At 61.4% G+C, this 56,774-nt stretch carries 56 protein-coding genes (2 of these 56 running past the window's edge); 16 read left to right on the forward strand and 40 right to left on the reverse strand.

The features are described from left to right. The 9 genes from ACST81_RS26770 to ACST81_RS26810 form a co-directional block, all read left to right on the forward strand. On the forward strand, positions 1 to 2,375 hold the 3' portion of the coding sequence (locus tag ACST81_RS26770; protein ID WP_012476004.1) for a conjugal transfer protein TrbE. Its footprint begins 82 nt before the window's first position; 2,375 of the gene's 2,457 nt are visible here — the last part of the coding sequence; its start codon lies beyond the left edge, outside the window; it ends in the stop codon at positions 2,373 to 2,375. Beyond that, positions 2,347 to 3,150 (forward strand): P-type conjugative transfer protein TrbJ, encoded by an 804-nt coding sequence (trbJ, locus tag ACST81_RS26775; RefSeq protein WP_077768124.1) that lies wholly within the window; start codon positions 2,347 to 2,349, stop codon positions 3,148 to 3,150. Before ACST81_RS26770 ends, trbJ begins: the two co-directional genes overlap by 29 nt. Positions 3,151 to 3,209: 59 nt before the next feature. Further along, entirely contained in the window at positions 3,210 to 3,347 is a 138-nt protein-coding gene (gene trbK, locus ACST81_RS26780) for an entry exclusion protein TrbK (RefSeq protein WP_404944684.1), read from the forward strand. After that, positions 3,341 to 4,522, forward strand: coding sequence for a P-type conjugative transfer protein TrbL (gene trbL / locus ACST81_RS26785; protein WP_012476001.1), 1,182 nt, complete (start codon positions 3,341 to 3,343; stop codon positions 4,520 to 4,522). Before trbK ends, trbL begins: the two co-directional genes overlap by 7 nt. Positions 4,523 to 4,542: 20 nt before the next feature. Next, complete coding sequence (locus ACST81_RS26790) at positions 4,543 to 5,205, forward strand: conjugal transfer protein TrbF (protein ID WP_012476000.1); 663 nt, start codon at positions 4,543 to 4,545, stop codon at positions 5,203 to 5,205. Positions 5,206 to 5,221: 16 nt separating this feature from the next. Then, on the forward strand, positions 5,222 to 6,034 hold the full coding sequence (trbG, locus tag ACST81_RS26795) for a P-type conjugative transfer protein TrbG (RefSeq protein WP_012475999.1): 813 nt from the start codon (positions 5,222 to 5,224) through the stop codon (positions 6,032 to 6,034). A gap of 3 nt (positions 6,035 to 6,037) precedes the next feature. After that, complete coding sequence (gene trbH / locus ACST81_RS26800; RefSeq protein WP_012475998.1) at positions 6,038 to 6,478, forward strand: conjugal transfer protein TrbH; 441 nt, start codon at positions 6,038 to 6,040, stop codon at positions 6,476 to 6,478. A gap of 11 nt (positions 6,479 to 6,489) precedes the next feature. Beyond that, positions 6,490 to 7,782: an IncP-type conjugal transfer protein TrbI gene (gene trbI / locus ACST81_RS26805; protein ID WP_012475997.1), complete on the forward strand. Its 1,293-nt coding sequence runs from the start codon at positions 6,490 to 6,492 to the stop codon at positions 7,780 to 7,782. Between the two features lie 345 nt (positions 7,783 to 8,127). Further along, on the forward strand, positions 8,128 to 8,832 hold the full coding sequence (locus tag ACST81_RS26810) for an autoinducer binding domain-containing protein (protein ID WP_077768125.1): 705 nt from the start codon (positions 8,128 to 8,130) through the stop codon (positions 8,830 to 8,832). 4 nt (positions 8,833 to 8,836) lie between these two features. Here the strand turns inward: ACST81_RS26810 and ACST81_RS26815 are convergent, their stop codons facing one another. Beyond that, complete coding sequence (locus ACST81_RS26815; protein ID WP_012475995.1) at positions 8,837 to 9,160, reverse strand: transcriptional repressor TraM; 324 nt, start codon at positions 9,158 to 9,160, stop codon at positions 8,837 to 8,839. 217 nt (positions 9,161 to 9,377) lie between these two features. Between ACST81_RS26815 and ACST81_RS26820 the strand changes: the two genes are divergently transcribed. Next, positions 9,378 to 9,584 carry a helix-turn-helix domain-containing protein gene (locus ACST81_RS26820; RefSeq protein ID WP_077768126.1) on the forward strand — a complete coding sequence of 69 codons (207 nt, stop codon included), beginning with the start codon at positions 9,378 to 9,380 and terminating at the stop codon, positions 9,582 to 9,584. 255 nt (positions 9,585 to 9,839) lie between these two features. Here the strand turns inward: ACST81_RS26820 and ACST81_RS26825 are convergent, their stop codons facing one another. Genes ACST81_RS26825 through traA form a run of 4 tightly spaced genes read right to left on the reverse strand, consistent with a single transcriptional unit; the run spans position 9,840 to position 15,508 of the window. Then, positions 9,840 to 10,454, reverse strand: coding sequence for a TraH family protein (locus ACST81_RS26825; RefSeq protein WP_012475993.1), 615 nt, complete (start codon positions 10,452 to 10,454; stop codon positions 9,840 to 9,842). Positions 10,455 to 10,465: 11 nt separating this feature from the next. Then, positions 10,466 to 11,629 (reverse strand): conjugal transfer protein TraB, encoded by a 1,164-nt coding sequence (locus ACST81_RS26830; protein ID WP_012475992.1) that lies wholly within the window; start codon positions 11,627 to 11,629, stop codon positions 10,466 to 10,468. Further along, on the reverse strand, positions 11,619 to 12,185 hold the full coding sequence (gene traF, locus ACST81_RS26835) for a conjugative transfer signal peptidase TraF (RefSeq protein WP_012475991.1): 567 nt from the start codon (positions 12,183 to 12,185) through the stop codon (positions 11,619 to 11,621). The genes ACST81_RS26830 and traF overlap by 11 nt, the downstream gene beginning before the upstream one ends. After that, complete coding sequence (traA, locus tag ACST81_RS26840; protein ID WP_012475990.1) at positions 12,182 to 15,508, reverse strand: Ti-type conjugative transfer relaxase TraA; 3,327 nt, start codon at positions 15,506 to 15,508, stop codon at positions 12,182 to 12,184. The genes traF and traA overlap by 4 nt, the downstream gene beginning before the upstream one ends. Positions 15,509 to 15,756: 248 nt before the next feature. Here traA and traC point away from each other — a divergent pair, with 248 nt between their 5' ends. From traC to ACST81_RS26860, 4 genes are all read left to right on the forward strand, one after another. Beyond that, the gene (traC, locus tag ACST81_RS26845) at positions 15,757 to 16,065 is read left to right on the forward strand and encodes a conjugal transfer protein TraC (protein ID WP_012475989.1); all 309 of its coding nucleotides are present in this window, start codon (positions 15,757 to 15,759) and stop codon (positions 16,063 to 16,065) included. A gap of 4 nt (positions 16,066 to 16,069) precedes the next feature. After that, positions 16,070 to 16,285, forward strand: coding sequence for a type IV conjugative transfer system coupling protein TraD (gene traD, locus ACST81_RS26850; RefSeq protein WP_012475988.1), 216 nt, complete (start codon positions 16,070 to 16,072; stop codon positions 16,283 to 16,285). Further along, a complete protein-coding gene (traG, locus tag ACST81_RS26855) occupies positions 16,272 to 18,275 on the forward strand; it encodes a Ti-type conjugative transfer system protein TraG (RefSeq protein ID WP_012475987.1) in 2,004 nt (667 codons plus the stop codon). The genes traD and traG overlap by 14 nt, the downstream gene beginning before the upstream one ends. 200 nt (positions 18,276 to 18,475) lie before the next feature. Next, the gene (locus ACST81_RS26860) at positions 18,476 to 18,871 is read left to right on the forward strand and encodes a thermonuclease family protein (RefSeq protein ID WP_234888144.1); all 396 of its coding nucleotides are present in this window, start codon (positions 18,476 to 18,478) and stop codon (positions 18,869 to 18,871) included. A gap of 136 nt (positions 18,872 to 19,007) precedes the next feature. On the opposite strand, the gene ACST81_RS26865 is transcribed toward ACST81_RS26860, so the two are convergent. From ACST81_RS26865 to ACST81_RS26880, 4 genes are all read right to left on the reverse strand, one after another. Continuing rightward, complete coding sequence (locus ACST81_RS26865; RefSeq protein WP_077768127.1) at positions 19,008 to 19,322, reverse strand: hypothetical protein; 315 nt, start codon at positions 19,320 to 19,322, stop codon at positions 19,008 to 19,010. A 282-nt stretch (positions 19,323 to 19,604) separates the two neighbouring features. Then, on the reverse strand, positions 19,605 to 21,914 hold the full coding sequence (locus ACST81_RS26870; RefSeq protein ID WP_012475985.1) for a methyl-accepting chemotaxis protein: 2,310 nt from the start codon (positions 21,912 to 21,914) through the stop codon (positions 19,605 to 19,607). A gap of 138 nt (positions 21,915 to 22,052) precedes the next feature. Then, positions 22,053 to 22,952, reverse strand: a complete 900-nt coding sequence (locus ACST81_RS26875) for a substrate-binding domain-containing protein (RefSeq protein ID WP_235675766.1) — start codon at positions 22,950 to 22,952, stop codon at positions 22,053 to 22,055. Positions 22,953 to 23,186: 234 nt separating this feature from the next. Next, complete coding sequence (locus ACST81_RS26880) at positions 23,187 to 23,471, reverse strand: hypothetical protein (protein WP_077768129.1); 285 nt, start codon at positions 23,469 to 23,471, stop codon at positions 23,187 to 23,189. Between the two features lie 407 nt (positions 23,472 to 23,878). On the opposite strand from ACST81_RS26880, the gene ACST81_RS26885 reads away from it, so the two are divergent. Continuing rightward, positions 23,879 to 24,145: a WGR domain-containing protein gene (locus ACST81_RS26885; protein WP_306801661.1), complete on the forward strand. Its 267-nt coding sequence runs from the start codon at positions 23,879 to 23,881 to the stop codon at positions 24,143 to 24,145. 60 nt (positions 24,146 to 24,205) lie between these two features. Here ACST81_RS26885 and ACST81_RS26890 read toward each other — a convergent pair whose 3' ends face one another. From ACST81_RS26890 to ACST81_RS26950, 13 genes are all read right to left on the reverse strand, one after another. Then, positions 24,206 to 24,379, reverse strand: a complete 174-nt coding sequence (locus ACST81_RS26890; RefSeq protein WP_162854302.1) for a hypothetical protein — start codon at positions 24,377 to 24,379, stop codon at positions 24,206 to 24,208. A 323-nt stretch (positions 24,380 to 24,702) separates the two neighbouring features. After that, positions 24,703 to 24,867 (reverse strand): hypothetical protein, encoded by a 165-nt coding sequence (locus ACST81_RS26895; RefSeq protein WP_162854301.1) that lies wholly within the window; start codon positions 24,865 to 24,867, stop codon positions 24,703 to 24,705. 319 nt (positions 24,868 to 25,186) lie between these two features. Further along, entirely contained in the window at positions 25,187 to 25,495 is a 309-nt protein-coding gene (locus tag ACST81_RS26900; RefSeq protein ID WP_015084482.1) for a DUF736 domain-containing protein, read from the reverse strand. A gap of 376 nt (positions 25,496 to 25,871) precedes the next feature. Further along, positions 25,872 to 26,324 (reverse strand): aspartate 1-decarboxylase, encoded by a 453-nt coding sequence (gene panD / locus ACST81_RS26905; protein ID WP_077768181.1) that lies wholly within the window; start codon positions 26,322 to 26,324, stop codon positions 25,872 to 25,874. Positions 26,325 to 26,758: 434 nt separating this feature from the next. Next, positions 26,759 to 27,688 (reverse strand): ArdC family protein, encoded by a 930-nt coding sequence (locus ACST81_RS26910; RefSeq protein ID WP_077768131.1) that lies wholly within the window; start codon positions 27,686 to 27,688, stop codon positions 26,759 to 26,761. Positions 27,689 to 27,893: 205 nt separating this feature from the next. Continuing rightward, positions 27,894 to 28,298 carry a type II toxin-antitoxin system VapC family toxin gene (locus ACST81_RS26915; RefSeq protein WP_077768132.1) on the reverse strand — a complete coding sequence of 135 codons (405 nt, stop codon included), beginning with the start codon at positions 28,296 to 28,298 and terminating at the stop codon, positions 27,894 to 27,896. Then, positions 28,298 to 28,543 carry a type II toxin-antitoxin system VapB family antitoxin gene (locus ACST81_RS26920; protein ID WP_077768133.1) on the reverse strand — a complete coding sequence of 82 codons (246 nt, stop codon included), beginning with the start codon at positions 28,541 to 28,543 and terminating at the stop codon, positions 28,298 to 28,300. The genes ACST81_RS26915 and ACST81_RS26920 overlap by 1 nt, the downstream gene beginning before the upstream one ends. Positions 28,544 to 28,668: 125 nt before the next feature. Continuing rightward, complete coding sequence (locus ACST81_RS26925) at positions 28,669 to 29,256, reverse strand: hypothetical protein (protein WP_012475981.1); 588 nt, start codon at positions 29,254 to 29,256, stop codon at positions 28,669 to 28,671. A gap of 323 nt (positions 29,257 to 29,579) precedes the next feature. After that, entirely contained in the window at positions 29,580 to 30,044 is a 465-nt protein-coding gene (locus ACST81_RS26930) for a hypothetical protein (protein WP_012475980.1), read from the reverse strand. Positions 30,045 to 30,048: 4 nt separating this feature from the next. Then, positions 30,049 to 30,393 (reverse strand): hypothetical protein, encoded by a 345-nt coding sequence (locus ACST81_RS26935; RefSeq protein WP_012475979.1) that lies wholly within the window; start codon positions 30,391 to 30,393, stop codon positions 30,049 to 30,051. Continuing rightward, positions 30,393 to 31,280 (reverse strand): DUF7007 domain-containing protein, encoded by an 888-nt coding sequence (locus ACST81_RS26940; RefSeq protein WP_012475978.1) that lies wholly within the window; start codon positions 31,278 to 31,280, stop codon positions 30,393 to 30,395. Before ACST81_RS26940 ends, ACST81_RS26935 begins: the two co-directional genes overlap by 1 nt. Beyond that, positions 31,277 to 31,753, reverse strand: coding sequence for a Nif11-like leader peptide family natural product precursor (locus ACST81_RS26945; protein ID WP_077768134.1), 477 nt, complete (start codon positions 31,751 to 31,753; stop codon positions 31,277 to 31,279). The genes ACST81_RS26940 and ACST81_RS26945 overlap by 4 nt, the downstream gene beginning before the upstream one ends. Positions 31,754 to 31,848: 95 nt before the next feature. Then, on the reverse strand, positions 31,849 to 33,600 hold the full coding sequence (locus ACST81_RS26950; protein WP_012475976.1) for a ParB/RepB/Spo0J family partition protein: 1,752 nt from the start codon (positions 33,598 to 33,600) through the stop codon (positions 31,849 to 31,851). Between the two features lie 351 nt (positions 33,601 to 33,951). On the opposite strand from ACST81_RS26950, the gene ACST81_RS26955 reads away from it, so the two are divergent. Further along, positions 33,952 to 34,125, forward strand: coding sequence for a hypothetical protein (locus tag ACST81_RS26955; protein ID WP_236771566.1), 174 nt, complete (start codon positions 33,952 to 33,954; stop codon positions 34,123 to 34,125). Between the two features lie 375 nt (positions 34,126 to 34,500). On the opposite strand, the gene ACST81_RS26960 is transcribed toward ACST81_RS26955, so the two are convergent. The 18 genes from ACST81_RS26960 to ACST81_RS27045 form a co-directional block, all read right to left on the reverse strand. Next, the gene (locus ACST81_RS26960; protein ID WP_012475975.1) at positions 34,501 to 39,609 is read right to left on the reverse strand and encodes a DEAD/DEAH box helicase family protein; all 5,109 of its coding nucleotides are present in this window, start codon (positions 39,607 to 39,609) and stop codon (positions 34,501 to 34,503) included. A gap of 118 nt (positions 39,610 to 39,727) precedes the next feature. Continuing rightward, the gene (locus ACST81_RS26965; RefSeq protein ID WP_012475974.1) at positions 39,728 to 40,129 is read right to left on the reverse strand and encodes a DUF3085 domain-containing protein; all 402 of its coding nucleotides are present in this window, start codon (positions 40,127 to 40,129) and stop codon (positions 39,728 to 39,730) included. Between the two features lie 12 nt (positions 40,130 to 40,141). Further along, a complete protein-coding gene (locus ACST81_RS26970; protein WP_012475973.1) occupies positions 40,142 to 40,747 on the reverse strand; it encodes a DUF1419 domain-containing protein in 606 nt (201 codons plus the stop codon). A 66-nt stretch (positions 40,748 to 40,813) separates the two neighbouring features. After that, positions 40,814 to 41,842, reverse strand: coding sequence for a DUF3991 and toprim domain-containing protein (locus ACST81_RS26975; RefSeq protein WP_077768135.1), 1,029 nt, complete (start codon positions 41,840 to 41,842; stop codon positions 40,814 to 40,816). Between the two features lie 178 nt (positions 41,843 to 42,020). Beyond that, complete coding sequence (locus ACST81_RS26980) at positions 42,021 to 42,197, reverse strand: hypothetical protein (protein ID WP_162854299.1); 177 nt, start codon at positions 42,195 to 42,197, stop codon at positions 42,021 to 42,023. 298 nt (positions 42,198 to 42,495) lie between these two features. Then, entirely contained in the window at positions 42,496 to 43,422 is a 927-nt protein-coding gene (locus ACST81_RS26985; RefSeq protein ID WP_077768136.1) for a helix-turn-helix transcriptional regulator, read from the reverse strand. Positions 43,423 to 43,472: 50 nt separating this feature from the next. Further along, positions 43,473 to 43,901: a helix-turn-helix domain-containing protein gene (locus ACST81_RS26990; RefSeq protein WP_077768182.1), complete on the reverse strand. Its 429-nt coding sequence runs from the start codon at positions 43,899 to 43,901 to the stop codon at positions 43,473 to 43,475. Positions 43,902 to 43,963: 62 nt separating this feature from the next. Then, positions 43,964 to 44,152, reverse strand: a complete 189-nt coding sequence (locus ACST81_RS26995) for a LuxR C-terminal-related transcriptional regulator (protein ID WP_236771892.1) — start codon at positions 44,150 to 44,152, stop codon at positions 43,964 to 43,966. Positions 44,153 to 44,268: 116 nt separating this feature from the next. Further along, positions 44,269 to 45,021, reverse strand: a complete 753-nt coding sequence (gene tpiA, locus ACST81_RS27000; RefSeq protein ID WP_077768138.1) for a triose-phosphate isomerase — start codon at positions 45,019 to 45,021, stop codon at positions 44,269 to 44,271. A 14-nt stretch (positions 45,022 to 45,035) separates the two neighbouring features. Continuing rightward, positions 45,036 to 46,076 carry a class II fructose-bisphosphate aldolase gene (gene fba / locus ACST81_RS27005; protein WP_012475968.1) on the reverse strand — a complete coding sequence of 347 codons (1,041 nt, stop codon included), beginning with the start codon at positions 46,074 to 46,076 and terminating at the stop codon, positions 45,036 to 45,038. Beyond that, positions 46,077 to 47,084, reverse strand: coding sequence for a class 1 fructose-bisphosphatase (locus ACST81_RS27010; protein ID WP_012475967.1), 1,008 nt, complete (start codon positions 47,082 to 47,084; stop codon positions 46,077 to 46,079). A 98-nt stretch (positions 47,085 to 47,182) separates the two neighbouring features. Then, a complete protein-coding gene (locus ACST81_RS27015) occupies positions 47,183 to 49,357 on the reverse strand; it encodes a methyl-accepting chemotaxis protein (RefSeq protein WP_202048392.1) in 2,175 nt (724 codons plus the stop codon). Between the two features lie 87 nt (positions 49,358 to 49,444). Then, positions 49,445 to 50,029 (reverse strand): adenylate kinase, encoded by a 585-nt coding sequence (locus ACST81_RS27020; RefSeq protein WP_012475965.1) that lies wholly within the window; start codon positions 50,027 to 50,029, stop codon positions 49,445 to 49,447. A gap of 21 nt (positions 50,030 to 50,050) precedes the next feature. Next, positions 50,051 to 52,009, reverse strand: a complete 1,959-nt coding sequence (gene acs, locus ACST81_RS27025) for an acetate--CoA ligase (protein WP_077768139.1) — start codon at positions 52,007 to 52,009, stop codon at positions 50,051 to 50,053. A 65-nt stretch (positions 52,010 to 52,074) separates the two neighbouring features. Beyond that, positions 52,075 to 53,610, reverse strand: coding sequence for a glycerol-3-phosphate dehydrogenase (gene glpD / locus ACST81_RS27030; RefSeq protein ID WP_077768140.1), 1,536 nt, complete (start codon positions 53,608 to 53,610; stop codon positions 52,075 to 52,077). A gap of 17 nt (positions 53,611 to 53,627) precedes the next feature. Next, a complete protein-coding gene (glpK, locus tag ACST81_RS27035) occupies positions 53,628 to 55,130 on the reverse strand; it encodes a glycerol kinase GlpK (protein ID WP_012475962.1) in 1,503 nt (500 codons plus the stop codon). 81 nt (positions 55,131 to 55,211) lie between these two features. Continuing rightward, positions 55,212 to 55,895: an SGNH/GDSL hydrolase family protein gene (locus tag ACST81_RS27040; RefSeq protein ID WP_012475961.1), complete on the reverse strand. Its 684-nt coding sequence runs from the start codon at positions 55,893 to 55,895 to the stop codon at positions 55,212 to 55,214. A 22-nt stretch (positions 55,896 to 55,917) separates the two neighbouring features. After that, on the reverse strand, positions 55,918 to 56,774 hold the 3' portion of the coding sequence (locus ACST81_RS27045) for an ABC transporter permease (protein ID WP_012475960.1). 97 nt of this gene lie beyond the right edge of the window; 857 of the gene's 954 nt are visible here — the last part of the coding sequence; its start codon lies off the right edge, out of view; its stop codon occupies positions 55,918 to 55,920.

Raw genomic sequence — 56,774 nt, forward strand, 5'->3', positions numbered from 1 at the left:
TCCTCCTCTTGAAGGACGGAAGCCTGATGGCCGGCTGGTATTTCGCGGGACCAGATTCCGAAAGTGCGACTGACCTCGAACGCAACGACCTGTCGAGGCAGATCAACGCCGTTCTGTCGCGGCTTGGAAGCGGCTGGATGATCCAGGTCGACGCCATTCGCATTCCGACGGTCGACTATCCCACAGAAGACCGTTGCCATTTCCCCGATCCGGTAACCCGCGCAATCGACGGGGAGCGCCGGGCGCATTTCGCGCGCGAGCAGGGGCATTTCGAGAGCAAGCATGCGCTGATCCTGACTTACCGGCCGCTCGAGTCCAAGAAAACAGCTCTCAGCAAGTACATCTATTCGGACGAGGAGAGCCGGAAGAAATCCTACGCGGACACGGTGCTCTTCGTGTTCAAGAACGCGGTGCGAGAGCTTGAGCAGTATTTTGCCAACACACTTTCGATCCGGCGAATGGAAACCCGAGAAACGGTCGGAAGGGGAGGGGAGCGAATTGCCCGATATGACGAACTGCTTCAGTTCGCCCGCTTCTGCATTACCGGCGAGAACCATCCAATCAGGCTTCCCGATGTTCCGATGTATCTCGACTGGATCGCCACGGCGGAGCTTGAACACGGACTGACGCCGAAGGTCGAAAATCGCTTTCTCGGCGTCGTCGCGATCGACGGTCTGCCGGCTGAAAGCTGGCCGGGCATTCTGAATAGTCTTGACCTGATGCCGCTCACCTATCGGTGGTCATCACGTTTCATCTTCCTTGATGCCGAGGAGGCCCGACAGAAGCTCGAACGCACACGCAGGAAATGGCAGCAGAAGGTCCGGCCGTTCTTCGACCAGATATTTCAGACACAAAGTCGATCCGTCGACCAAGACGCGATGACCATGGTCGCCGAGACCGAGGACGCCATCGCGCAGGCCTCATCGCAGCTGGTTGCCTATGGATATTACACACCGGTCGTCGTGCTATTCGACAACGATCGCGAAGCCCTGCAGGAGAAGGCCGAAGCGATCCGGCGGCTGATCCAGGCGGAAGGGTTTGGGGCGCGGATCGAAACGCTGAACGCCACCGATGCCTATCTCGGCAGCCTGCCGGGCAACTGGTACTGCAACATCCGTGAGCCACTGATCAACACCAGCAATCTCGCCGACTTGATTCCGCTGAATTCGGTCTGGGCCGGAAACCCGATCGCGCCATGCCCCTTTTACCCACCGAATTCCCCTCCCTTGATGCAGGTTGCGACCGGCTCGACAGCGTTCCGTCTGAACCTGCATGTCGATGATGTCGGCCACACGTTGATCTTCGGTCCGACAGGTTCTGGTAAGTCGACGCTGCTTGCTCTGATCGCCGCACAGTTTCGCCGGTACGAAAATGCGCAGATCTTCGCCTTTGACAAAGGCAGTTCACTTCTTCCCCTGACGCTCGCTGCCGGTGGTGATCACTATGAGATCGGCGGCGACAATGCGGAAGAGGGGAGGGCCTTGGCCTTCTGCCCGCTTTCTGATCTCGAAAGTGATGCCAACCGGGCCTGGGCGACCGAGTGGATCGAGATGCTGGTCGGTCTGCAGGGCGTCACAATCACCCCCGATCATCGTAACGCCATTTCTCGGCAGGTCGGACTGATGGCGAGCGCATCCGGTCGCTCACTCTCGGATTTCGTCAGCGGCGTGCAGCTGCGCGAGATCAAGGATGCGCTGCATCACTACACCGTTGACGGGCCGATGGGCCAGCTCCTCGATGCGGAGGAGGACGGCCTGACACTCGGGGCCTTCCAGACCTTCGAAATCGAGCAGCTGATGAACATGGGCGAGCGCAATCTCGTGCCGGTGCTGACCTACTTGTTCCGGCGGATTGAGAAGCGTCTGGATGGATCGCCGAGCCTGATCGTGCTCGATGAGGCGTGGCTGATGCTTGGCCACCCAGTTTTCCGCAGCAAGATCAGGGAATGGCTCAAGGTCTTGCGCAAGGCGAACTGCGCCGTTGTCCTTGCGACCCAATCGATCTCGGATGCCGAACGGTCCGGGATTATCGATGTGCTGAAGGAGTCTTGCCCAACCAAGATTTGCCTTCCGAATGGCGCCGCCAGAGAGCCAGGAACACGTGAATTTTACGAGCGTATCGGTTTCAACGAGCGCCAGATTGAGATCGTCTCGAACGCAGTCCCCAAACGCGAATACTACGTCGCCACGCCGGAAGGCCGGCGGCTCTTCGACATGTCGCTGGGGCCGGTTGCGCTGAGCTTTGTCGGCGCGTCGGGCAAGGACGACCTCAAGCGCATCCGCGCACTGAAATCCGGACATGGCCGCGAGTGGCCAATCCGCTGGCTTGAAACGAGAGGAGTTCACGATGCCGCATCGCTACTCAAGTTCGAATAGATGGTTAGCCTGCCTGGCGGCCGCGGCCCTGACGATCGGAGCCGTACCTTCAGCACGGGCGGGGACCGCCACCGGTGCTGCGACGGAGTGGACGCAGCTCGCCAACAATGCGCAATTGGTGGACCTTCTCAAGAGCTCGGGCCTCCAGGTCGACAATCAGCTGACGCAGATCAGCCAGCTTGCGGAGCAGATCCAGAACCAGCTTAAGATCTACCAAAACATGCTGCAAAACACCGCGCAGCTGCCTGACCATGTCTGGGGGCAGGTCGAAAGCGATCTCAATCAGCTCCGCAGTATTGTCGACCAGGGTCAGAGTATCTCATTCTCCATGGGCAACGCCGACGACGTTCTTCAGCAGCGCTTTCAGAGCTACGCCGACCTCAAAACCAACCTGCCGGATAACGCGACGTTCTCCTCGACTTATCAGTCCTGGTCGACGACCAACCGCGACACGATCGCCAGCTCGCTGAAGGCTGCGAGCCTAACGGCCGACCAGTTCGATAGCGAGGAAGATACGATGTCCTCGCTGCGGTCGATGTCCGAAACGGCGGACGGGCAGATGAAAGCGTTGCAGGTCGGCCACGAGATCGCCGCTCAGCAGGTTGCCCAGATGCAGAAGCTTCGCGGTCTCGTCTCGCAACAGATGACGATGATGGGAACCTGGCTACAGACGGAGCAGACCGACAAGGACCTGGCGCAGGCCCGGCGGGAAAAGTTCTTCAACGCTGAGGTCAAGAGCATTCCGGAAGGTCAGAGAATGGAGCCACGCTGGTGAGCCGATCCGTCCTAATTGCTTTGGTGCTTGCTGTCGCCGCTGCATCCGCCGCGGCCACAGTGCTGATCGTAAAATCCAGCGACGGCGGAAGACCTGCGCTTACCGAGGAGCAGCGCTCAGCCCGGGAGAAGTTCTTCGGCTCGAATAAGGAGCTGCCGCCGATCAAGGATGGTCAGGAGATACGGCCGAGATGGTGAAGCCCGCTGTCACACGTTCACTCCTGATAACTGGTCTGTTCTTCCTCGCCTATGCTGCTCCCGCATTTGCGCAGGAGGGGCAGGTCCTCACGGAACTGGAAAACCAGGTCTCCTCTGCCGCGAAGGGCTGGGAGACCACCATCATGGATGCGGCGAAATCGCTGTTCTGGATCCTCGCAACGATCGAGATCGGCATTGCCGCCGTCTGGCTGGCGATCCAGTCAGCCTCGCTGGATAGCTGGTTTGCGGAGCTGGTGCGCCGGATCATGTTCGTCGGGTTCTTCGCATTCGTTCTGACCCAAGGTCCGACCTTTGCCCGGGCGGTGGTTGACAGTCTTTTCCAAATTGGTGCCGGCGGCGGTTCAGCCTCGCCCGCTGAAGTGTTCGATGCCGGCATTCGCGTCGCCTCGCAAATGTCGCAACAGGCGCAGTTCGGCGTATTCGAGGACAATGCGCTGGCGATTGCCGCGGTGCTGGCAATGGGTGTCGTCGTCATCTGCTTTTCGCTGGTTGCCGCGATTTTTGTTTCGGTGATGGTTGAGATGTATGTCGGCCTGCTCGCCGGCATGATCATGCTTGGCCTGGGCGGTTCCTCCTTCACCAAAGACTTTGCTGTTCGCTATCTTGTCTACGCCTTCGGCGTTGGCATGAAACTGATGGCGCTGGTGATGATCGCAAAGATTGGGTCACAGGTCCTCTTGGGTCTGGCCAATGCCCCGACCGCATCCTCCGACCAGTTTGTCACCACCCTGGCGATCGCCGGTATTTCCGTCGTGGTCTTCATCATCGCCATGTACGTGCCGAACATCATCCAGGGTGTCGTCCAGGGAGCCTCCGTCACCGGCGGTATGGAGACAATCCGCCACGGCGGGCAAGCGGCGTCCTTCGCCGCGGGCGCTGGATTCTTGGCCGCCGGCGCTGCCGGCGCGGGTTTTGCGGCGGCCCAAGCCGCACGAGCTGGCGGTTCATCCGTCGCTGGTGCTGCCCTGCGGGGGATAGGCGCAAGCTTCAGTTCCGGGGCACAAGCCGCAGGCTCGGCCGCGAAGGAAAAGGCAATCGGATCTCCCGGTGCTTATGCGGGGTCCATCCTCGGACTAGCCAACGCCAAGCTCGATGAACAGCGCAGCGGTCACAGCGGCCCGACGCCTCCTCCCGAACGCAACGACAAACCATAATCGAGACAAGGGAAGAATAAATGGCAGCGAACCGCGCCCCTGATAATCCGTATCTTGCCGCCCGCCAGGAATGGAACGAGCGCTACGGCACATATGTGAAGGCTGCTTCCGCATGGCGGATCGTCGGCATTCTCGGCCTGACGATGGCCGTCATCGGCTTCAGCTACGCGATGTATCTCAGTACCCAGGTCAAGCTCGTGCCTTATATCGTTGAGGTCGACAAGCTGGGGACGGCAGTCACGGCAGGCTTCCCGGAGCAGATCGAATATGCCGATGTCCGCGTGGTTCGCGCCACACTCGGCAACTTCGTGACAAGCTTTCGCTCGATCACGCCGGATGCCGTGGTGCAGAAGCAATATATCGACCGCACATACGCTCTTCTTCGCACCTCCGATCCGTCGACGGAGAAGGTCAACGCCTGGTTCCGAGGCAATTCACCTTTCGAGAAAGCGAAGTCCTCGACCGTCGCCATCGAGGTCAACAACATCGTGGCGCTCTCGAACCAGACCTATCAGATCGACTGGACGGAATACGAGCGAGACCGCAAGGGCAAGGAAACCGGCACACGCCGCTTCCGCGGCATCGCAACGGTGGCGCTCACCGCGCCACAGGATGAGGCGACGATCCGCCTCAATCCGATCGGCCTCTATGTCCGGGATTTCGACTGGACGGCACAGCTTTAAGGGCAGGGATTTCTCAATGCAAAAGACAGGATTGATCGCAGCCGCCGGCTGCATGGCCGGACTCGCCTTTGTGGTGGGCGCGCAGGCGCAAAGCATGACGAGCAACGAGGTCAAGGGTACGAATATCTCCCGCAAATGGCGCGGCACACCGGGCCTGGTCACAACGGGACCGGACGGCAAAGTGATTTTTCTGTTCGGCGAGACCCAGCCGTCCGTCGTCTGCTCGCCGCTGCAGGTCTGCGACATCGAGCTTCAGGGCGGTGAGATCGTTCGCGACGTGCTCGTCGGCGATACGGTGCGGTGGAAAGTGGAGCCGGCCACCTCGGGGGCGACAGGCGGGCAGGCCATCCATCTGATTGTCAAACCGTCGGAGCCAGGTCTTCTCACCTCGATGGTCGTCACCACCTCACGGCGAACCTATCATATCCAGCTCAAGTCCCATCCCAGCCAGTACATGGCGCGCGTTGGTTTCGAGTACCCCGAGGACACCTCCACCAAGCTCGCCGACATCAATGCCCGTCTCGAAACCGGCGGCATTCCGGGCACGGCGCCGGATAAGCTGAACTTCTCCTATTCGATCAGCGGCGGGGCTTCGTGGAAACCGAAGCGGGTCTATTCGGACGGGGTCAAGACCTACATCCAATTCCCGAAGTCGATCTCAGGTCAGGATGCGCCGGTGCTCTTCGTCGTCTCCGGCGGTCAGAACCGCATCGTCAACTACCGGATGAAGAACAACATGATGACCGTCGACTATGCGATCGACAAGGCGATCCTCGTATCAGGGGTCGGGTGGCGGCAGCAGAAGATCACCATCCGGCGGGGAGGCTGAACCATGCGCAAGCTCCTCGCACTCTTCATCGCGGCCAAACTACTCTCCGGTTGCCAAACGGCCGACGACGCGATGACCACCAATGCAACCCCGGTTGCCGTCACCGGACCGGCCGCAAGCGCGATCGCCGGTGACATGGCAAGTCGTCTCGCCGAACAAATCGGTCCGGCCAGCGCTGCGACGACCATCAAAATGGAAAAGGACCAGTCGGAATTCGCGACCGCCCTCGAGGCGGCCCTGAAGGGCTGGGGTTATACGGTCGTCACGGACGGCAAGGTCGCCAAAGACATCAAGCCGGTCGAGCTTGCTTTTGCCGTCGAGGGCTTCGACGGGCAGGTTTTTGCGCGCGTTTCGACGCCTTCCATCGCTCTTGGCCGCGCCTATACGCCGACGGCGGCCGGCGCCACGCCGACCAGTCCACTTTCGATCATGCAGCGCAACTGACGGAGAGCAATATGGTCCAGTCGCTCCAACTTGGCGCGCCAGCCCAGTCCGACGATCAGAATGGCATGCGCCGGCTCAACCGCCTGCCGATCATCATCGCCATCATCGTCGTCGCGCTCTTCGTTGGCGTCGTCGTGATCGGCCTGTCGCTGCGGGGGCTGTCCTTCCATCGAGGCGACATCGAGGGGGCTTCCAACACCCCGGCGACCAGCTTCGGCGACCAGCTCAAACGGGGTGTCACCGACGGCATCATCGGCGAGCCGGAGAAGCAGGAAGTGTTTCAACCGACCCCTGTCGTCGAGCAGAAGGTCGAGAAACAGGAGACCGCCGTTGAACGCCGGCCGAATGACCGACAGGAGAGACGCTCGCTCGAATCCGAGGAGGAGTGGAAGGCTCGCCTGAAGCGGGAGCAGGACGAGCAGTATATCCGGGAAGCGCAGCGCCAGCGGATGGCTCGCCTCCAGGCTCGCGCTACGGCGCTCGATTCGCCGCTGAAGGTAGACATCGGAGACTTCGAGAAGGCAACCTCCACCAATGACAGCGGCCGCCAGCCGACAAATGCAGCCGTCAACAGTGCGTCGGACCTTTATGCCGCCGCCATGAAATCCGGCCTGATGGGCCAAAACGTCGATCAGAACGGACAGCCGTCGAAGGAGGATTTTTTCAATCAGGACATCAAGGATCTCGGCTACCTGCCAAACCAGGTCGTGCCGCAGATGTCACCCTACGAACTGAAGCGCGGCTCGGTCATTCCCGCCACCTTGATCACCGGCCTCAATTCCGACCTGCCAGGGCGGATTACCGCGCAGGTCAGCCAGAATGTCTACGACAGCGCGAGCGGCTATCGCCTCCTTATCCCGCAGGGCGCAAAGCTGTTCGGTCGCTATGATTCCAAGGTCTCATTCGGCCAGGAGCGTGTTCTCGTCGTCTGGACTGACCTTATTTTTCCCAATGGATCCACCCTGCAGATCGGCGGCATGGCCGGCACGGACGCCGAGGGGTATGGCGGCTTCCAGGACAAGGTTGACCGCCATCTCTGGAGGACGTTCGGTTCCGCAGCTCTGGTGGCAATCATCGGGACGGGGATCGACATGTCGATGCCGGAGAGTTCAACATTGGCCACCCAGGACACGGCATCGGATGCAGCACGGCGGAATTTTGCCGAAAGCTTCGGTCGCGTCACAGAACAGACAATCTCGAAGAACCTCAACGTTCAGCCGACGATTCGCATCCGTCCTGGCTATAAGTTCAACGTTCTCGCGGACCAGGATATCATCTTTCCATCCATTTATAGCGGGCGCTAACCCATCTCGAACGCTGCTCCGCCCGTCGTTTCGTCGGGTGGAGCGATCCATCCGCGCTCAGAAATCAGCGCTCGCCAAAATCTTCTCTCAAATTGTCATATTTTAGATGAAGAGGCCTTGAATACTCGGTAGAGGTGAGTAGAAAACCAGTTGCAACGGCCGTGGATATGCTTCGGCAGAAGGCAACTGCGTTTTCATCGGAAACGAATGGGGACACGGAATTCGCAGCCACGGTCCGATGTTCCGTATGGCTCCGGCTGGCCGAACGGTGGCACCAGGTAACTCGCGGCGCGTGGTAGGCGCGACGGGTGGGAGGCTCGCAGCTGCGCAAGAGGAGACAAGTCCGTGGACGGAGACCTTCGCTCTTTAATCGATATGACGGAAGCTGCGCACGATGAACGCATGATCAAGGGCGCCCTGAAAAGCTTCGCAAACTCCCATGGCTTCGAACGTTTTGCGTATCTTCAGACCGAGGGCCTGGAAATCCGCACATTCAACTCCTATCCGGAGGAATGGCAGGATATCTATCTTGGCGGCCAATATTCGCGCATCGACCCCGTCATCACGGAAGCCAAGCGTCGCATGGAGATGTTCTACTGGACGGCCGATGATTGGCCGGCTCGTGGCACCTCGGAGCTGAGACGGTTTCGCGACCAGGCGATCGAGCACGGCATTCGCAGTGGGCTGACGATTCCGGTCGAAGGGAGTTTCGGGTCGACGATGATGCTGACCTTTGCCTCGTCGGAGAAGAAAGTCGAGAAAGCCAAACTGCTGGACGCCCAGAAAGCCGTCCGGACGGTCCTTGCAATCCATTACCGCCTGAAGATTATCGCTTCGACGACGATAATCGCTCCGAAGCGGCTACTCTCGCCAAGGGAAGCGATGTGCCTCATGTGGGCAGCAAAGGGCAAAAGTGCCCCGGAAACCGCAATGTTGACGGGGATCAACGCGAGGACGGTGCAGCACTACCTCGATAAAGCGCGCGAGAAACTTGACGCGGCGACCGTTCCACATCTAGTCGCGATCGCTAAAGATCACGGCTTGGTTTGAGGGGTCATTCATCGCCATCGAGCGGAACCTCGGGGATGTAGCCGAGCACATCGATGATCTCCGAAAGCTCTTCCTGCTGGGCTTCGGATTTCCTTTGCCGCGCGGCATACTCTTGCTGCAAGCTTTCGAGCACGGCGCTCGAAACCGAGGGGTCGGCGGACGCGCGGGTCCATTCCTCATAAACAGCTTCGTCGGCGACTATAAGCCGGCGGTGCTCTCGGATTGCAGATATAGCAAGCGCCTCTAGTTCTGATTTTTCCATTGAACGTAAACAGGATCCCATCGGTTTGGTTTCGTGTTTTGTCTCGGATAAGTTCACGTCCTTCATCCGCTTCCCCTTAATTTCTTCATTTGCCGCTCGAAAGCCAAATCCTGGTGAGCATTATACCGCATAGGCCATAACTGCACGGCCTGTCTTTCAGAAGTTCATATACCCTATATCCCAAGGTAACTTGTGACGGCCTGGACGAGCAATATCACGCGCCGTGACGAATCGGAACTATAGTTCCTGGAATAATAGTTCCGATTCAGGTTCCGCTCGCGTCATGGATCTCAAGGAGGTCATGGCGATCAATATGCGTCGAATCCGTCATGGCAAACAATTGACGCAGGAGGAAGTGGCCCACCGTACGGGCCTCAGTGTCCGCCATGTCGGAGCAATCGAGCGTGCCGAGATGTCGGCGACCGTCACCGTCCTTGGCCAAATCGCAGAGGCACTGGGCGTCGAACCTGCCGTGCTTGTGACGAGATGAGTAGACGCGCGCGTGCTGACTGCTAGTTGCTGCCCTTGAGGCCCCGTTATGACGCAGCCGGGCATGAATCTGCTCTAATCGTATTTCCGCGCGGCCGTTCTTTCGTGGATGGCTGTGCTGGTGCTTTGATCAACTCGAACACCACGTTCGTGCGGGGCGTTCCGACAAACACTAATATCATGCATTTGAGTTACACTAATTTTCTGCTTTGAACCTCAATACTCGCCTCGCTGCCCCCGGCGAAACGAAGTCAATCTATTTTTGGCCTCCAATGTGTGAGAGGTCGATCCGCATCCCCGCTCGGCCAACATCCTGCACCGTCTCAGGCTCTTGCTCTCCTGGTTTCGGTTCGGCGCTCTCTTCCTCGTCGGGGATCTTCTCCTCGCTTTGCTGCGGCACTTCAACTGCCGTTCCCGGATCCTCCGCCTGAAACACACTGACGCCCTCGAACTCGCCGGTCTTCCATGCGTAGACCGCATCCTCGAAGATCTGCGGGAAGACATCTTTGCTCGTCGGGTTGCCATACCATTTCGCGACGATCCGGAGCACCTTGGCGAACATCGCCGTGCCTTTGCGGAGGTTCTGGCAGGCATCGACGAGGTCCGGTTTGAGATCACTCGCTTCCTTGACGCCAACGCCGGCGGGAAACTGCGTGAGACCGACGCGGACCACCGCCTGACCAGCATATTGCCGCACGATCACCATCGCCTCGTCAGCCGACGCAGCTTTTGGCACGAGGATCAAACGGCCACCGGATTTGACGGTGACGGCGAGGGGATCAGCCGAGCCTGCTGATACCACGAACCGTTCGACGATCGCGGGTTTTAGGGAAGGGTCGGCGCATTCTTTGATCAGGGCGGCGTCCAGCATAGTGTCTCCTTTCAGGTGTTAAAGGCAATGACGAGCGGCTTTGCGAAGAGTTTTACCCAGGCGGTAGTCGCGGCGCGCTGTATGGCAATGATCGACGTGCCTTCGGTCCACCAGCCGTTTCCGACGGCGAGGATGGCGTCCGGATCGTGCAGCATCGACTGCAGGACCGGCCAAACGATCAGTTGCTCGTAGCAGATCAGTGGTGCGGCCCGGCCGGCACCGATAGTGACGATTGGGTTCGCGAAGAAATCCGCCCGGGCGCCGCCGCTCTCCCCAAACCAGGATCGCCATGGCTGCCACATCGAGCCGGGAACCGGCATGCGTTCGCGATAAAGGATGCGGCGACCCTTGCCGTCGATCGAGACGAGGACATTGTCGTAGCCGTCTGCGTCGACTACCACGGCGCCGGCGATGACGGTGGCATCGCCATCGGCAAGTGCGCCCGTCCATAGACGCTCCACGGTCGGCGTCCAGAAGCCGAGCGCACTTTCTGGCAACACCACAAAGCGGGTGCCATCGCCGGCAGCGTCGCGCACCGTTGCGATCAGGTCATGCTGGCGTCGAAGACCGGTGTCGCGGCCAAGCGAAGCGCCCATTTCCAGATCGACGCCGCGCCAGGCTTCCGGTAGTCTCGGGTCGGTCCAGATTGCGGCGGACCATAGCCAAAAGCCGGTCAAGGCGATGGCGACAGCTGGCCATATGCGGGTTACGAGGCCCGCAAGGCCAGCTGTCATCCAGCCCAGTCCCCACCATCCCCATCCCGGAAACAAAACTCCAGCGGCCGTGACAGGATGCGCCCAGCCCGTGATGCCGAACGGCGGGACGGCCATGATGACGGCCGCAAGGAGATAGCGGAACGGACGAATGCCGGCGATCCCGGTCCACAGGACCGTATGCACGGCGACGAAGCTCGAGGACGCGCACAGCCAGAGGAGCAGCCCCGGCCAGATATCAGACGAATAGAAGGCAGCGACGCCTTGCGGCAGGCCACGAGATGCGGCCAGAAAATAGCTGGCCGAGACAAGGGCCGCGACCGCCCTCGTTTGCGCCATCGACCAAAGAACGGGAAACGCCAGGGCGACGGGCAGAAGCAACGCGTGGCCGCTCCAGCCCACCACGCCGATCGCGATCGAAGCGACTATCAGCTGCGTCGCCCGAAGAAACTCACGGCGCATAGGTGAGGATCTCCTGCGCTAGGCCGAGAATGCCTGAAGCGGGCACCGGACCGAAGTACCGGGAGTCGAAGGAGCCCGGGAACGCCGAATGCAGGAAGAGATGTCCTGGCGGAACGATGCCACTCGGAAACGGCGCCAGCGGCCGCCCCTTTCCGTCTCGTGGCGCGAGGCTGGAAGAGGCAACCACCCGCCCATCGACAATCACGCTGGCGCCGATTTCGACATGCTGGCCTGCGACGGCGATCACCGTCTTGATCAACGGGGCGACGCCACCCGGGCAGGAACCGGAACGGAGATAGTCGCGCGCTCGCGCCTCCCGCATTTCCGCGGTTGCCGGTGGGCAAACGAACACTAGGTCACTGACAGCAACGGGGCGACCGAGCGGAACGATACGCCACAGGCCGAGTGGCTCGCTCGGGGTCAGATTGATGCGATAACCGCCGGCGAGGGCAGTCGCCACCAGCACGATAGCGGCCAACGTCGTGGCCGAGAGGATCACGGCCGCTCGTCGTTGTTGCGCGGTTATCGCCTGGCGCGCTCTAGCTGCCGCCGTCATTTCAGGGAGAGCCCTTGGCTCTTCGTCTGGCGCAGTGTCTCAGCCTGCTTAAGCGCCTCCGTCGTTCGTTCATGAGCGGCAAGCTGCTGGACCGTCCGCATGGAATTCCACGCAGACTGGACCTCAGCCTTCTGGCCAGCCGTCATGCCCGCTGTAACGGTCTCGAAGGCCTTGCCGTTGGTGTCTTTCGCGGCGAGAGGCAGGAAGGTCCGTTCTCCGAAACGCTCGGACACAGCCTTCGCGAAACCTTCGAGTTCAGCTTTCACCATTTTGTCGGCCAACGCATATTCAAGGCCGGCAGGGAGATCGTTGCGATCGATGGCATCGCGGACGCGTTCGAGCATCTGCTTGGCCGCTGGCGAGAGCGCAGGGATGTCGACCGAAACCTTGAGCCGGACCGCGCGCTCCTCCGTCTCATGCTTCAATTCGGCCTCGGCCCGCTCACGAAGATAGCGTTCAAGATTGCGGCCAAGTGCCGGGACATTGGCGATGGCTTTTTCCCGGTCCTGCTTCTCGGCACGGCTGGCAAGAAGACCGGGCTTGCCCTTTAGCGTACCGAAACTTTCGGGGGCGTCGGCGACCTTCGCGAGAGTGGACTTCGCGACCGATTGGTCCTTGACCATCGCGTCGACATTGATTGCCTTGAAGGCAGCCTCCGGCTGCGCGTAGACGAGGTGGAAGCGGGTCGAGACGTCCTCCCATTGTTTCTTGAGGCCGGGGTCGGCGGCGAGCTTGTCCTCGACAGCCTGCTCGAACGATTTAGGGAAGGTGGTGATGCCTGACACCATGGGCTTGGCCTCCTTGATCGGGTTCTGGATTGGGGAGTTTTTGAAGTTGCCGACGAAACCGAGTTTCGTTGCAATTGCGGCAAGACGGGCGCCGAGGCCGACCAGCTTCTGTTTCTGCCGAATGGTCCATTCCAGGCGATCGCGCGCGACCGCCCGGGCGACATTCATGAGGTGCAGGCCCCGGGCTTCCGCGAAGCGCAGCGCCTGGCGATAGAACGACGCCTGCTCGTAATCGAGGGTCGTCTCCTTGGCGTTTCGGCGCGATAGGATCGGGATGAGGCCGCCGGATTTCGCGAAGGAGCGACTGCCGTAGTAGACGGCGAGATCTTCACGATGGCGGGTCATCGCGACGTAGGTCAGATGCCGGTCGAGCGACAGTGACGCAAGCACCTTCACCCGGTCGACGGTCGCCCCCTGGCTCTTGTGGATCGTCGTGGCATAACCGTGATCGAGATTGTTGTAGAAGCGCTGCTCGATAGTAACCTGACGGCGGTGCTCTCCTTCACCAACCTCGGCGACGACCCGGCCAGGAGCGGCTTTGAGCACCTTTGCGAGCATGCCGTTCTTAACGCCGAGGCTGCCCTCGTTCTTGAGGAACACGATCTGATCTCCCGGCGCAAATTTGCGGTGTCCGTCCTCCGTCTTGAATGCAAATCCTTCTGCGACGACACCGCGTTCGACCAACTTGGCGCGCGCCATATCGTTGAGCATTCGCACATCACGGCGAAGGTGCGCGAGGATCAGGCTGGTCTTCGAGGGGTCGTAGTCGCGGTCCCACGCTGCGATCAGGCTCTCGACCGCCTCGTCCTTCAGTCTCAAGCCAATCATTCGACCATGAGCGGTATAGGCGTCGACAGCCTTGCGGATATTGCCACGAGCGAGATCGAGCGAGGCATCGCGCATCCATTGCTGGCGCTGACGGTAGATCGTTTCGAGTTCGGCATAGCCGATGCGAGCGGCAATGGCGCGAAAGGCGGCACCCGCTTCGATCGGCTGGAGTTGTTCGGGATCGCCGACGAGGACAAGTTTGGCGCCGGCCTTGGTCACCGTCTCGACCAACAGCGCCATCTGCCGTGACGACACCATGCCGGCCTCGTCGAGTACGATGACAGTCTTGTTGTCGAGCTGGTTGCGACCCTGGTTCCAGCGAAGCTCCCACGACGACAGCGTGCGCGATGGGATGCCCGCTTCCTTCTCCAATCCCTCGGCTGCTTTGCCGGCCAGTGCTATGCCGACCACACGATAGCCGGCTGCTTCCCACGCCTCACGGGCAGCCTTCATCATCGTCGTCTTGCCGGCGCCGGCACGACCAATCACGGCGGCGATCCTCTCTCCGCCGGCGACATGTTCGATCGCCGTCCGCTGCTCATCCGATAGACGAGAATGGCGTGCAAAGGTCGCCTGCAGCACCGCCTCACGGACACCATGGGAGGCGCGAGCGGAAAGCCAGATAGCGCGGTTGGCCATCTCGGCTTCAAGCCGGATCATCTCCCGGGTCGTGTATTTCGCCAGCTCTCGGACCCCGGTCGCAAGATTCATTCGCTCGCGCTCGAGCCTGAGCGCTTCCGGGCTCTGCAGAATCCTCACCATCAGGCTTTGGAAGAGACGGGCATCGTCGATATAGCGATACAACACCTTCGCAACATCACGTTCGTCGAAGACGCTCTTCTCCCGCGTGATCAGCTCAAGCACGATCTCGGGGCGGCGCTGGATGCGGCGTGCATTCTCGCTACGACGAGCTTCCTGAAGCTCGATGCGTTCGAGTTTGGGAGGCGCGGTCTCCTGCTTCCCGTCGGATTGCTCGGCCTTGCGCTCGATGGCTTTGGCGCCGACGCCGAGGTGAATGGTCGGCTCGAGGTCGATACCCTGCTTTTCGAAGGAGCGGCCATCGATGCGAATATCGAGGCCGGCGAGCGCCAGATGTTTGTTCTGGCAGGCAAACCAGCCGTCGCGGAAAGCGTTGAAGTCCTCAGTGCTACCGGCCCACAGGTCATAGACGATCTTGCCTGCATCATTGCGGATCGGTTTGCCGTCCCGACCGAGCACAGCGACCTTCTTCGAACCGAACCCATCTTCGGTGAGCGGCCGCAATGTCGTCATCAGGTGGACATGCGGATTGCCGGGGGCGTCGTGATAGACCCAGTCGGCGACCATCCCCTTCGCCGTGATGTGCCTCTCCACAAAGTCGCGCATGAGAGCGATATTCTGCTCGGATGTCAGCTCGAGCGGCAGGGCAATGGTGACATCCTTGGCGAGCTGCGCATCGGATCGCTTCTCGAATGCCTCCACCTTGTTCCAGAAGGCTTCGGATGCTCCCGCGACTGAGCGATCTGCAATCATGCTGCGCACCCATTCGGGCGAGTCTGCCGGAATCACAAACTCTTCGTGCAACAGCCCCAGCTTGCGGGTGTAATCGATCGTTCGCGCTTCCCGCTCGTATTCCATTTTCGCGCAGTGCCGGTAGGCCGCCGACAGGACAGCGCTGCGGCCGGAGCCGCGGGCGACGACGCTGACGGAGAAATGGGGGACGGCCACGGCGGAGTTCTTTCCCGGTTGCAAACGAAATCAACGGGTTCGTCGGGAGCGGGAGGCCGGACCAAGCAAGGGCGTCGCGTGAGCGACGTATAATTGCGCCCTTGGAAGCCGCTCCTTCGGAACGGCCGGGATCATTCACCAAAGAATCGCCCTTGGCGATTGTAGGATTCACAGTAGTGCGTTCCGCACTCCGTTCGGAAAGACTGGCTTCGAAAGACAAGCTTTCTCAGCCATGGAGACGATCGGACATGAAAAAACCTGCCTCGAAAATCCGCGACGAAATCGCCAAGTTGCAGGAGCAGCTCAAGGTCGCCGAGACAAGAGAAGCCGAGCGGATCGGCCGGATCGCGCTCAAGGCCGGCCTTGGCGAGATCGAGATTGAGGAAGGGGAGCTGCAGGCCGCTTTCGAGGAAGTGGCGACGCGGTTTCGCGGAGGCCAAGGGGGAGGGAAGGGCGCTACGAACGGAGGGAAAAAGGGTGCCGGCGATAGCAGCGGCGCAACGTCGACGCCGGCGGACTCCTCTGGTGCGGGCGCGGGCAGCACTGGCGAGGCTTGAGCGTATGGCGAGGACGATGACATCCGACGCCCGCAAGAAGGAAACGCGGGAAAAGATCGAGCTCGGCGGCCTGATCGTCAAGGCCGGGCTGCGTTACGAGAAGCGCGCGCTGTTGCTGGGCGCGCTGATCGATGTCGCCCGCCGAATCAAGGGTGATGAGGGCGAGCGATCCAGGCTCACGGCAATCGGCGCGGAGGCCTTTGGCAATGACGATCAATAGGATTGCGCTCGTCGTCGGGCCGGCGGCGCTGATGATCCTGGTCGTCATCGGGATGACGGGGATCGAGCAGTGGATTTCCGGCTTCGGGAAGACCGAGGCCGCACGCTTGGCATGGGGGCGTGCGGGCATCGCGCTGCCCTATGTCGCCAGCGCGGCGATCGGTATCGTGTTCTTGTTCGCAAGTGCCGGCGCGATCAGCATCAAGCAGGCAGGCTGGGGCGTCGTTGCGGGATGCAGTGGAACGATCCTGATCGCGGCTACCCGCGAAACCATACGCCTTGCCGCTTTCACGAAGACGCTGCCAACCGGCAAGACGGTCTTCGCCTATCTCGATCCGGCAACGTCGATTGGAGTAGGCGCAGCGTTCATGTGTGCCTGCTTCGCACTCCGCGTTGCGTTCATCGGCAATGCGGCATTCGCAAGGGCCGAGCCAAAGCGCATTCAGGGCAAGAGGGCACTGCATGGCGAAGCCGACTGGATGAAGCCGCCAGAGGCGGCGAAGCTGTTTTCCGATTCCGGCGGCATCGTCATCGGCGAGCGCTATCGGGTCGACAAGGACAGCGTCGCGGCATTGGCATTTCGAGCCGATAGCGCGGAGACCTGGGGCGCCGGCGGCAAGTCGCCGTTGCTGTGCTTCGATGGCTCATTCGGCTCGTCGCACGGGATCGTCTTTGCGGGGTCCGGTGGTTTCAAGACGACGTCGGTGACCATCCCGACGGCACTCAAATGGGGCGGCACGCTGATCGTGCTCGATCCGTCGAACGAGGTCGCCCCGATGGTCTCCGCGCATCGCGGCGGAGCGGGAAGGGACGTGTTCGTCCTCGACCCGAGGAAGTCGGACATGGGCTTCAACGTGCTGGACTGGGTCGGCCGTTTCGGCGGAACGAAGGAAGAGGATATTGCCTCTGTCGCATCGTGGATCATGAGCGACAGCGGCGGCGCGCGCGGTGTCCGTGACGACTTCTTTCGCGCGTCAGCCCTGCAGTTGCTCACCGCGCTCATCGCCGATGTCTGCCTGTCCGGTCACATGGACGAGAAGGACCAGACGCTTCGCCGGGTGCGCATGAACCTGTCGGAGCCGGAACCGACCTTGCGCAAGCGCCTGCAGGACATCTACGACAATTCGGGTTCGGATTTCGTGAAGGAGAACGTCGCTGCCTTCGTCAATATGACGCCGGAAACCTTCTCCGGCGTCTATGCCAATGCGGTCAAGGAAACGCATTGGCTTTCCTATCCGAATTATGCCGCCCTGGTGTCCGGACGGAAATTCTCGACCAGCGACATCGCCGCGGGAAATACCGACGTCTTCATCAACATCGACCTCAAGACGTTGGAGACTCATTCCGGTCTTGCGCGTGTCGTCATCGGCTCGCTTCTCAACGCGATCTATAATCGCGACGGAAAGCTTGAAGGGCGCGCGCTGTTTCTTCTCGATGAGGTCGCCCGCCTCGGTTACATGCGGATCCTCGAGACTGCGCGCGACGCCGGCCGCAAATACGGAATCACGCTGACGATGATCTATCAGTCGATCGGCCAGATGCGCGAAACCTATGGCGGCCGCGACGCGGCAAGCAAGTGGTTCGAGAGTGCCAGCTGGATCTCGTTCGCCGCAATTAACGATCCCGAGACCGCCGACTACATCTCGAAACGTTGCGGCATGACCACGGTCGAGATCGACCAGGTCAGCCGCAGTTCCCAGGCAAGGGGATCATCGCGAACACGCTCGAAGCAGCTTGCCGCCAGACCGCTTATCCAGCCGCATGAGGTTCTGCGCATGCGGGCCGACGAGCAGATCGTGTTCACGGCCGGCAATGCACCGCTCAGATGCGGGCGCGCCATCTGGTTCCGGCGCAACGATATGAGAGCCTGCGTCGGCGAGAACCGGTTTCATTCGATGGGCGGAAGGGAGAAGGAAGGTTCGAATTCGGCGTCTGCGGTAAACGCCTATGAAACCAAACCGGCTGTAACCTCTGCCGCCGAAGAGGAATGAAAAGCTTGGCGCAAAAGAACGTCATCCCGTTCAGGAAAAATCGGAAGGTCGCCAACGACCGTCCCGGCATTAATGACTCGCGATCGACGCCGCGTCGTCATGGTCACGATCGCGGCCGAGGCTTTCCGACCGCGATTGTCTGGGCCGTGGTGATCGGCGCCGCGGGCTGGCTCTATCTTGATCGCAATGGCCATCTCGACATCGCTGCGGCTTTCGTCAAAGCGCCTGCGCAAGACAGCCAATCGGCGTCGTTCGTGATCTGCGGCGACAGCCATCGCACGAACTGCGTCGTCGACGGCGACACCTTCTGGTTCGAGGGCAAGAAAATCCGCATCGCCGACATCGATACGCCCGAACTCAGCCCGCCCCGCTGCGAAGCTGAACGGATCAAAGGTGAAGCGGCAAAGTCGCGACTACTAACGCTGCTCAACGCCGGAAAGTTTTCGCTGTCGGCCGGCTTCCGCGACGAGGACAAGTATGGACGTAAACTTCGAACCGTATCGCGTGCGGGCAATTCTCTGGGCGATGTTTTGATCAAGGAAGGCCTTGCCCGGCCATGGGATGGCGCGCGACATGGCTGGTGCCAGGGGAAATGACAACCATCATCATCGTCCGCTGTCAGGAGAGAGAGATGGGGCTTGGGATCATAGCCGGCTCGGCTGGTCGATCCGGCAGGAACGGCTCAAGCGAAAGGCAAAGACCAGAGGCGGTAAGCCGCCTCTGGTCTGGGCTTCAATCGCCCGGGTCGAAAGGCTCCTTGTCCTCAAGGCCGATGTGCCATCGTTTGTCGGACCACCGGGAGGGGAGGTAGATCTCATCACCACCGAAGTGCGCGATGATGATCTTTCCGGGCTCGTGGAACAAACCGAAATCGACCTTGTTGTCGATGGCCCAAAGCAGCGCCGCAGACAGAAACTCGCGCGAGATATCGGCGGGAAGGTGCACTTCAGCATCGAAACTGCTGCGCAGATGTTCAAGCCCGGTCGGCTGCTGATCCGCAAGTTTCCGCTCTTCGCTAACCGGCTGTGTGATGTGATGCTGTGTCATCAGGGTCTCCTTTTCGTTTTCTGGCGAAAAGTGTCCGCACCGAAGTCCGTGAGGGGTCAGGGACCGCTGAACGCGGCCGCCGTGCGGCGAGCGGAGGAACCGACTTTCTCTGTGCCGCTTGCGGTGCGGGGAAAATTGGAGGGGCCGCGATGTCATTGACGCCGGAACGGCGGGTGCAAGATAGGACGTCAGAGAGAGATAGGACCGCGTCCTGAAAAGGACGCGACCGCTTGCCAGCTCTGATGGCCAAAAGACCTTCAGTCAGTGCACCTTCAGCTCCGCTCAGAACTCTTCCCAGGTCTGCTTGACGGCGGCGTTGCCGGAAAAGGCCTTGGCGACGGCGCCGACGATCCGGCGCGCGGGCGATGCGACCGGCCGGCTGGATGGGCTCGCCTCGGTGAGGGACGCCGGCCGGCGCATGGCTTCGCCAAACTGGAACTGGCTGATCAGGTCGCGAAGCCGTCCTGCTTCACCGGCAAGGGTCGCGCTCGCCGCATTGCTCTCCTCGACCATGGCCGCATTCTGCTGCGTGACCTGATCCATCTGGTTGACGGCGGTATTCACCTCCGCGAGACCGACCGATTGTTCCCGGGCCGATGTCGCGATCGAGTCCATATGCTGGTTGACGGTGACGATGTAGCCCTCGATGGTTTTCAGGGCAGTCCCGGTCTCGCTGACGAGCTTCACGCCATTCTCCACCTCGACGGAGGAGTTGCGGATCAGCTCCTTGATCTCTCTGGCGGCCTTGGCGGAGCGTTGCGCGAGTTCACGCACTTCCTGTGCAACAACCGCGAAGCCTTTGCCGGCCTCGCCGGCACGGGCCGCTTCGACGCCGGCATTGAGCGCAAGTAGATTGGTCTGGAACGCGATTTCGTCGATGACGCCGATGATGTTGGAGACCTGCTTCGACGATTGCTCGATCTTCTCCATGGCGTCGACAGCACTCGCCACCACTTGGCCGGATTGGGAGGCACTGGTATTGGCCTGGGCGGCGATCCTGCGGGCTTCGTCGGCCCGCTTGGAAGAATTGGCGACATTCACGGTGATCTGGTCGAGCGCCGCCGCCGTTTCTTCCAGCGACGCGGCCTGCTGCTCGGTGCGCTTGGAGAGATCATCGGCGCTGATGCTAACCTCGCGGCTGCCGCTATCGATGGCGTTGGCCGCGTCGGCGACGGAGCGCAGCGTCTCGGCAAGCTGGCCGGCCGCGCCATTGAAATCGGCGCGCAGCGTCTCGAATTCATCCGCGAAGGGCTCGGAGAGACGGAACGTCAAATCACCCGCAGAAAGGTGCTTGAGCCCTTTGCCGAGACCTTGGGTGGCTTGGGCCATGGCTTCTGCCCGGAGGCGATCGCTTTCAGCCTTACGGCGACGATCGTCTTCCGTCAGGTTTCGCTGTTCTTCCGCTTCCTGCTCGAGGCGAATATTGGCGACCGCATTGGCGCGGAACACTTCGACAGCGCCGGCCATGTCCGTTATCTCGTCGCGACCGGACATGGGAACCTGAGTGGAATGATCACCGGAGGCGATACGGCCCATGACCGTCGCAAGCCTGATCAGCCGCCGCGTCACGAAACGCCGGACGTAGAACAGGGCGGCAAGCGCGGCTGCAATCACCAGAAAGCTCGTTGCCGCATTGACGGCGACAGTCTGCTGGGTCATCCCCCGAGACAATTCCGCAGCATTTCGGGCGGCCTGCTTTTCCTTCGCCGCGATCAATTTGACGTCGACGCCAAGGATGATGGAGGTCACCGTCAGATCATTCAGCATATCTGCGATCTGACCGTTGACCTTGGCCTGGGCGGATCGAAGCGCAAACAGGCCTTCAGGACCTCCACCCTCATTCTGGAGAGCCGTGACAAGCTGTTGCATCGCAGCACTACCGCCTGAAGCTTTCAGCCGCGCGAGGATGCTGTCAATCTCCTTGCCAGTCGCATCATATTGATCCTTGACTGCGGCCAGTTCGGTGTCTGACGCATCCGGTATCGCCGATATCAGTGTCGATATCTCGGCGGCCGCCATCTGGAGATCGGTCAGGGCACGCGATCGCTCGATACTGCTGTCCACCGCTCCGACCTGCGCGTTGCGGAGCATTGACGCCAGGGACTTGTAACGGGACAGAGCGCGAGCCACGCCCTCCTGCATGCGGAATTTCGCCTTGATCCGGTCGGAAGATATGGCTGTCAGCTGATTGAGCTTTGGTTCGAGGCTTTGGCTCGTCTTCTCGACCGAATCGAGCAGTTCCGGCGCCACGCCAAGGTCGCGCAAAGCCGTCAGTCGACCGCTTTGACCGGCGAGGATGGCTTCCAGGCGCTTCGAACTTGCGTCGAGCGAAGCGAGATCCGGCTCATAGACGAGATTGGGCGCCTCTGCGAGAAGGATGGCGCTTTCTTGCGCGAAGGCGAGGGATTCGGTGACGGTTGGGAGGGTTCGATCGCCGAGTTCCTTGACGATGCCGGAACTTTTCATCGAATACCAGGACGAGGAGGCGCCGGCGATGGCGGCGAGGGCAGCAATGCCGACAAATGCCGCCGTCAAGCGTCCGGCGATCCCGAAATTACGTCGGTCGTTGGATTTCGCTGTTGCTGGTGTCATCGAAGACGGCTCCTTGGATTCGGGGCGACAGTGGGCGCTTTGATCACGCCACGCTCGCTGGGGTGGTTCGAATAGTTTCGTGATGACATCGACTTCTGACGTTCATCGAGCCGCGGTAACGCGGGGCAGGCATTTGTCTTACTTGCCGTACAGGGCCTTAAGATCGGTGTCGGTCAGGCTGCTTGGCATCCAGAACTTCTCCGACAGGTCAGCGCGGTAATTCGCCTTTGCCTTCTGGATGTCCCAGCCGTCGGGCTCATAGACATAGCGTTTGTGAATGGCTTTGCCATCGAGCAGCGCGACGGCAGCGCGAACAGCTGCGGCCCCTTGTTCCGGCCCGTATTCGGTGGCGATGGCATCAACCCCGCTGTCGATCCATTTCTGGAGAAATCCGTTGTTCACCTCACCGGTGATCGGCGGAACCTTCGCGCCATATTGCTGGAAGACATCCATGCAGGCGCGGCTCATGTCGGCGCCCGATGACCAGATGCCGTCGACCTTCGGGTTTTCGAGATAGAAGGTCTCGCAAACCTTGTGGCCGTAATCATACGACCAGAGACCGGCATCTTCGGCCACGATCTTGATATCGGTGCCCTTGATGGCTTCGAGCAGGCCCTTGTAGCGGTTGATGTCTTCGGGATGAGTCGGCAGTCCGCGCAGGACCCAGATATTGCCCTTGCCTCCGAGTTCCTTGACCAGGAACTCTCCCGAGACCTTTCCGAAGTTCTCGCCGCCGCCTTGAATATCGACGGTGAATTTGTCGGTTTTGGTAAGGCCCGTATGGACGATGACGGGAATGCCGGCATTGACCGCTTTTTCGATACCAGCATCTGCGGAGGTCGGAGAGACCGGTGTCACGATGATGGCATCGACCTTCTGGGCGATCAGCTCATCGATATCGGCGATCTGCTTGGCCTGGCTGAGATTGGCGTCGAGCAGCACGAACTGAGAAATGCGCGGATCACTCTTGGCAGCGGCTTGCGATTCAGCGGCCATTTGGGCAGCCCATGTGTTGGCGTTGACGCCAAAGTGGCTCATCCCGATTTTCCAGGGGCTCGCCTTCTTGAATTTTTCTGCGGGTATTGTGTCCTTGTCACCAGGGCGGGCTACCACCCCGTTCATCAAGTCTATGTCTTGCGCTCTTGCGCTGTGGCCAAGGAGGAGTGCTGCTCCCAAGAGGAGAGCATATTGTTTTTGTTTTGCGAACCCAAGCACGGTCTGTCCCCTCACGTATGGCCACGATGGCGACGATCGTCACCCACTCGAAAAACTTCAGTCATCGGATGCATATCGGATAGTGCTGCCGCGATAGTCGCCAGCTGCGGAACCGTCGCCCGCTTCGCGACTGGCTACCTGCGCCGTTCCTCCGCTCCGGCCTTTGATCTCGGCTTGGTAGGCGAGAATTGCCTTCTGCGTACGTTCAGCTTGCCGCAGGACGCCAAGCAGGCTCTCCGTCGCCTTGAGAAAGCGGCCGCCTTCTTCTTCCATCTGGTCGATCAGTGCACGTTGTTCGGTGCTGAGGCTGCGCTCCAAGGGGAAGTCGATAATTTCTGCCATGTCTCTGACTTTCTCTCATTGCGCTGCAGTGCCTGATCCGCAGGTGCTTTGCCTAGTTGAACCTGATTGCAATAATAATTATTCAGAGAGAATGAAAATTAAATTAAAGTTTGAATGAAGTCGTCGGATCCACTCTCGGATGACTTGCACGGCCATGTCCGGAGCGCTCGGGATACTGCAACTGATCGCGCGAGGTTGGCCCTGTGCCATCCGCGAGAGGATCGTCACGCGAATGCGCGGAGACCGACTGGGCTCCGGGAGCCACAGCGACTAGAGCCGTGCGGCTGCGCCGACTCGCCCAGACAATCGCTCAGGTTTTGAGAAACATCACCGCAATGAATCGGTTGGCCTCGAACGATTCAAAACTGTCGTTGGACGCTCGGGCACGGATCGGCGACTCTGCGAACATGGTCACGCAACCTTACCAGCTCTACATCGAGCGAACCGACACGGCGAAGAACATGGCCCGCTTTTACGCCATGCAGATTTCCATATCGCTTTTCGGGGAAACCTGCCTGACGCGACGCTGGGGGCGGATCGGGACCTCTGGACAAATGATGGTGCACCATTTCGGGCGGGAGGAAGAAGCGGTCAGACTGTTCCTCGACCTGACGCGGCAGAAGCGAGCTCGCGGCTATCGACCGAGGACTTTTGCCCAGCGTCCTCTCAGCTGACCAACGATGACGCCCGAGCCGGAACGAAGGAAAAGGGCCGCCGAGGGCGGCCATGGCGCGTCATTCGCGCCTATTCCAGTCGGTCTCGAAGTTGAGCTCGATCTCGACGAAGAACGGAATCTTGATCGCGAGCTTCAGCCCGAGCTTTCCCTTGCGGAAGAAGTGACAGATCACTCTCCCGAGATTACCGAGCCGGCGGCCGGTGGCTGCAAGGAACTTTGCGAGTTGTTGCATGGTAGGTTCTCCTTTCGAATTGCTGATATCGCGGGGATCGAAAGCAGACCTCGGAGGAGGGCCGCACCGGAACGGTCGAAGCGCGAGCGGAGAACCTGGAGCCGCCTGAATTTTGACTGGGCGAGGAGCCGCATGCGGTGGGGAAAATTCTGGTGGCGCAAGGTTGCGGCGTGACGCGAGGACTGCAACATCCCCTGACGTAGATGACAGCTGTGTCGAAAGGAGAGATGCGATGGCGCGGTTGTTCCTCGGGCGGAAAGCGCTGGAATCGGAGACGGTGATCGCCGACGAAGCTCGGCTCTGAAATGAGAAGAGAAGCCGCCTCAGAAGGGCGGCTCGGCCTTGATGGTGCCGACCTGCTCGGCCAGTTGCACGGCGAGCTCGGCCCGTGCAAGTTCAAGCTCGCCCTCGATCTGGCGGCGCTCGGCCGCGTCGCATGCGTTGTTCAGCTCGGCCCGCAGTTCTTCGATGTGCTGTTCGATCGTCATGATCTCATCTCCTTGAGTTCGTGAAAGACGAGCTCGCAGGGCGGGACGGGATGGCGGGGTCAGGGATCGCGATAGCGACCGCCGGAGGCGGCGAGTGGGGGAGCCGAATTTCTGGATCGGGCCGCAGGACCGGGCCTGAAATTTGGGGGTTAACCGCTCGTCCTTGATGCCGTCGGCCCGGCCCGGCACCATCAGGAAATCTGAGCGGCTATCCCCGTTTCCGCATGGCACCAAAAAGCCGGAACCTGGCTCGATGCCTGGTGCCGGCTTCTCACTTTGGCGGGAGAGGCTCCGCCGGATCGGCGGAGCCTCGAGAACCTCAGTCGCGGTTGGGGCGTGACCAGATCAGCTGCAGGCCATCTTCGCCTTCGACTTCGGCCAGCGTTGCGTAGATCGGGGCGGGGAAGCTCGGGTCGTCGAGCTTGACCGAGAGATAGTCGCGGCCCTGCTCGGAGGTCTTCTGCCAGGCGGCGCCGAGCTCGACGTTGCCGGCGTAGATGCGGAAGTGCGGCCCCTTGTCGGAGGGGTTTTCGACGCGGGCGATGCGGGCCTTGACGTTGAGGGCGAGGGTGCGGATCGAGCCGGAGAAGCCGTTTTCGGTGGAGGTGAAGGTGCCGATGGTAGCCATTGTCCAAGTTCCTTTTGCTGTTTCGGGCCGCTCCATTGCGGCCTCGATGGCTGTCGCAAGGACCGGGGACGATCGGACCGCACCCAGAGGGCCGAAATGAAATGGAGGGCGGCCGGGAGCAACTTTGTTGTCGCGCGAGGAATGGCGACGAAGTCGGCAGGGGAAGAAAGTTTCGAATGGCCGTTGCGGGAGGACGATCGAGGCGACGCCGCTCTCCGGTCAGACATGCCTCATCGAGCCCGCAAATGGAGCGCCGCTAACGTCAGGTAAAGGGACGGGACAATGGCTCCCCTGAAGGGCAACGGCAATAGGCGAAAACGGTGTCGTGGCAATCCACATCGGCAAACGTCCAGGGACGCCGTCCGACTGCATCAGGCTATCCGGAAATGGAGGCCGGAAATCCGTAGCTGTTGTCGGGCAGCTCGGAGCTCACGGCCATGTCGAGAGAATTGTCTGCACGGCGAAAGACCTCGTAGGTGATCCTGTCGACGATTTCATTGTTTTCTCCGAAGACCAGCACGCGTGGCTTGAGCTTGATGATGTCATCGATTTCGCAAAAGACGCTGGACGCGATGATAATCTCATCGCCTTGCTGGCACGTGCGAGCGGCCGCACCGTTAAGAATGCAGCACCTGGAGCCCGGATCACCGTAGAGCACGTAAGTGCTGATCCTTGCTCCGGACATCTTGTTCCAGATTTCCACATATTCCAGCGGTTTCAGACCGACCTCCCGGCAGAAGTCCGCATCGATCGTGATCGAGCCGTGGTAGTTCAGCTTTGCGTCGGTCACTCGAATGCCATGCAGCTTCGCGCCCACGTATTTTTCCACAGCCTGCCCCTTCCAGTTGATATCCTCGCATCCTATATTTGTGCGACGCAGCATTCCGCAACAACCCATGTGGCGAAGTGTTTTCCTTACAAACAACCTGGACAGGCGGGGGAGGGTGGGAATCCTTTTGTCGCGAATGGCGACGGCATGCCGTCGAAACCGTCGGTATGAAACTTGGAATGACAGCCTGTTGTGTTCGGTGGCGTGCGCGATATCGTTCAGGCGCGATTCGTCGCCCAGGAGGATTTATGCGTCAGCAGACAAAACCGTTCATCGTCGAGAGGAAGCCGTCTCGCAAACCCAAGTCCGATGCCACGAAGTCATCGATCTGGGGCACGTTGGACCTCACCCTGAACCAGCATCCGCAAACCGAACCAGAGCCAATCAGAGAGACGGCCGTCGGTACTGGCGACCGTCCCTGATTCAAAGCACGCCTATGCCGCCGCCTTGTCGGCACCTTCCGCGGACGGCTGCAGACCGTGAAGATAGCTGACTGCACGCTGCGCATGCGCTGCCGCCTGAAAGATCGCCCACTTGTCATTTGAGAGAACGGTGAGCCACGACTGAAGGTAAGAGGCGTGATCCGGTCGCGGCTCCAGCTCTGGAGCAATCCCGAGGTCCGCGCAGAGAAAGCAGCTGCCGAGTTCGGCAATCAATTCCTCGCGGGCGCGCTCCGTCCGGTCCTTCGCGTAGCGCGACAGATCGCGATCAAGACGATCTTTGGCTCCAACCCAATGAATTTCCTCATGTCCAAGGGTCGCGTAGTAGGACTCCACATCCCGGAAGGTCTCGAACGGCGGCATCTGGATGTGGTCGGTCACCGGCGAATAATATGCCTGCGATCCGCCATGCCGGATGACGGCGCCAGTGTCGCGGAAGAAGCGATCGGCAATCTCGATCCGCTCAATCGGATCGAGGACCGGTGTCGGCCGATGGTAATAGTGGTCCGGCAGACCGTCGATCTGGTCAACGTTGAAGACGAAGTACGCCTTCAGAAAGGGAATTTCCCGATCGACATCGTTGCCGTTGCGGTCGGTCTCCGACTTCGTGAAGCGGCTCGCGAACACGACGGTCGAGCCGGTCTCGCCCTTCCGCACGGCCGATCCCAGTTCAAGCGCCTGCTTGAATGTCATCCACATCGGCGAGGAATATCCACGGGCCAGGCCCTCCGACCAAAGCAGCAGCACATTCATGCCGGAATAGGGCTGACCGTTGTGGCGAAGCGGCCGGGTGATACGACCGTTCGTGTTCGCGGCGTTCCATGGCTTCATCCATGGGCGAACTCCTTTCTCCAGATCCTCGATGATCTTGTCAGTGATCCGCGTGTAGATGTCGGCCCGCTGGCCTTCGTCCTTCCTGCTCATTTCAAACCTCCAATTCAAGGAGGTCGCGCCGATCGCGACCCCGTCACGGCGGTCCAAAGTGCGGAGCGGAAAGGGGTGAGGGCACCGAAAGGCCGGAACGGACGTGGAGGACGGCGAAGCCGTTGCCCGAACGCCTCGCTCCGCCAGGACCAAAAGCCGGACGGGTTCGCGACGGGCCGATCTCGGCGTCACTGCTTCAGGAGATTCAAGGAATTGTTTCGAGGTCGGTCGACCTGAACTCATCCGCAGTGGCGAGGATCGGCACGCCATGGAATTTGGCACAGGCATAATGCAGGCAATCGCCGAGGTTCAGGCCATGGCGGCCGCTGCGATAGCGGTGAGCAGCGACAAGGGCGAGCCTCGTCGTCTCGGATGCGGGCGGAAGATCGCGAATCTCGATTTCCCGCGCTTCGAGGAATTCCATCACGATCGTTTCGACCGCGGGCACTGGAAGATTGAACTTGTCGGGCCGTGCAAGGCCGAGGACTGTTTCGAGAATGGCGACCGGAGATGTGAAGGGATGTCTGGCAGAAGCAACGGCGTCGGAGACGCGCGCCGCTTCCGGCTCATCAGAGAGAAGCGCGATGATGGCGCAGGCATCGACGAACATCAGGCGTCATCCCACATTTCGTCGAAGGCTTCAGGAGGAAGAGGCTTGCGGACGTCGTCGCTCATCGCGACCCCATGCTTTTCCCGCAGCCGCGCAGCAGTCTGCAGTGGCGTCTCCGCGCGATTGCGACGCTCGATCGCCTCCCGCATGGCAATGACGATGGCGTCGGTAATGCCGACGCCGGCCATTTCGGCGAACTTGCGCGTCAGCGCGTCCGCTTCCGGATTGTTGACGTTGATCGGCATGGGTCGTCTCCATGTAGATAAATCTCGAAAATAATGTAGATCATCGGGCGACCTTTTCCAAGGCCGTAGGCACGCTTGCTTCCCGACATGGAAAAAGGCGGGGCCGGAGCCCCGCCCGAAAGCGCTCAGTCGAAGGCCGACATCTGTGCTTCGGCCGCCTTGCGATCAAGAGAGTGACCTGGGTTTTCGACGGGCCGATCGAAGGGTTTCCAGGCCTCACCGACGATTTGCTTGTAGGCTGCAACGGCGCCCTCCGCGGCCACCCGAAGCGCATGAGCCTGCACGCCCATGTCGGCGGCAAACTCGCGTCTGCGCTGGGCAGCACTGTCGTAGCCGACAGGGCCGTCGAGGTCCTCGTCGCGGGCGTCGTTGGCAGCCTTGGCCGTGGCATCGCGTGCCTCGGTGACGGCGCGGCTATAGAATTGGCCTGCGCCGTGCGCCGAGCCGACGAAGGCGCCGACGATCCGCTGCAGATGGATCTGCATGGCCTTTTCGCCGAGACCATCGCTCAGAGCATCGGCCGTCTCGGAGATCAGACGCTCATGGAGATCGCGGATTCCGTCGCTGTCGACGATCGCGGTTCCGAAGCTCTCGGCGATCTTCAGCGCCTGGGCACTGTCGGGGCATGTGAGCCGGACCATTTCGACGGTTGCGCCTTTGCGCAGAGCCACGACGCGAGCGGATTGACGAGGGGAGGTAGCGGGCTTTGCCATGATTTCTTCCTTTCAACCTCGAAGCGGCTCCGGCCCCGTGCCGATTTGCCCTTCGGTGCGGTCGCCCCGAACCGGCGGAAGACGGGCGCTTCAAGGTCCGGAGACGACAGGCTGAGCGGAGCCGGTTTGCGGGCAAGCGGGGCATCCTGCCCTGCGAGGCCCGCAAGCCTGCTCCGTGAGGGACGGCGCCTCCGGCCGCCGGGCGGCGCGGATAGCGGCCTTGAAGCGAACGGCCGCTGGTTCAGACCGCAGCAAAACCGAAGGGCAAATCGGCACGGGGTCTGGTCCAACCAGGTACTGAAAGGAAGATGGCTGCCGGGACGCTATACGTCGTCACTTCCCGAACTCGCCGCACGCTCAATTGGCGCGATGATGGTCTCGGCCGAGGGTTTCGGCTTGGGCAGCCGATAATATTGCAGCCAGCTCGGACCGTGCGTGTTTCGAAGACCGCGGAGTGTCCCGCCATCGTCATAGGGCGCGCCACCCATCCAGACGTTGTTCAGGATGCTCTTCCAGCGACGCCCGTGTCTTGCGGCATAGGCCTGGAGCGCGGCTTCCTGTTCACCGCTCAAAGGAGGAAGTCTTTCGCGCTTCGGAACAGCGCGCTGCTTACTCGAGGCAACGTCAGCCTGTTCCTCCCTCGCGGCGATCATTCGTTTAAGCTCCGCAACGCCCGCGTCGAGGCACGCCTTTCCGTTGAGGTGGTGGAACTGCTGCCAGAACGCGGTGCGTTCCGCGGACGATGGCCCAATGCCGGCGCTCCGTTCGAGGTCTCCGATCGTACCCATGTCGCTAGACCTCCGCTCGTGGCTGAGCCGCGTCGCCAACGGGTTCGAACCGTTTGCGAAAGGCGGCTATCGCTGCATCCTGCCGAGCCAACTTTCGTGTCAGCGCGTCAACTTCCGGCTGACGCTCCGCTGTCAGGGCGGCGAGATTGTTGCGATAACGTTCGAGGAAGAAGCCCGTATCCGGCGCCTTTCCGCGCCGATATCCGGTTTGCCGGCGCGCGAGCTGTGGCAGGATCGATGTTATCCGGCGCAAGACCTGGCGATCGATCAGTTCGAGCTGGCGCTGCGTCTGCCGCCGCGCTTCTTCCATACGCGCCAGTTGCGCATGGTGGATTGGCATTGCAGCCATCACGCATCCCTCCCTTGCCACCCCACAAAACTGGAAGGACCGTCACAGGGATTATGACGGTCAGGATCGATGACGAAACCGAAGCGGTCGCGCGCGGCATACTCGGCGCGGGGCACGAGAAAGCGCATCTCCTCCACCCGCCCATCGCGCCGGCCGCCTCGCGTGGCGATGACCTCCGTCATGTCGGCATGGCGGCTGGAAAAGATCGCGGAGATCACGATCCAGTCGCCGGCATGCTTGCGCTCGAAGGCTTCCCGGTCCTTTGTCCAGGATTGGCCGGGCTGGAGTTCGCGGCCGTGGATCGCCTCCCAGGCGGACGGCCAGCTATTGCGGATCGTCTCATCGGCACATTTGCGCTCGTAGGACGTGAAGAGATCTGGGAAGGTGAGGGCGACAATCGCCCATTCTGCGTCCTCCTCGTACCAGGGCAAGGACTTTCGCAGCATCGGAAGGACGCGGGCATTCCGTTCGGCCGACAGATGAAACCCGCCATGACCGGCGGTCATATGGGAGACGATCCCCTCGGCGTAGATCGTCGCGAGCTGCGACAGACCCCATGGCGTAGTCGCTGCCATGCGGCTCTGGATCCGCCCGAGCGCGGATAGTTCATGGCTGTGCCGCGCGGTCTCGAACACGCGCGCGCGGAACGCTGTCTCATCTTCGAGGCGCCCTTCGTGACCGTGGAAATCCTCCCGCGTCAGCTCTGACAGCGGGCGAGTGAGGCGCCAGGCGCTCGCGAGGAAGCTGGCGCCATCGCGCGCCGGCACCATTGCCAGGAAGGTATCGGCGATCCGGGCGACCGGAAAGCCGTCCGCGCTGACGCCGAATTTCACCGCGGAGTCGTCGGCGGTAGGAACCCTGTCGTGTTGAAGATCGGGCGTGCTCATGCGGCAACCCTCCCTTCGACATGAGCCGCCGCGACCTCGTCGGCGGTCACCTCTTCGAGGATGGCATTCGGGTATCCATGCTCTTTCAGCCAGGCCACCGCCGCCTCGTGATTGCCGGCGAGATGGACAAGCTCCGCGTTCGCACCGGCGCGATCGAAGAGGCGGATAGAACCGAGTGCGGGGCGTTCGAGAACCTTGAAGGCGAGATCGGAATCGAGACCGAAGGTTCGGTGAATGCGCATGACGACGGTATTCTTTCCGCCGAAATCAGCCTCATGCAGCGTGAAATGCCCGGGCGAGGCGTAATTTCCGGATTGGCGCGGACCCTCCTTGCGGATCAGGCGGCCTTTGCTGTTGCGGGTTTGCCAGGCCGCCAGCTTCTTCTTGAAACGCTCGGGCGGCCGAGGGCTGCCGTCGGACCAGGCGACGATGGAGCCGATCGGGGCGAGGTCGTAGATCAGGGACGCAGACATAAGACATCTCCTTGGAATTCTGCGGTTCATGGAAACGAAGCCGCCGCCGGTGATGGCCGGCGGCGGTTGTCGATCGGATGAGAAGGGAAGGGAGGCTATTCGGCCGCAATGCCGTAGGCGGTTTCGTCCTCGTCAGGAGCCCCGTCGTCGGCCTCCGGATCGGGGGCGTCAAGTTCGGCGGCCTCGCCGGCGGCGCTGTCGTCCGCGAGTTCGCCAAGACCATCGCTCGTTTCTTCAGTGGTGACGCTGTCCTCCTCTTCGACGATCTCGCCTTTCTTGATCAGGTCGGCAAGTTCCTTCGGATCGGGCGCGAACAGGGCTGCCGGGTGGACGAAGTGCCCTTCCTTGAAGTGCTCGACGAGTGCTGCGCGGGTCTCGCGGACCTTCGGGCGCGGCAGAACCGGGGTGTCCTTGCACGACGCCTCAAGCGCCGCCCGCGACAGGCAAAGCAGGAAATCTTCGGTGCCCATGTTCGGGAGATATCCATCGGCGCCGATGGCCTCGCCGGCGATACGTGACACGATCCCGCTGTTCGACATGCCGCGGCGGCAAGAGAGCACATCGACCAGCATCGAGCGGGCGGCAACCCGCAACGTGTCGATCTCGAAGGACAGCTTACCGTCAGAGTCGAGCAACCGAACCGCATGGCGAGCGAACCGCTTCGTGCCGAAGACGGTGTCGTTTGCCCCGGAGTCGACCCGTACATTCAAGCCGGCGAAGGCGAGCACGAGGAGCGCCGTCAGCGTGTCGTCCTCGATCGGCGCGCGAGCGAGCGCTTCGTGCAGCGCGTCGGTCCTGAGGTCACCGATCATGTCGTGGCCCTTTTGCGTGACATCCGGACGCTGTTTCGGCGCGTCGATCACATCGTCGCCAGCGGTGGCACCACCTCCAACGACCGCTCTCTTGCCCGCCGTCTTCTTCTCCTCCGGCATCCGGTAATGCACGGTCTGAACCTTGCCGTTCCGATCCAGGTACATTGCGGTGTGGTCGCCCTTGCCTGGCTTGCCATAAACGCGGCTGGCCTTCTGCGGCAGCTTTACGTCACCCCATTGCGTGACCTCGGCGATCACGCCCTTCTTCGGCAGATTGTTGGTCATCCACTCCTGCTGGGCGCCGAGATAGGCTTCGACGTTGGTGGTGTAGCGGCTGTCCTCATCGGCAGGGGCAAACAGATCCTCGATCCATTCGATGCCATAGGCTTCCCTGAGATCGTCGCCGAAGCTCGCATCCTTTGCGTACATGCGGGTCTTGCTCAGCGCGTTGGCGATCTGGAACCACGTGGCAGGCTGGCCCTTCTTCGGCTTCTGCGCCTTCCAGACTTCCTTCTGCTCATCGAGGTGTGCCGCCGCGATCGTTCGAAGCTGCTGCTCGTTCGGCATGTCGCCGAGCGCCATTTGGTCGAGCATCGCCGGAAAGACATTGGCGAGCAGCCGCAACTTGCGAATCTGCCGGACGGGGAGGGCAAGTGCGACCGCAATCGCTTCCTCGGTCCAGTCGAGTGCGATCAGGCGTTCGATGCCGCGCCACTGGTCGACGGGGTTGAGCGGCTCCCTGGCGATGTTCTCGACCATGGACCGCATGGCGCCATTATCGTTAGCGGCTTCGACCACGAGAACCTCGATTTCCTCAAGGCCCGCGGCGATCGCCATGCGGGTCCGCCGATGGCCGGCTTCGATGACGTAGCCGTTTCCGCCATCGCTTTGCGGAAAGATGACGGGCGGCTGGATGATGCCGACGGCTTTGATGGTCGCGAGCAGCAGCGCATCAGCCTGCGGGGTGGATTTCGACTGACGAGTATTGTCCGGGTTGTCCTTCAACGAGCGCGGATCGACCTTCATGATGTGCATGGGATTTTCCTCTTCCGAGATGCGGGACACGGCTCGCTTGCCGGTCCTTCCTGTCTTCGTTTCTTTCGAAGACACCTCCCGGACCGCGGGGCGGGCGGCCCGGCGCAACTGCGGCCGAGCGTCCCTGCTGCGATGTCCGAGCGGGGCTAACAGCCCTGCGCGGGACGAGTGGCCGGGATGCGCAGGCGGCGGTTGAGCGCAAGCGGCGACTGGAAGACCGATCTGCGACCGGTTTCTTTTCCCTCTTCCTTCTTTTTGTCCTCCCTCCTTCCGGAAACTGCCGCTCACACTTTTGATAGTTCACAGCAACCGGAAACGCGCCTTAGGCTGTCGCAGCTCAAGGAGGTTTCGATGCACGATACAAAAGAGATATTTGCCTATCAGGTCGTTCCGGGAACAGACGAGATCCTTGCGTTCACCGAGACTTTGGGGCTCGCCTGGCAGGAGGCCTCCCGACATTTCGAGGGGCTGAAGGCCATGGACGAGAATGTCGAAGCGGGGTTGCGATCTACAAAGTCGGTTTGAAGAATCCGAGCCTCTCCGACTTCGTGACCGTCCTGAACGACCCGGAGGATATGAGCGGGCGGCTGATCGAAAAGATGGAGCGCGTCGAGGTGATTACCTGAGCGGGGGAAAACCGCGACGAGGATGACCGTCGTAGGGGTCGCTTCGATGAACGGAAATCAGGACAAAAAAAGAGGGCCACGAGAAAACTCGGGCCCTATAGGTATGAAGGTAATTTAAACCTCCAGAGGGGAACAGCTGCTGCGGCGGCACTGGGAGGAAAACCGCCATGTGCATCAGCTGTGAGCACTATGCTCAAATTTCGGTCGGAAGGAAAGCAAATATTGTGCAATGCAGCTATGCAAATGCTGCGTCGCATCAAAACCGCGATTCCATTCAAGCAGACTCCGCCGAGGCGGCGTCGTTCTGAACTGACGCGGCGGCAAGAGCGTCCTCGACGTCACGAAGCTGTCGGCGCTTTTCGGCAAGTTCGTCGGCGAAGGCGAAAGTGCCGCCTTCGCGCGAGCGATAGGAGACGAGCCGCCGGTGCGCATCATCGAGGCGATGGCGATAACGCTCGCGTTCCTCCTCGAACCCGTCGAGCGCATGCTCGAGGCGGGAGATGGCGCCGAGCGGTGTCACTGTGACCGCAAGGTCAATCTCGTAGGCGGCGCCTGTGCGCTGGAGCGTGGTGGCGTAGCGATAGCCGTCGCCCTTTCCGAAGCGCTCTCCCTCATAGACAAGATCGAAACCGCCGATAGATGCGAGGTGAACCTCGCCCTCCTGTTGGAGCTGGAGGAGCGTGAGAACCTCCTTCATCAGCGCGCGACCGGCTTCCTTGCGCTCATGGTGAAGCTTGCCCAGCACGGTCATCGCGAAGGCATCGCCGGCGGTCGGAACGAGCCGACCGATATCCTGGCCGATCTCGCCGATGCGGCGGGTCGACGTCTCGATGTCACGCTCGGCATCGCGCATCTGCCGGCGCACCGCATACTGGTCATCGTCATGGGCGGCGCGCAACCGTTCCAGTCGCGCGATATCGGCTTCGAGACCCGCTTTCTGCATCAGCCGCTCGTCGCCGGAGGCGATTGCCTTGGCCATGGCGAACTGGTTCGCCTGCCCTTCACCGAAGTCTTCGAGCCGGCGGATCGAAGTATCTCCGCTGAGCGCGGCGGCGATGAAGCGGGCCTTGCGCTCGTTGTTCTGCCACATGGAAGCGTCGAGGCTGCCCTCGGTCGCATAGGCGAAAATGTCGACGACATCGTGCTGATTACCCTGCCGGACGATGCGGCCTTCGCGCTGCTCGATGTGCGACGGCAGCCACGGCACATCGAGGTGATGCAGCGCTTTCAGCCGCGCTTGAGCGTTCACGCCCGTTCCCATCGTCTCCGACGATCCGATCAGGAACCGAATTCGGCCGGCGCGCACGTCGGCGAAGAGCCGTTGCTTGGCCTCGGTCTTCTTGTAGTCCTGCATGAAGGCGATTTCGGACGGGGGAACGCCCAGCCGCACAAACTCGTCGCGAATCCAGCGGTAGGCGGAAAAGCCGCGGGTCTTCTCGACGTTGATCGTGCCGAGATCGCTGAAGATCATCTGCGCGGCGCCGGGCAGGTCAAAGGGTTTGCCGTCCGGCCGGACGTAGGTATCGTCGCTCGTCTCTTGCCAGATGCGGAAGGCATTGCGGACGAGGAGGTTGAGCTTGTTGTCCTCCTCATTGTCGTTGGCCGGTATCACGAGGCGGAGATCGATCGCCGCATGGCGACCGTCGGTAATGACCGAGAGCAGGATATCGTCGCCGGGCTCAGCCGGTCCCTCGCGCATCTCGATCGCCTTGATGCGGGCATCGAGGATCTGCTGATAGGCCTTGAACGCCGGCGTCGGCTTGACGGTCAGGATCTGCCGTCGGCCGGTGGAGATATCAGGCACCTTGACGTATTCGCGGAGATCCGCCGGCATGACGACGTCGGCGAAAGCCCGGAACATGGCGATCAGTTCGGGCACATTGACGAAGCTCGCGAAGCGGCTGACCGGCTTGTATTTGCCGGACGGCTGGATCTCCAGCTCGGTCGTCGTATCGCCGAAGCAGGACGCCCAGGCATCGAATTCGTGTAAGCCGCGCTCGGCGAGAGCCTCGTGGCCGAGCAGGCGCTGGATCGAGAACATCTCACCGAGTGTGTTGGTGATCGGCGTGCCGGAGGCGAGCACCAGCGCGCGGCCCGGGTTCTTCGTTTCGAGGAACCGGGACTTCACATAGAGGTCCCAGGCGCGCTGCGAGCCGTTCGGGTCGATACCCTTCAGCGTCGACATGTTGGTCGCGAAGGAAAGCTTGCGGAACTCTTGCGCCTCGTCGACGATGATCTGGTCGACACCGATCTCGGAGATTGTGAGCAGATCGTCCTTGCGGGTCGCGAGCCCTTCCAGCCGTTCCTGCAAGCTTTCCTTCAGTCGCTCGAGGCGCTTGCGCGACACGCGGTCCTCGCTGTCCACCTTGGTCAGCAGATCCTCGTAGAGCTCCAACTCATCGTGGATCATCTGTTGTTCGAAGGCGGACGGCACGGCGATGAACCTGAAGGCCGAGTGCGTGATAATGATCGCATCCCAGGTCGCGGTCGCTGCCCGGCTCAAAAAGCGAAGCCGTTTGTCCTTGGTGAAGTTGGTCTCGTCGGCGACGAGGATCCGGGCATTGGGATAGAGTGCCAGAAATTCCCGCGCCGCCTGCGCCAGGCAATGACCAGGGACGACCAGCATCGCCTTGGCGATCAGGCCGAGACGTCGTTGTTCCATGATCGCGGCCGCCATCGTCATCGTCTTGCCCGCGCCGACGGCGTGGGCGAGATAGGTCGATCCGGAGGAGATGATCCGCCAGATGCCGCGTTTCTGGTGCCCATAAAGAACAAAGGCGCCAGAGGCGCCGGGAAGTTTCAGATGCGATCCGTCGAATTTTCGAGGCGCGATGTTGTTGAACCGGTCGTTATAGACCCGCGCCAGCCGGTCGGTGCGATCCGGATCGGTCCAAACCCAGTTTTGGAAGGCTTCCTTGATTTTCTGCAGCTTGTCGCGCGCCGCCTCGGTATCGACGACGTTCAGGACCCTCCGCTCGCCACCGGCATCCTTGTAGATATCGAAAATCTGGGGAACACGGCTGTTCAGCGCGTCGCCGAGCAACTCGCCGGCATCACGGCGGCTGGTGCCCCACTCCGATGTGCCGGCGGCGCAGTAGCCAAGCTGCCGTGCTTCCACCGTCCAGCTGCCCAATTCCGGCATATGGTGGATCCTGATCTCGGCACCCATCATCTCCTTCACGAAGGCGACGACGTCGCTGGCCGGAATCCAGGGCGCACCGAGACGTGCGGTGATGTCGGACGGGCGAAGATCGGCGGGTTGGACTGCCTGAAGCGCGCGGACGTTACGCTCGTAGGCTGGATCGAGTGCCGCGGCAGCTTCGGCGACACCAAGCTTGGTGCGGACCGCACCGGAGAGGTAGGCATCCGACGTCTGCCAGGAGCCATCGGCGGGATCCTGGAAAATCGCATCGCCGAGCTCGTCGACGACGGCATCGGCATGTCTGTGCAGCAGTTCGGCGATATGCTCGACATCGACGCGGCCACGTTCGTTGAGCACCACGGCCAACGCATCCGCCGCACTGGTGATTTCGGGCGGCGCAGGCGGCGCGATGACCCGTTCGGAAAAGATCGGGCGCGGTTTTGCGGTATCGGTGTCGAGGTCGTAGTCCTCGATCGAGGCGACCAGCCAGCAATCGGGATCGTCGAGGAAAGGCTGCAGGTTTGGACGGCGGTGCGTTTCGCGCACCTCGCCGGATTCCTCGTCCTCGCTGATCGAGACGGTGGTGTGGTTGATCGGACCGAAATCACGCACGAAGCTCGACCAGGCGATGCGCAAGCGAACCTGCAGATCACGCCACGGCCGATCCTGCTCCTGGGCCCTCAGCACCTCACGCACCGCGTCGCGGATTGGGATCAGCTTCTTGATGATCCCGACGTGCTTTTCCGGGATGCCGTCCCCGGTGCGCCCCTTGCGGACTTTGACCTCCACGGGTGCGCCGTCCACCATCTGCATCAGGCCGTGCCTGTTATCGATGAAGAAGCTACCCTCACGGACCTTGGCGTCACCGGGGCGAAGATCGATGATCTCGCCGAGCTCGTCCTCGAGGTCGACGTCGATTGCGGTCGGCTCACCGTCATAGCGGCCTTCAGGCAGCAGGCGAACGACGTTCTTTAGAGCCGCCTGCAGGTCCTCGCCAGCGCGTGGCTGGCATGTATAGGTCTCGCCGAACGGTCCGGAGGTCAGGGCATGATCGCCGAGGACGAAATTAGGATGCTCTGCAAACCAGCGGTTCACGCGAACTGCGCCCTCGTCTTGGCTTTCGGGCCGCACCTCCTCGAGATCGAGCCATGACAGATCGCTTGTCGGTTCGCCGACCTTGCGCTTGCGGAAGAACAGAAGGTCGACCACGACATCCGTGCCAGCATCGCGGCGGAAACTCCCCTCCGGCAATCGGATCGCGGCAATCAGGTCGGCGGTTTTGGCGATGTACTCACGCGCGGTCGCGTCGGCCTTGTCCATCGTGCCGGAACTGGTGACGAACGCGGCGAGCGCGCCGGGCTTCAGCAGGTCGATCGAACGGGTGATGAAGTAGTCGTGCAGCCTGAGACCGAGTGAGCGATAGGTCCGGTCAGACCGGACGGTGCGATCGGAGAAGGGTGGATTGCCAATGGCGAGATCGTAGATCGGCGCCAGATCGGCGCGCGCAAAATCGCCATTGATGATGCGGGCCTTAGGCTGCAGCAGCTTGACGATCCGGGCCGTGACGGGATCGAGTTCGACGCCGGTGACGAAGGTCCTGTCGCGAAAGGCCGCCGGCATCAGAGCCGGAAACAGGCCCGTACCGATACCCGGCTCGAGCATGCGGCCGCCACACCAGCCCAGGCGCTGCAAGCCCGACCAGATTGCCCGGATGATGAACTCCGGCGTGAAATGGGCATATTGCGTGCAGCGGGCGAGCGACGCGTAGTCGGCATCTGAAACGGCACTTTCGAGCGAGCCACCGAGCTCGCCCCACCCGGCCCGGAAATCGACTTCGCCGGGGCGGCGGAACATACCGTTCGCCAGTTCGCTGGCGCCGAAGCCGGTGAAGCGGATGAGTTGCGCCTGCTCCTTCGCGTTGGCTGGCCGATCCTGCTTCTCGATGTTGTTCGCGATCAGGATCGCCGCAACATTGGCGCGAGCGCGATCCTTCCAGGATCCGGCCAAGCCCCGATCCGCATCGTCGAGGTAGAAGTTGCACCGGTTGCCCTGGCGCCGGGGCGCCGGACGTTCTATCGCCGCGGCCGGCAAGGCCGGGGAGGGAGAGGGCGGCGTCGGTTCCGGGTCATCGTCGTTGGCCGCGACCGTATCGAAGCCGCCGAACGGTGTGACGCCCAGGCCGAGGCCTGATGACAGCGCGCTGCTGCCGAACATGTCGAGAGTGAAGGGATCGTTGCTCATGGAGGTTTCCTCGGAAAATGGCGAGCGTCATCACCCCGCGGGAAGCACTTGCGGGGATTAAAGGGAGCTCAAGGGTTTGGGATAGGTGGCCAAACGGGCCGGACTGGTCGCGAATTGCCTAGGGCTTCGCGACCAGGAAGAGCTGCATCGAGTCCTGAAGGAATGCGATACGCAGGTGCGTCGCCTCCGGCGCGGCCGCCATCATCGCTTCGAGCTGTTCCGCATCGACGAAATCGACTCCGTCATCGCCGCCGAATGTCCGGCGTTTGACTGCGAACCAGTCGTCATTGGTGCGGGGATCGCATTCCTCGGCATAAACGACCAAAGGCTTGGCGCCATCGGGCAGCTTGCCGTTCGACAGGAGGTAGACTCCTTGGTCGCCGACGAGCCAGAGGCCGGGCTTCTCGTCCTTGCCAGGGCGCAGGCCGTAGTAGGGGTTACGAAAGCCGCCATTGGCTTCGGCGTCGGCACGACTGCGGGCGACGACCTCGCGGACGGATGTAAGCGGGAAGGAAAGCATAGTGTGCCTCCCTCATGCGGCAATCGGCGAGGGGAGGTGGCGCAGCTGCACCGGCAGCTTCGCCGCGATCTCGTCGTCGGTCAGCTCGTCGAGCAGTTTCAGAGTGCTGCCCACTGCGCCGCCGTAGAGCATGATCGTGCGCTTGCCGCGCGCAGCTTCGTCCCAGCGATCGCCGGCATAGCCACGATAGTCGTCCGCCGTGATGCTCCAGATATGCTCCAGGCGTTCCTCGCGCGTCATGGCGCGCACCGGCCGGCTCTCACGCTCGATGATTGCCACGCGCATGCGCTCGACGGCGCCTTTGTCCGATAGATCGCAATAGCCGTGGAAATGTCGGATGACACCATCGATGCGCAATGCGAAGAACACTGATGTCACCGAACCCGTCAGATACTCGCGCATGGCGAACATCGACCCGCGGATCCAGAGCGGTGGCAGGATCTCGAACATATAGTCGTGCTCGGTCTCGGCGATCTCGAACCATTCGCCGGAATAGAGGAGCGAGGCGTCACCGTCCCAACGGTTCGGACGTTGAGCGTGCCGATCGAACATCCGGAACATTTGCTGGCGTGAGGCAACGCCGTGGAAGACCTTGCGGATTGCGGGAGAGGGATACATCTGCGGCTCCTTGGAGATGGTTCCGGACCGAAGTGCGGCACTGTCCTTCCGACCTTGCCATCCTCTTCAGTCCTTCATGACACCTCCCGGGCCGCCGGCATCGCGACCGGCCGGGTCAAGGGCCGGCTCGCCCGGGCGAAGCTTCCCTTGACGCGGGCGGCGCGAATGCGGCACGCCGCCTTCCTTCCTTTCCCTCTTTTCTTTCTCCCTGATTTTCAGGGTTTCGTTCCAATCCTCCTCGGGCGGGCGGAGCCGCGACCAGTCGCAGCCGACGGTATCCGCGAGCGCCCGCAAGCGCTCGGCAAACATCTCTCCTTGCGGATTGCCGTCTGTCGCGGCGACGAGGAGACTATCTGCTCGCGAGGCCATCTGCCGAAGCGCCGCCTCCGTCGACGGCGACCATCCGCCCCCGGTACTGAGATACACGGTTCCATCGCGCAGCCCCTCGATGGCGGCAAGGCTCATGGCGTCGATCGCAGCTTCCGTCACGGCCAGGCGCAACGCTGGGTCCGGTCCCAGACGGAAGAGGACCTTCGTTCCACCGGAGGCAAATCCCCGATATTCAGGACCGCGCGCCTCCCAGCCGGTCACAACTCCGGCATTGTCGGTGTGCGCTGCCCACATGCTGCCTTGCGGGCCTTCCCGCAGACGGTCTTGCCCGATCGTGGCTCGGAGCAGAGTGGCAGGAAGGAAGCGCTCACCGTTCAGATAAGCCCATGTCGACGAGCTGGGCCACGGCCGGCGGCGTGCCTGCCAACGCTCGGGTAAAGAAAGATCGAGGTCTCGGTCAGGCCTCGGCGCCTGCCATTCCGGCTCCGTGATCGCAAAACCAACAAGGCCGGCGACCCTTCCGGCGCCTTCGAGAAAGCCAACATGATCGAGATGTTCGACAAGTCCGAACACATCGCCTTTCGCATCGCCGAGCGGATCGAACCATCCGCGACCGTCATGGGTGACGATGATAATTTCGCCCGACCGGCGGAACTTCACCGCCCGCCGGGTACTCTCCTTTAGATCGATGGCGAAGCCCGCCTGCTCAAGAACAGCCGCGCAGCTCACCTGGTCGCGCAGCGCCTCTATTTCCTTTCTGTCCATGCTTTTCCTCATTGCCTTTCTTGCCCGTCGCTTCGCAGGCGCGCTCCACCCGCCGCGAAGAGCAAAGGCCGCAAGGGCGCGGCTGACAATTGTCGGATCATGCAATACCCGGCCGCGGCGCAGCCTCCCTTGCGGCCTGCCGCGCGCAAGCGGCACGCCGAAGGCACTGGCGGCCGGCTCAATGAGCCGGCCAGGGGAAGAACTCATTGACGATCTCAAGGGCGTCACCGGCGTCGATCTCGTCAGAAGGGAGGACGCCATATTCGCCGTCGACTTCGAAGACGGTGACCGGGACCATCAGGTCGCGGGAAAGCTGGAAGGCGTGGGACTGAGCGAGGGAAAGATCGTGCGACATATAAGAGGCTCCTGCGGGAGCGGGCCAATCCCGCTCGATGGCTCCTCAAAAGGCCCGGCGACGGGCGCGATCACCGCGAGGCGAAGCCGAAGCGGCCGCAGCTTGCTAGCGGACCCTTAACGGGTTGATCGTGGAAGATCCGGCGCCGGGCCAGGACGCCATCACAAAAGAGCGGGATTGGGCTGCTTCCGGGGGAGATGAACGGTTCGCGCACGCATTTCATACCATGCCAGTTTCGCGGCTGACTTCCGCAACACGAAGATGGTTTCCGCTTTCGACATTGCCGTTGACTGGCAATCTATCTCGTCCGGATCGTTTCCGACGGCGTTTCGCCAAAAGCCTGATAGTAGACGGCCGCAAACCGCCCCATATGGGTGAACCCTGCACTGCGTGCCGCGTCGGCGATCGACCGCGAGCCGGTATCGTCGACCAGCGCTCGGCGCGCTGCTTCGAGGCGGATCGTTTTGAGATAGCCCAAAGGCGTTGTGCCCTTGAACCGCTGGAAGGCGACCTGCAATGCTCTGACGCTCGTACCGGTCTCGCTGGCTATCGACGCAACAGTGAGAGGTTGCGACAGGTTGGCATGCATATACTCGATCGCCCGTTTCACCTGCCGGGGCACCGCCGGCGAGACCGGCCGCTCGAGCCGCGGCATGTAGCTATTGGGAACAACCTCCAGAAGTGCGATCATCGTCGACTCAAACAGCCGCTCGATGGCAGCCGGCGCCAATCGATCCGCGTCGGAAAGATTAAGACAGCTCCATACGAGATGGCCGAGTGCGGCCAGCCGCAGACCCTTCTCGGTGGTCAGATCGACGATGCGGTCGAAATGAAGGTCTGCCGTGACAGGCCCATCCAAGAGTTCACTGACCTGTTGCACCATCGCCGACTTTGCGAAGGAGAGGCCGATATAGCTGGAATGTTCATGAGGGGTCAGCTCATCGAACTGAGCGAGATCCTCCAGAAAACCAACTGCCTGTGCCGTCGAAAGGCGCAGTGCCCCCGAACGTGTCCCAGGCGTGGTGGATAGGGGCAGGTAAAGCAAATAAGCGTCTGGCGCGCCATCGAACGCCAGCTTCAGGGCTGAATGGCACTTTCCTTTCCAGGCGTGGAACCGGCCGACGATGTAATGGCTGTCCCCGACGCAAGACACGTGATCGCGATCCAGCTGACCAACCGGGCCGGCCTGCGCGATGTTGCCATGTCGGAGTGCAGCATGCTGCAATGGGCATCTCCAGGAGTTGAGTTTCGCCGCATAACCGGAGCGGCACCAAACTAGGCGTTCCCGCGGGAACCCTTTACATCCGTCGCGGCCATGGCCTTGACGAGGGATAGGACCTGACGGCGCAGTGCCGGCCTTGCTATCCTGGCGAAGGCGACGTTGAGGTCTCGCCCCTCGTCGGTATCGAGGAAGGCGCTGAGCTCCATCTCGGCGCCGGTGCCTGTCAGCCCATCGGGTTTTCCATCACGGCTCTGGCTGTCGAAGAAATACGACACCGGCACACCGAGCAGAGTGGCGACATTGAGCAAACGGCTCGCGCCGACGCGGTTCGTGCCCTTCTCGTATTTCTGGACTTGCTGGAACGTCACGCCCAAAGCCTCGGCGAGTGTGCTTTGGCTCATTCCGCGCACGCTTGCTCCCACCTCGACATCGATCGGGCTCGGCGCTTTGGCCTTGCTCTGATTGTTCACATGATTGGTCATTTCATCGCCATCCCTGTCGTTGAAAGGTCGTGGGTTTGCTGCTCGCCGCCCTGCGGCCAACATCAGTCGGGCTCCGAAAGGCTTGCCTTCTCGAGAGCCTCCTGCATCGAACTCGCCTCGAGTGCAGCAAGCGCTTGCTCGAGATAGCTTTCGATTTCAATGACGCTTCTGCCTTGGAGCAGGGCGATTTCATCAACAGTCTTTCCCATCGACACCCATCGAAGGCAGGTCTTTTCGATGGGCGAAAGCATCCAATGTTCCATGACCAACCTGCTTTCGTTGGTGTTTATTTTCATCCTCGAGCAACAGGGCGAACGATCCGCCCGATGGGTTTGCCCCTGACTTCCGCAGCGGAACGACTGGTGACCTACCTCCCGGTTGCCTCGCAGATCCGAAGAAAGCTTTCCGCGCGCAGACTGGCGCCGCCGACCAGAACACCGTCGACATTTTCAAGAGCAAGAATCTCGGCCGAATTCTCAGGTTTGACGGATCCACCATAGAGGATCCTGAGCTGTGCACCGATCGATCCATAGGCATCGATCAGACTGGATCGGATGCAGGCATGGGCGGCGAGAATTTCGCTTTGTTCGGGCAGCCGACCGGTCCCAATCGACCAGACCGGCTCATAAGCTATGACCAAGGCGAGCTCGTTCATTTCGGCGGGCAGGCAACCCTGCAGCTGGTTTTTGAGGACAGTAAGCGTCTCCTGGCGGAGATGCTCCGCTTCTGTCTCACCGACGCAAATTACTGGCATCAAGCCGGCGCTCACCGCAATCTCGGCCTTGCGCCTGACCATCGCGTCCGTCTCGCCCTGATATTGCCGCCTCTCGGAATGACCGAGTATGACGACGCGGGCGCGGGAATCGGCGATCATCCTGGCGGATATGTCGCCGGTATGGGCGCCAGCTTCCTGAGCGCTGCAATCCTGGGCACCGAGAAGAAGCCGGCTTCCGGCGATTATCCTCACGGCGGATTGCAGGAGCGTTGCCGGAGGACATATAGCCACATCCGCATTCAGCTCGCCGATGTTCCAGGCGACCTTTTCGATCTCGGCGAGATCGGCCGTAAGCCCGTTCATTTTCCAGTTGCCGACGATGAGCCGGCGGGGAGTGTTACTCAAGTTCTTGCCCCCGGTTAGTGGCTATATCGCTTCGCCATCTCGGCAAGCGGCAAGGGCTTGATGGCGGAGGCATGTCCGGCGGCGCCGAACTGCTCGTATCGGTCGCCGCAGACCGCTGCCATCGCCTCGATGCCCGGGGCGAGGTATTTGCGTGGATCGAACTCCCCGGGATGAAGGGCAAAGACGCGGCGGATCGCCCCCGTGAACGCCAATCGAAGGTCGGTGTCGACATTCACCTTGCGAACGCCGTGGCGGATGCCTTCCTGGATTTCCTCGACCGGAACACCATAGGTCGGTTTGACCTCGCCGCCATGCGCGTTGATCAGTTCCTGCAATTCCTGGGGCACGGACGACGACCCATGCATGACGAGATGGGTATCGGGCAGGCGGGCGTGGATCTCCTTCAGGCGCTTGATGGAAAGGATGTCGCCGTCCGGCTTCCGGGAGAATTTGTAAGCGCCATGAGACGTGCCGATGGCGATGGCGAGCGCATCCACCTTCGTCAAGCGCACGAACTCGGCAGCCTCTTCCGGATCGGTCAAAAGCATGTCGCGGCTGAGCTCGCCGTCAAAGCCGTGCCCATCTTCTGCTTCGCCGCGGCCGCTTTCCAACGAGCCGAGATGGCCGATTTCTCCTTCGACGGAGACGCCGACCAGATGCGCCATCTCCGAAACCTTGGCCGTGACGGCGACATTATTTTCGAAGCTGAGAGGCGTGCGCCCATCTTCAGAGAGGGAACCGTCCATCATCACCGAGGAGAAGCCGGCAAGAATTGCCGACATGCAGGTCGACGCCGAATTGCCGTGGTCCTGATGCATGCACACCGGGATATGCGGATACATCTCGATCGCCGCACGGATCAGATGCGACAGCGTCGCGTCGCCTGCAAAAGCTCGGGCGCCGCGGCTTGCCTGCATGATGACCGGGCTGTCGGTACGATCAGCAGCCTTCATGATGGCGAGCATCTGCTCCATGTTGTTCACGTTGAAAGCCGGGATGGCGTAGCCGTTCTCGGCGGCGTGGTCGAGCAATTGACGAAGGGTGACGAGAGCCATTTAAGAGCCGATCTCCTCTTGCGAGTGATGGATTTGGTGAAATTGCACCAGGCGTTGGATTTCGTTGCTCGAGCCGAGCAACACCGACACGCGCTGATGATGAGCCTGTGGTTGGATGCGAAGGATGTCTTCGGTTCCGGTGGATGCTGCACCGCCGGCCGCCTCGACGAGGAACGCCATGGGATTGGCTTCATACATCAGGCGCAGCTTGCCGCCGGCGCGGCGATTGGACTCGTCCGCCGGATAGAGAAACACCCCTCCGCGGGTCAGAATGCGATGGACGTCGGCCACCATCGAGGCGGTCCAGCGCATGTTGAAGTCCTGTCCGCGCGGCCCTGCCGATCCCGCAAGGCATTCGTCGACATAGCGTCGGATCGGCTCATCCCAGAAACGCTGGCGCGACGAATTCACGGCAAACTCGGTCGTTTCCGTCGGCACGCGCATGCGCGCGTTGGTCAGTTTGAATTGCCCGTCAGACGGATCCAGCGTGAAGCCGACCACGCCGAGGCCGAATGTGATAACGAAGAGCGTCGAGGGGCCATAGATGGCATAGCCGGCGCAGAGATACTCTCGCCCCTTGCGTAGAACATTGGTGTCGCCGTCCGCCTGGACCTGACTCACCGCAAAGATCGAACCGACGGAAAGGTTGACTTCAAGGTTCGATGAGCCGTCCAGCGGATCGACGTAAAGGATGAGGTCGCCAGCGGCTGGAGGTTTCAACCACGTGACCTCCTCCGCCTCCTCGGAAACATAGGCAGCAAGCGAGACCGCCTCGCCGCATGTTTCGCGAAACACACGATCGGCCAGGACATCGAGGAGCTTCTGATCTTCACCCTGGACATTCGTCGTGCCGGAGCTGCCTATATGGTTCTGAAAGGCTGCTTCCTTCAGGTGATCGGCAACAACGATCGCTGAGGCTGCTATGCTTTCAACCAAGCTTGCCAGGGCAGGATCGACTTTCGTCTCGTGGAGATAAGCGCCAAGTTCTATGTCCGGTGTGATTGTCATGTCGATGTTTCAACCTGTCTCGTAAATCCAGTGAGATCCGATTTCGTTACTCCGCTTCAGACGCAGTTCTGTCCGGCCAATGTAATTCGGTGGCGACCTCACGCCGCGCTCTGGCTGGCCGGTCTTTGGTGCGACAACTCCTCGGCGTTTGAGAACCCAAATTCTCGTGCATTTCCTTCGATCCTGAATTGCTGAACCAGGGCCAGCAGGCTGTCGGCCTGAGAGGCGAGTTCGCGGCTCGCGGCCGTCGTTTCCTCGACCATAGCCGCATTGTGCTGTGTCATCTGGTCCATCTGATTGACGGTCGAGTTGACCCCCTGCAGCGCACTCGACTGATCGTGGCTGCCGCGGGCGATCGTCTCGACATGCTGACTGATCGTGACGATCTGCGAGCTGATCTTCGCAAGGACCGAACCGGTTTCCTGGACCAGATGCGAGCCGGTATTGACCTCGGCCGTCGACTTGTTGATGAGGACCTTGATCTCCTTGGCCGCCTTGGCGGAGCGCTGCGCCAGTTCACGCACCTCCTGGGCAACGACGGCAAAGCCTTTGCCCGCATCGCCGGCGCGTGCCGCCTCGACGCCGGCATTCAACGCCAGCAGATTGGTCTGGAAGGCGATCTCGTCGATGACGCCGGTGATCTGCTCGATCTGGCGGGAGGCTTCTTCGATCCGGCCCATCGCATCGATCGCATTGTTGACGACGATGGCTGAATCGTCGGCGCTCTGCTTGGCCTGGCGGACGATCTGGTCGGCATCCTTGGCACGTTCCGCCGACGAGCGAACCGTGACGGTGATCTCGTCGACGGCGGCTGCCGTTTCTTCGAGCGAAGCAGCCTGCTGCTCAGTCCGTTTGGCAAGATCCTCGGCCGCCTCGGCCATCTGGTTGCCGTTGCCCTGGATCATTTCGACATTGTCGCGGATCTGGCGCATCGTCGCCTGCAGGTGCAGCATCGAGGCATTGAAGTCCTGCCGAAGCTGATCGAGCTCACCATCGAGGGGACGGCCGATGGTCACGGTCAGATCGCCGCTCGCCAGCTTGTGCAGGCCGGATGCAACCGCCTCGACAGCGTTACTGATGGCAGCCGCATCGCGGGTCTTGCGGAGGTCGTCTTCCTGGCGCTGTTGGCGCGCGAGTGACCTCGACTGTTCCGCCTCATTTTCCACGCGGATCTTTTCGAGCGCGTTGTGGCGAAAGACATCAAGCGCCCTTGCCATCTCGCCGATCTCGTCGCGCGTTTCGACGCTGCCGATCTTTTCATCGAGCTTGCCTGATGCAACCGCCTTCATGGAGGCCGTGAGCGCTTCGATCGGAGACTTGATGGTTCTGAGCAGCAGATAGCCGGCGACGCAGCCGAAGAGCAGGGCGATCACGGTCGTCACTAAGGATATGGTTTGCGCCTGGTCTTGGGCCGCGGAGGCATGGCCGCGCTGGATGTCGGCGAATAGAAGGATCTTGTTCCAGGCGTCATTCATGCTGGCGCTCGCAGCCTTGAAGGCGGCGTCACGTTCTCCGACCTTGACGAGGAGCTGGTCGAACCTCTCCGAGGTCCCGCCGATCACGTCGATGGCTTTGCTGGCCAGTTCCTGGATAGGACCGTTGGCGGCATGCTGTTCCTTGACCTTGCCCAGATAGAAGCCCAGGCCCTTGAGACGGCCCTTCACCTTCTTGAGGGTATCGTCGTTCATTCCACCCAGAAAGTCGGAAGCGGCGATCCGAAGTTCGTAGTTCATGGAATTGATCTTGTTCAGCGTTTCGGCGGTCGCCGCTTGTGCTGCCGCCTGATCGGCGGGAATGTTCAGATAGGTCTGCAGTTTGGACTGCACATCCGACAGGGTTGCGAGATCGCTGGAAATCCCTTCCCGCAGTTTCCTCTCGTCGCTGTGCATGTCCCAGAGGCCGTCGATCGTCCTGGAGACCTCTTCGGCAATCGTCCCGGCGGCAACCAGGCTCTGCCGTTCATCCTGCTCTTGAGCGAAGGACAGGCTCGTCGATATCTTAGCGCTCTGGTCTGCGAGCAGCGCCTTCAGCGCATCGCGCTTGGCCTCGGTCGCCTCGAGCAGGAAGGAGTTCATCCCGTCCTGGGCTTGTTTGATCGCAGACAGCGTGACCATCCCGCTCGAACTGCTCGCGAGCTGGGTATTCAGCATGTTGCCTGAGAGATAGTTGACGAGGCTCAAGCCTGCGATGCCGATCAGTATCGGCGTCAGCAGACAAAAGATTTTAGTCCGGATCGGTCCGCGCAACAGCAGGAAGTCAAAATGAATGCTCATGATTCTCCACCCAAGATAACGAGGTCCCATAATAATTATTCTGAGTGAATGAATATCCGGTAAAATTGATCTCGAATTAGTAATGTCTCAGGAATATTCGGCCGCGGCCGACTCCAGGATCTCCAGAATCCGGGCGGTCACTTCCTCGGGAACGGCGAGGCCGTCGACCTGAAAGTAGGGCGACCGACCCTTGTAGAACTCGCTCACCGAAAGGGTCTCGGCCCGATACGCCTTGAGGCGCAGTTCCAATGTCGCCGCATTGTCATCGGCGCGTTGTGCGCCGGCAGACTCTGCCGCCCTTCGGCAGATGCGGTCGTAAAGTTCTTCCTCCGGGACGACGAGCTCGATGACAGCAGTCAGGGAATGCTCCCCGAGCGATTGATCCAACGACGCCGCCTGCGAAATCGTGCGCGGAAACCCGTCGAGTACGAATCCGCGCTGAGCTTCCGGACTGGCAATCCGGTTGGCGACGATCGCCGAGACGGTATCGTCGGAAACGAGCCCGCCGGCTGCCATGGTGGCCGCGACCGCCAAACCGAGGGGCGTTCCCGCCTTGACCTCGGCCCGGAGGATATCGCCGGTCGATAGATGCGGGATGCCGAGCTTTTCGCAGATGCGCTTGGCTTGGGTCCCCTTGCCGGACCCGGGCGGGCCCATCAGGATCAGTCTCATGGGATAGTCCTTTCCTTCGGTCTAGGCCGCCTCGGCCCTGTTCTGGCGGTTGACGATCAGATCGTCGACGACAGCGGGATCGGCAAGCGTCGAGGTGTCGCCGAGCGACCCGAAATCGTCCTCGGCGATCTTGCGCAGAATGCGGCGCATGATCTTTCCCGAGCGGGTCTTCGGCAGGCCCGGCGCGAACTGGATCTTATCAGGCGACGCGATCGGGCCGATTTCCGCGCGGACATGCTTGACCAGCTGCTGGCGCAACTCCTCGGACCCTTCGCTGCCCGCCATCAGCGTGACATAGCAATAGATGCCCTGGCCCTTGATGTTGTGTGGATAGCCGACGACAGCGGCTTCGGACACGAGGTGATGCGAAACCAGGGCGGACTCGACTTCCGCCGTCCCCAGCCGGTGGCCGGAGACATTGAGGACGTCGTCGACGCGACCTGTGATCCAATAATAGCCGTCGGCATCACGGCGACAGCCGTCGCCGGTGAAATACTTGCCCTCGTAGGTGGAGAAGTAGGTCTGGATGAAGCGCTTGTGATCGCCATAGACGGAACGCGCCTGACCTGGCCAGCTGTCGGCGATGCAGAGATTGCCGTCGGCGGCCCCTTCGATGAGCTTGCCTTCGGCATCGACGAGCTCCGGCCTGATGCCGAAGAAGGGCCGAGTGGCCGAGCCTGGCTTCAGGTCGGTCGCACCCGGCAGCGGCGTGATCATGATGCCGCCGGTTTCCGTCTGCCACCAGGTATCGACAACAGGGCAGCGCCCGTCGCCGACCGTGTGATAGTACCATTCCCAGGCTTCGGGGTTGATCGGCTCGCCGACCGAGCCAAGCAACCACAGGCTGGATCGGCTGGATCGTTTGACGAAATCATCGCCGGCGCCCATCAGCGAACGGATTGCGGTCGGGGCGGTATAGAAGATGTTGACCTTGTGCTTATCGATCACATCCCAGAACCGGCCGGCATCGGGGAATGTCGGGATCCCCTCGAACATCAGCGTCGTTGCGCAGTTGGCGAGCGGTCCGTAGACGATATAGGAGTGTCCCGTGACCCAGCCGACGTCGGCAGTGCACCAGTAGATATCGCCGTGCTGGTAATCGAAGACATATTCGTGGGTCATCGAGGCGTAGACGAGATAGCCGCCGGTGGTGTGGAGAACGCCCTTCGGTTTGCCGGTCGAGCCTGAAGTATAGAGGATGAACAGTGGATCCTCGGCGTTCATTGGCTCGGGCGGGCAGTCGGCCGAAACAGTGGCTGCTTCCTCGTGATGCCAGAGGTCGCGGCCCGGCGCCCAACTGAGCGGGCTGCCGGTGCGGCGGATGACGAGCACGTTCTTGACCATGACATGACCGCGCGCGGCGATGTCGATCGCCTTGTCGACATTGGCTTTCAACGGAACCGGCTTGCCGCCGCGCAGGCCCTCATCGCAGGTGATGACGAAGGTCGATTCACAATCGACGATGCGGCCACCCAGCGCCTCGGGACTGAAGCCGCCAAACACCACGGAATGGATTGCGCCGATGCGGGCGCAGGCGAGCATCGCATAGGCCGCTTCCGGCACCATCGGCATGTAGATAGTGACACGATCGCCCTTCTTGACCCCGTGCTTCTTCAAGACGTTCGCCATACGACAGACGTGCTCGTAAAGCTCGCGGTAGGTGACCTTCCTGTCGAGCGATGGATCGTCACCTTCCCATATGATGGCGACCTGATCACCGTTTGTTGCGAGGTGCCGGTCGATGCAGTTGTAGGAGACATTGGTCTCACCGTCCTCGAACCATTTGATCGAGACATCCCCGGTAAAAGAGGTGTCCTTTACGCGGGTGTAAGGCTTGAACCAGTCGATGCGCTTGCCGTGTTTGCCCCAGAACTGCTCGGGGCTAGCGACACTCTCCTCGTACCATTCCTGGTACTCGGCCTTATTGATCAGCGCATGGCTCTCCACCGGTTTGGTGACCGGATAAATCTTGTCCGACATCAAAACTCCTCAAATGTCAGGCGGCCGGCCGGCATGATCGATGCGCTACGGCCCGCCGAAAAATCTCACTGCGCGGCAACCTGCCGCTGGATGATCTCAGAAATGAATTGGTCGAGAAGGGCCACTTCGCTGTGGCTGAGATGCAGTCCCTTCTTCGAGCGTCTCCAGAGAATGTCATTCGTCGTGCGCGCCCATTCGTGCGCCATCAGGTAGAGCACTTCGGCTTCGTAGAGATCGGACCCGAACAACCGGCCGAGATCCTCGATTTTCCCGGCAGTGCCGAGAAGGACGGATGCTCTTGTGCCATAGCGGCGGACAAGCCGGCGCGCATGCGAAGCGGCGAGGAATGGATAGGCCTTGTGAAGCTTGGTGACCTCCGCCTCGTAGCCTTGAACCGGAAAGTCGCCGCCCGGCAGATGGCTCTTGGCCGTCCAGGGAGCCCCCTTGGTGCCGATCGCCTCACCGATCTTCTCCAACGCGTGCTCTGCCAGACGCCGGTAGGTGGTGAGCTTGCCGCCGAAGACGTTGAGGAGCGGAGCCCTGTTGACCTCGCTGCCGACGAAGCCGTCAAGCTTCAGCACATAGTCGCGGGTTGCCTCCTGCGCCTTGGTGGCGCCGTCGTCGAAAAGCGGGCGGATCCCTGCATAGGTCCAGACGATATCGTCCTGCCTGACCGGCTCCTTGAAATATTCGCTCGCCGCCTTGCAGAGGTATTCCGTCTCCTCCTGCGAGATCCTGACGTCCTTCGGATCGCCGCTGAAGTCGCGATCGGTGGTGCCGATCAGCGTGAACTCGTCCTCATAGGGAATGGCAAAGATGATGCGATTGTCGGGGTTCTGGAAGAAATAGGCCCGCGGCCCCTCGAACTTCTTCTTGACCACGATATGGCTGCCTTGGACGAGACGGACGTTGCGCGCCTCATTCTTGCCGAAGGCGCCGCGGATCACATGGTCGACCCAGGGACCGGCCGCATTGACGAGCATGCGTGCGCGGTGAACCGCCGCGATCCCGGAGACCGTATCCACCGTCTCGATCGTCCAGAGCCCGTTCTCGCGCCGCGCCGAGACAACCTTGGTGCGCGGCATGATCAGCGCGCCCTTGTCGCTGGCGTCGCGGGCATTGAGCACCACGAGGCGGGCATCGTCGACCCAGCCGTCGGAATATTCAAACGCCTTGGAGAAGAGCGCCTTCAGCGGTTTGGCCGCCTCGTCGCGGCGCATGTCGAGTACCGCCGTCGGCGGCAGCAGCTTGCGGCCGCCGAGATGGTCGTAAAGGAAGAGCCCGAGCCGGATCAGCCACGCGGGGCGGATGCCGCCTTTCTGGTAGGGCAGCACGAAGCGCATCGGCCAGATGATGTGCGGCGCCATCGCCCAGAGCACTTCGCGCTCCATCAGCGATTCACGCACCAGCCGGAACTCGTAATGTTCGAGATAACGCAGGCCCCCATGGATGAGCTTGGTGGCACCCGATGATGTGCCGGATGCAAAGTCGTTCATCTCCGCCAACGCGACCGAATAGCCGCGACCGACCGCGTCGCGCGCGATCCCGCAACCGTTGATGCCGCCGCCGATTACGAACAGGTCGTGGATCTTATCTGCCATGTCGGTCTCCCGTAACGTCACGCCGTTGCCGCATAGGAAAGCGTGCTTGCAACGGCGGCGCGCCATTTCCGATAGCGTCGCGCCCGCTCGTCAGTGTTGAGGTTGGGGGTGAAGCTGCGCTTTGCCTTCCAGTTCGCGGCAAAGGTCTGAAGATCGGGCCAGACGCCCGCTTGCGCGCCGGCGAGTGCCGCAACTCCGTAAGCTGTCGCTTCCTGGCTTTGCGACCGCTCGATGACGCTTCCGAGGCAATCGGCCAGCGCCTGCATGGCCCAATCGCTGCCCGACAGGCCGCCATCGACGCGCAGGGTCGCACCCCTGACGTCCATCGGGTAATCGGAGGCCATCGCCTCGAGGAGATCGCGCGTCTGGTAGCAGACGGATTCCAGCGTCGCCCGCGAAAGCTCGGCGATCCCCGTGCCTCTCGTTAGGCCGAAAATCGCGCCACGGGCTTGCGAATTCCAGTGCGGCGCGCCGAGCCCGGTGAATGCCGGCACCAGGTAAACGTCTTCCTGTTCGTCGGCCAGATGCGCGAGACGGCCCGTCTCGTCGGCCGCCTTGATGAGCTTCAGGGAGTCGCGCAGCCATTGAACCGCGGCACCCGCCATGAAGATCGAACCCTCAAGTGCATAAGTCGTTTTGCCATTGAGGCGATAGCCAATGGTCGACAGCAGACGATTGGACGATCTGACGATCTGATCGCCGGTGTTCAGGACCACGAAGCAGCCCGTGCCATAGGTCGATTTGAGCATTCCGGGCTTCAGGCAGGCCTGACCAAGCAGAGCCGCCTGCTGGTCGCCCGCGAGCGCCCGGATTGGAATTTGAGCGCCGAAATGGGCGGCAACCGTCTGGCCGAAATCGTCGGCACAATCCTTGACCTCGGGCAAGAGAGCCCGCGGGACTCTGAAGGCGCCCAGCAATTCGTCGTCCCAGCGATTCTGACGAATATCGAACAGCGAGGTGCGCGACGCGTTGGTGGCGTCCGTCGCGTGCACGGCGCCGCCGGTGAGCATCCAGGTGAGATAAGTGTCGATCGTGCCGCACAGCAGCTGGCCATTCTCGGCCGCACGCCGCGCGCCGTCGACATTGTCGAGGATCCAGGCGATCTTGGTGGCGGAGAAATAGGGATCGAGCAGAAGGCCGGTCTTTTCCTGTATCAGCGGGCCAAACCCGTCTGCGCGAAGGACCTCGCATGCGCCGAAGGTGCGGCGATCCTGCCAGACGATCGCCGGATGGATCGGCTTGCCCGTCGACCGCTCCCAGATGAGGCAGGTTTCGCGCTGATTGGTGATGCCGATCGCCGCAACGTCGCGCGCCTCGATGCCGGCTCGCGCGAGAGCGGTACGGGAGGTCTCAACAACAGAATCCCAGATTTCGGTGGCGTCGTGCTCGACCCAACCCGACTTCGGAAACGACTGTGATATCTCTTTTTGATCGATCGCGATCGGCTGGGCATCGGGGCCGTAAACGATGGCTCGGGAGGACGTCGTCCCCTGGTCGATCGCCAGAACATAGCCGGTCATGGGAGCCTCAAATCTTGTTTGCGGAAAAGGACCGCCAGCCGCCTGGGAGGATGGCGCCTGGCGGCCGGCGACGGAACGCTGCTAGGCCACAGCTTTCTTCGCCTCTTGAGAGAAAATCGCCTTGACCTTTTCTGCGATTGCCTGGCCGAGCGTGATATTCGTGTCAGCCGAGAAATGGATGCCATCGCAGCCATCGGTCTTGACGAACTCGCCGGCGTCGAGAAAGTCGACCTTCAGGAAGTTGGCGAGCGCCTTGTACTGCTTTGAAAGTTCGACGGACTTTTCGTAGCCACCGCCGAACATGCCTTCGAACCATGGGTCAGGCATGGGAGCGAGCGGCGGCGGCGAGACGATCAGAAGCTTCGGGGCAGGATAGGGCGTGCCGATGCCGCCGGCCGAAGTCAGAACCTGTCCCGCAAGCTTGCCCATGCCGTTGGCGATCTCGTAAGGCGTGCGGCGGAAATACGACTTGGTGTCGTTGGTGCCGAGCAGGATGATGACGAGATCGAGCGGCAGGTGGCTGGCGAGCGCCATCGGCAGATAGGCGCTGCCGTTCAGCCTGGGATCGTTCGGATCCTCGACGCTCGTGGTGCGGGCGCTTAAGCCTTCCTCGATGATCGTATAGCCGTCACCGAGTGCTGCGGCCATTGCGCCGGTCCAGCGTTGTTCAAAGGGGTATCTGAGTGTCGGCGACGACTCGGGTACCGGAATCCATCCCCATGTCAGTGAGTCCCCAAAACACAATATCGAGCGGCTTTCTGCCATGTCATTACTCCTCCGATGACGACTAGTTGGTACGCGCCTTGAGGCCGTAGAAAATGGCCGCAAGGAGAATGATGAGGCCTTGCGCGATGAGCTTCCCGGAGTCGCTGACGCCGAACGACGTCATCACGACAAAGAGGAGCGCGAACGAAAGGACACCAAAGAACGGTCCCCAGACGCCGCCTTCGCCGCGGCCGAAGACCACGCCGCCGAGAATGGTTGCGGCAACAGAAAGGATCGGCAGATCCAGGCCGACGCGAACGCTTCCGACTGCGATCGAAGCCGTTTGAACGAGAGCCGCGATGCCGGCGATCAGGCCTGCCAGCGTATGCGCCACGACGACGGTGCGTTCGACGGGTACGCCTGAGAAATGCGCTGCTTCCGCGTTTGCGCCGACCGAGGTCACGTAACGGCCGAACACCGTTCTCGACAGAAGCAGGGACAGCAGCGTGGTCAGCACCACCCAGAACAGGACCGGGAGGGGCAGCGGGCCGAGTTTGACGTTATAGATATCGTTGAAGTAGCTCGGCACGTTACCCGGCGGCTTGCCGCTCGACAGGAACTGCACGGCACCAACGAGGATGATGCTGACCGCAAGCGTCACGATAACAGCCGAGACGCGGCGCTTGCCCACCATGAAACCGTTGAACAGCCCGATCGCGGTGCCCGTGAAGAGCGCGAGCAGCACGAAACCGGTCGCCGACATTCCGGGAAACTGGCCGGACGAGATGAAGTAGTTGACGAGCAGGATGACGCCGCCGCCGGCGAGGTCGATACTTTTGACCCGCATGACGAGCAACTGCCCGAGAACGAGGACGCCGAGCGGGGCGACCTGGCGAATGAAGATGCCCATGACATTTGCGTTCAGCATCTGCGGGCGCG

The sequence above is a fragment of the Pararhizobium sp. O133 genome, assembly GCF_051669845.1.
Taxonomy (GTDB): Bacteria; Pseudomonadota; Alphaproteobacteria; order Rhizobiales; family Rhizobiaceae; genus Pararhizobium.

Bases quoted from the DNA above. Each gene is read 5' to 3' on its own strand.
- ACST81_RS26990 (WP_077768182.1), bottom strand. From the start codon at position 43,901: ATGACCAATCATGTGAACAATCAGAGCAAGGCCAAAGCGCCGAGCCCG.
- ACST81_RS26940 (WP_012475978.1), bottom strand. From the start codon at position 31,280: ATGAGCACGCCCGATCTTCAACACGACAGGGTTCCTACCGCCGACGAC.
- trbI (WP_012475997.1), top strand. From the start codon at position 6,490: ATGGTCCAGTCGCTCCAACTTGGCGCGCCAGCCCAGTCCGACGATCAG.
- trbH (WP_012475998.1), top strand. From the start codon at position 6,038: ATGCGCAAGCTCCTCGCACTCTTCATCGCGGCCAAACTACTCTCCGGT.
- ACST81_RS26950 (WP_012475976.1), bottom strand. From the start codon at position 33,600: ATGCACATCATGAAGGTCGATCCGCGCTCGTTGAAGGACAACCCGGAC.
- traG (WP_012475987.1), top strand. From the start codon at position 16,272: ATGACGATCAATAGGATTGCGCTCGTCGTCGGGCCGGCGGCGCTGATG.
- ACST81_RS26910 (WP_077768131.1), bottom strand. From the start codon at position 27,688: ATGAGCAGGAAGGACGAAGGCCAGCGGGCCGACATCTACACGCGGATC.
- ACST81_RS26930 (WP_012475980.1), bottom strand. From the start codon at position 30,044: ATGGGTACGATCGGAGACCTCGAACGGAGCGCCGGCATTGGGCCATCG.
- trbG (WP_012475999.1), top strand. From the start codon at position 5,222: ATGCAAAAGACAGGATTGATCGCAGCCGCCGGCTGCATGGCCGGACTC.
- ACST81_RS26830 (WP_012475992.1), bottom strand. From the start codon at position 11,629: ATGCGCCGTGAGTTTCTTCGGGCGACGCAGCTGATAGTCGCTTCGATC.
- ACST81_RS26980 (WP_162854299.1), bottom strand. From the start codon at position 42,197: ATGTCGCACGATCTTTCCCTCGCTCAGTCCCACGCCTTCCAGCTTTCC.
- ACST81_RS26935 (WP_012475979.1), bottom strand. From the start codon at position 30,393: ATGGCTGCAATGCCAATCCACCATGCGCAACTGGCGCGTATGGAAGAA.
- ACST81_RS26890 (WP_162854302.1), bottom strand. From the start codon at position 24,379: ATGCAACAACTCGCAAAGTTCCTTGCAGCCACCGGCCGCCGGCTCGGT.
- ACST81_RS26895 (WP_162854301.1), bottom strand. From the start codon at position 24,867: ATGACGATCGAACAGCACATCGAAGAACTGCGGGCCGAGCTGAACAAC.
- ACST81_RS26900 (WP_015084482.1), bottom strand. From the start codon at position 25,495: ATGGCTACCATCGGCACCTTCACCTCCACCGAAAACGGCTTCTCCGGC.
- ACST81_RS26975 (WP_077768135.1), bottom strand. From the start codon at position 41,842: ATGGACAGAAAGGAAATAGAGGCGCTGCGCGACCAGGTGAGCTGCGCG.
- ACST81_RS26955 (WP_236771566.1), top strand. From the start codon at position 33,952: ATGCACGATACAAAAGAGATATTTGCCTATCAGGTCGTTCCGGGAACA.
- ACST81_RS26965 (WP_012475974.1), bottom strand. From the start codon at position 40,129: ATGCTTTCCTTCCCGCTTACATCCGTCCGCGAGGTCGTCGCCCGCAGT.
- glpK (WP_012475962.1), bottom strand. From the start codon at position 55,130: ATGACCGGCTATGTTCTGGCGATCGACCAGGGGACGACGTCCTCCCGA.
- ACST81_RS26960 (WP_012475975.1), bottom strand. From the start codon at position 39,609: ATGAGCAACGATCCCTTCACTCTCGACATGTTCGGCAGCAGCGCGCTG.
- glpD (WP_077768140.1), bottom strand. From the start codon at position 53,610: ATGGCAGATAAGATCCACGACCTGTTCGTAATCGGCGGCGGCATCAAC.
- fba (WP_012475968.1), bottom strand. From the start codon at position 46,076: ATGGCTCTCGTCACCCTTCGTCAATTGCTCGACCACGCCGCCGAGAAC.
- acs (WP_077768139.1), bottom strand. From the start codon at position 52,009: ATGTCGGACAAGATTTATCCGGTCACCAAACCGGTGGAGAGCCATGCG.
- trbJ (WP_077768124.1), top strand. From the start codon at position 2,347: ATGCCGCATCGCTACTCAAGTTCGAATAGATGGTTAGCCTGCCTGGCG.
- ACST81_RS27040 (WP_012475961.1), bottom strand. From the start codon at position 55,895: ATGGCAGAAAGCCGCTCGATATTGTGTTTTGGGGACTCACTGACATGG.
- ACST81_RS26790 (WP_012476000.1), top strand. From the start codon at position 4,543: ATGGCAGCGAACCGCGCCCCTGATAATCCGTATCTTGCCGCCCGCCAG.
- ACST81_RS26970 (WP_012475973.1), bottom strand. From the start codon at position 40,747: ATGTATCCCTCTCCCGCAATCCGCAAGGTCTTCCACGGCGTTGCCTCA.
- trbL (WP_012476001.1), top strand. From the start codon at position 3,341: ATGGTGAAGCCCGCTGTCACACGTTCACTCCTGATAACTGGTCTGTTC.
- ACST81_RS27020 (WP_012475965.1), bottom strand. From the start codon at position 50,029: ATGAGACTGATCCTGATGGGCCCGCCCGGGTCCGGCAAGGGGACCCAA.
- ACST81_RS27010 (WP_012475967.1), bottom strand. From the start codon at position 47,084: ATGACAATCACACCGGACATAGAACTTGGCGCTTATCTCCACGAGACG.
- ACST81_RS26865 (WP_077768127.1), bottom strand. From the start codon at position 19,322: ATGACACAGCATCACATCACACAGCCGGTTAGCGAAGAGCGGAAACTT.
- ACST81_RS26995 (WP_236771892.1), bottom strand. From the start codon at position 44,152: ATGCTTTCGCCCATCGAAAAGACCTGCCTTCGATGGGTGTCGATGGGA.
- traD (WP_012475988.1), top strand. From the start codon at position 16,070: ATGGCGAGGACGATGACATCCGACGCCCGCAAGAAGGAAACGCGGGAA.
- traC (WP_012475989.1), top strand. From the start codon at position 15,757: ATGAAAAAACCTGCCTCGAAAATCCGCGACGAAATCGCCAAGTTGCAG.
- ACST81_RS26915 (WP_077768132.1), bottom strand. From the start codon at position 28,298: ATGTTCGTCGATGCCTGCGCCATCATCGCGCTTCTCTCTGATGAGCCG.
- ACST81_RS26945 (WP_077768134.1), bottom strand. From the start codon at position 31,753: ATGTCTGCGTCCCTGATCTACGACCTCGCCCCGATCGGCTCCATCGTC.
- ACST81_RS26925 (WP_012475981.1), bottom strand. From the start codon at position 29,256: ATGGCAAAGCCCGCTACCTCCCCTCGTCAATCCGCTCGCGTCGTGGCT.
- ACST81_RS27015 (WP_202048392.1), bottom strand. From the start codon at position 49,357: ATGAGCATTCATTTTGACTTCCTGCTGTTGCGCGGACCGATCCGGACT.
- ACST81_RS26870 (WP_012475985.1), bottom strand. From the start codon at position 21,914: ATGACACCAGCAACAGCGAAATCCAACGACCGACGTAATTTCGGGATC.
- ACST81_RS26825 (WP_012475993.1), bottom strand. From the start codon at position 10,454: ATGCTGGACGCCGCCCTGATCAAAGAATGCGCCGACCCTTCCCTAAAA.
- ACST81_RS26920 (WP_077768133.1), bottom strand. From the start codon at position 28,543: ATGCCGATCAACGTCAACAATCCGGAAGCGGACGCGCTGACGCGCAAG.
- ACST81_RS26885 (WP_306801661.1), top strand. From the start codon at position 23,879: ATGGTCACGCAACCTTACCAGCTCTACATCGAGCGAACCGACACGGCG.
- ACST81_RS26815 (WP_012475995.1), bottom strand. From the start codon at position 9,160: ATGAAGGACGTGAACTTATCCGAGACAAAACACGAAACCAAACCGATG.
- traF (WP_012475991.1), bottom strand. From the start codon at position 12,185: ATGACGGCGGCAGCTAGAGCGCGCCAGGCGATAACCGCGCAACAACGA.
- ACST81_RS26875 (WP_235675766.1), bottom strand. From the start codon at position 22,952: ATGAGCCACTTTGGCGTCAACGCCAACACATGGGCTGCCCAAATGGCC.
- ACST81_RS26880 (WP_077768129.1), bottom strand. From the start codon at position 23,471: ATGGCAGAAATTATCGACTTCCCCTTGGAGCGCAGCCTCAGCACCGAA.
- ACST81_RS26820 (WP_077768126.1), top strand. From the start codon at position 9,378: ATGGATCTCAAGGAGGTCATGGCGATCAATATGCGTCGAATCCGTCAT.